Genomic DNA, 55,157 nt, shown 5'->3' on the forward strand with positions numbered 1-55,157 from the left:
CCTTGCAGACGGGCGCCCATGCGGTTGAAGTCGCGGGCCAGCACGCCCAGTTCGTCGCCACGGCGGGCGAGGCGGGCGAGGCTGTCCTGTTGATAACTGGTCTGGCCGAGGTCATGTACGGCGCGGCGCAGGCGGTTCAGCGGGCGGGTGATGGACAGCGTCAGCAGCAGGCTGAACACGGTCAGTACCACCAGCGCGATACCCAGGGCGCTCAGCGGCCACAGCAGGCTGCTGCGGTGCCAGGCCTGCAGCGTCGGATGGGGGATTCGGTAGATGAACAGGTAGGTCTGGTCAGTGCGGCTGCTGGTGTACTCCTGGCTCAGCTGACGCCAGGGGAAACGCGGCATGTTCTCGCGGTCGAAGTTGTTGTCGCGTGGACGCGGTGGGCGCGGCAGGTAGGTGCCGTTGACCAGGCGCTGGCCGGTTTCGTCGAGCACCTGCACCGATAGCTCGTACTGCTGTCGACGACTTTCCAGCAGCTGTTGTGCTGCATCCGGACCCTTGGTTTCGTAGAGCAGGGTCCATTGCTTGGCAATGTCGTGCAGCCCTGGATAACGGGCGATGACCCAGGTGTCCTGGTTCAGGGCGCGGCCCAGCAGGATCGACAGTCCGGCCACCAGCAACAGCGCGAGCCAGAAGGCGGCGAGGATCCGCCAGAAGAGTGAACGCATGGTCTTCCTGTTCAGCCGCATGGTCTATCCGTTGTCAGGCGCTCCACGGCAAGGCGCCGGGTAAGAACCCGGCGCCTGCACTGCCTGGAGCGATCAGTTGGTCTTGGCGCCGTCCTTCTGGGCCTTCCAGGTCTGGAACTCGGCCCATTCGGCCTTGCGTTGTTCACGCTGCTTCTTCAGCTCGTCGAACTTCTTCTGCTGCTCGGGAGTGAGGAGGCCGCGGACGCTGGCGTCGGTCTTGTCGTGGTTGGCCTTGAGCTCTTCCTGCATGGCCTTGCGGTCGGCCTCGGGCAGCTTGTTCCAGTATTTCTCGGTGATGGCGCGGCGATCTTTCATCGAGTCGCCCATCAGCTTGCCGATCTGCTGGCGCTGGTCCTGGGTCAGGTTCAGTTCGCGGAACGGGCCGCCGTGGTCGCCACGCTGGCCGTGCATGCCCGGGCCATGGTCTTTCATGAACGGGGCCGGCGGCGGAGCGTCGGTCGGCGCGGGAGTGGCCGCCAGCGCGACGGTCGGCAGGGCGGCGGCGATCAGCAGGGCGGTCAGGGTCTTGCGCATGGTGTTTCTCCTTTCAGGGGCCGGTCGTTACCGGATGAGCCCAGTCTAGGGTCGGCAAGGTCAAGGGCGGTCAGTCCCACGTAAAGCTTCGGTAAAGATTACGTGAAGCCCTGCTGGAATCTTTACGAAGCCCGGACCAGAGCGGTCCGGGCGTTCTTGATGGTGAAGGTTCAGGCGGCGTAGAAGTAGCCGCGCCCGCGCAGGGCGAGGATGCGCGGGCGGCCGTCGGGGTGGCTGCCGAGCTTCTTGCGCAGGTTGCTGACGTGCATGTCCAGGCTGCGGTCGTACAGGGTCAGCTTGCGGCCCAGCGCGAGCTGCGCCAGGGCCTGCTTGTCCAGCGGCTCGCCGGGTTGGCGCAGCAGGGCTTCGAGGATGCGGCTCTCGGAGAGGGTGAGGCTGATTTCTTCGGCGCCGATGGTGGCCACGCCGCGCGACAGGTTCAGCGCCAGGTCGCCCAGCTCCAGCTGCGCGGCGGGTTGCGCCGGGTGGCTGCGGCGCAGCACGGCGCGCAGGCGGGCGGTCAGCTCGCGGGGGTCGCAGGGCTTGGCCAGGTAGTCGTCGGCGCCCAGTTCCAGTCCGAGGATGCGGTCCAGCGGCTCGCCGCGGGCGGAGAGCATCAGCACCGGCAGGTCCGGGTGGTCGCTGCGTAGCGACTTGAGCAGTTCCAGGCCGCTGCCGTCGGGCAGCATGACGTCGAGCACGACCGCGTCTGGCGCGCGGCTGCCCAGCGCGGCGCGGGCCTGCGCACCATCGTGGGCGGCGCGGATGCTGAAGCCTTCCTGGGTCAGCCAGGTGGTCAGCAGTTCGCAGAGTTCGACGTCGTCGTCGATCAGCAGCAGTTCACTCATGAAGAGGCTTCTTTCAGTTGATCCATTCGCGGCGCGAACGGCGGCGACCACGGCTCAGCATACCCAGGACGAACGCCAGCAGGGCGGTACCGGCACCGGTCACGTACCAGGTCTGCTGCTCGCTGAGCAGGCGCGGCGGCTGGTTGGCCTGGGCCTCGCGCAGTTGCAGCTTCAAGCGCTGGTTTTCCTGGGTGAGGCGGGCGATGCGGGCTTCGTCCTGGCTGTTATCCGGGTTGGCCAGTTGGGCGGCCAGTTCGGCACGCTGCCGTTCGCTGTCGGCCAGGCGTTGCTCCAGTTCAGGATTGGCGGCCGGCGGTTGAGCTGATGCTTGGACAGCGCTTTGCGCCGGTTGCTCCGTGACGGGCTCTTCGGCGAGGGCGGGCAGCGACAGGGCGAGGCAGGCGAGCAGGGGCAAACGGCGCATCGGCACTCCTTGTTCGATGATGTGCCGCCGTCCATGGCCATCCCGGCGCTGTCCGGCTGCGATGCCCCGTGGCGCTCCGTGCCTCGGGGTGCAACGCTCGCGCGCTGTTAGGGCAGGACTTTCTTGAACGGCTTGACCACGACTTCGGCATAGACGCCGGCGGCGCGGTACGGGTCGGCGTCGGCCCAGGCTTGTGCGGCAGCCAGGGAGTCGAACTCAGCGACGATCAGGCTGCCGGTGAAGCCGGCGGCGCCCGGGTCGTTGCTGTCGATGGCCGGGTGCGGGCCGGCCAGTACCAGGCGGCCTTCTTCCTTCAGCTGCTCCAGGCGTGCGATGTGCGCGGGACGGGCGGCCAGGCGGCGTTCTTGGGAAGCGGTGATATCACGGGCAATGATCGCGTAGAGCATGTCAGTCCTTGGGTTTTTCGCCGGTAGGTTCATCGTGCATGTGGCGGGCCAGGAACACGCCCTGGCCGATCAGGAACAGCAGGGTCATGCCCAGGCTGCCAAATAATTTGAAGTCCACCCAGATGCTAGGGAAGGTGAAAGCGACGTACAGCTGGGCAAACCCGCAAATCAGGAAGAACACTACCCAGGCGATATTCAGCTTCGCCCAGAGGGAATCGGTCAGGTGCACCGCGTGGCCCATGATCCGCTGGATCAACGGGCGGTCACCGACGAAGTGGCTGCCGGCAAAGGCCAAGGCGAACAGCCAGTTCACCACCGGCGCCTTCCACTTGAGAATGGCGTCCTGGTGGAGGGCGAGAGTTAGGCCACCGAACACGAGGCAGGCGCCAAAGGTCAGCCATTGCGCCTTATCAAGCCTGCGTTGGATGACCAGCAGCGCGCCGTAGACCACGATTGAGGAGGCGATCAGCATGGCGGTTGCGGTGTAGATCGGCTCGAAGGTATGGCCAGCGAACTGCACCTCCGCCGGAGCCATCTTGTAGACGATGAAGAAGAGAATCAGGGGAATGAAATCGATGAATTGCTTCATTACGGCAGCCAGAGCCCAGTAGAGCCGGCATAATACCAACCTGCGGATGAACTGAAAGAGCCATCCGCCCAACGCTGCGTCAGATCATGGTTTCAATCCATTGCCGCGGGAGCGTTGGCACAGAAGCGTCTATACAGAAAGCTATCCCGACAGAAATCCATTCCGACACCAAGCCACCCCCTGTATTCCCTGGAAGCCCCATGCGAGTCGATCTGCACTGCCACAGCACCGCGTCCGACGGACAGCTCAGCCCGACGGCCCTGGTCGAGCGTGCCCATGGGCGCGGCGTGCGCGTGCTGGCGCTGACCGACCACGACACCCTTGACGGCCTGCCCGAGGCGCGTCGCGCCGCGCAGGCGCTGGGCATGGAGCTGGTAGACGGCGTCGAGGTGTCCTGCACCTGGGGCGGGGCGACCATTCATGTGCTGGGCTACGGTTTCGACGTGACGGCCGAGCCGCTGGTGAAGGCGCTGGACGACCTGCACCGTGCCCGCTGGACCCGCGCCGAGGAAATCGGCAGGCGCCTGGAGGCCAAGGGGATGCCCGGCGCCTTCGAGGGCGCGCGGGCGATCCAGGCCGAACTGGGCGACAGCGAGAACGCCCCGGCGCGCCCGCACTTCGCCGAGTTTCTTTTGCGCCAGGGCTACGTCAAGGACCGCGCCGAGGCCTTCCGCAAGTGGTTGGGCGCCGGCAAGCTGGGCGACGTCAAGCAGCACTGGCCGAGCCTCGCCGACGCCGTCGGCACGCTGCGCGCGGCGGGCGCCTGGATCAGCCTGGCGCATCCGTACCAGTACGACTTCACCCGCACCAAACGGCGCAAGCTGGTGGCCGACTTCATCGCCGCCGGCGGCCATGCGCTGGAGGTCTGCAACGGCCCGCAGCCGGCCGAGCAGGTCGGCGTGCTGAGCATCCTCGCCCGCGAATTCGGCCTGATGGTCACCGCCGGCAGCGACTTCCACGGCCCCAGCGACTGGTCGGAGCTGGGCCTTTACCGGAGCGTGCCGGAAGACCTGGCGCCGCTCTGGCCGCGCTTCGCCAGCGCCGAGAACGCCATCGGGATCAAGGAGACTCCATGAGCCAGTTCTTTCAGATCCACCCGGAAAATCCCCAGGCGCGCCTGATCAAGCAGGCCGTGGAGATCGTCCGCCAGGGTGGGGTGATCGTCTATCCCACCGACTCGTCCTACGCGCTGGGTTGCCGCATCGGCGAGAAGTCAGCCGTGGAGCGCATCCGCCACATCCGCCGGCTGGACGACAAGCACAATTTCACCCTGGTCTGCCGCGACCTATCCGAACTCGGCCTCTACGCCAAGGTCGACACCGGCCTGTTCCGTCTGCTCAAGGCGCACACACCCGGCCCCTATACCTTCATCCTCAACGCCACCCGTGAAGTGCCGCGCATGCTGCTGCACCCCAAGCGCCGCACCATCGGCCTGCGCGTGCCGGCCTGCCCGATCGCCCTGGCGCTGCTGGAGGAACTGGGTGAGCCGCTGATGAGCGTCAGCCTGATCCTGCCCGGCCAGAGCGAGCCGCTGAACGATCCGTACGAAATGCGCGATTCGCTGGAACACCTGGTCGACCTGATCATCGACGGCGGTTTTGGCGGCGGCGAGGCCTCCACCGTGATCGCCCTGACCGACGAAGACCCGGTGGTCGTGCGCGTCGGCTGCGGCGACCCGGAACCCTTCATGGTCAACGCCTGAACACGCCCGGAGTGCTGGCTATACTCCCTCGTCCCATCGCCGAACCCGCGAGGTTGACCGCTTGACCAGCGTCGAATCCCTGCGCCGTGTGCTGTCCGGCATGCGCCCCACCGGGCGCCTGCACCTGGGGCATTACCATGGCGTGCTGCAGAGCTGGGTGAAATTGCAGCACGAGTACGAATGCTACTTCTCCATCGTCGACTGGCACGCCCTGACCACCGAGTACGACGAGACCGCGAGCATTCGCCAGCACGTGCGCGACATGGCCATCGACTGGTTGGCGGTGGGTGTCAGTCCCAGCGCCGCGACGATGTTCATCCAGTCCCAGGTGCCCGAGCATGCCGAGCTGCACTTGTTGCTGTCGATGATCTGCCCGCTGTCCTGGCTGGAGCGCGTGCCGACGTACAAGGAGCTGCAGGAGAAGCTCAGCCACAAGGACCTCTCGACCTTCGGCTTCCTCGGTTACCCGCTGCTGCAGGCTGCTGACATCCTGATCTACCGTGCCGGCCTGGTGCCGGTGGGCTCGGATCAGTTCGCCCACGTCGAATTCACCCGCGAGATCGCCCGCCGCTTCAATCACCTGTACGGCGGCGAGGTGGACTTCGAGGACCGTGCCCAGACCGCCATCGCCCGCCTGGGCAAGAAGACCGGCAAGCTCTACAGCAGCCTGCGCCGCGCCTGGCAGGAGCAGGGCGACGCCGAGGCGCTGGAAACCGCACGTGCGCTGCTCATGGAGCAGCAGAGCCTGACCCTGGGCGACCGCGACCGACTGTTCGGCTACCTCGAAGGCAGCAGTCGGGTGCTGCTGCCCGAGCCGCAGACCCTCACCAGCCACGCGCCGAGGATGCCGGGGCTGGACGGGCAGAAGATGTCCAAGTCGCACCACAACACCATTGCCCTGCGCGACAGCCCCGCGGTAATCGAGGAGAAGATTGCGCGCATGCCCACTGACCCGGCGCGCGTGCACCGCCGCGATCCGGGCGATCCGGAGCGTTGCCCGGTGTGGCAGTGGCACCTGATCTACTCCGACGACGGCTGCCGCCAATGGGTGCAGGAAGGCTGCCGCAGCGCCGGGATCGGCTGCCTCGACTGCAAGCGACCGCTGATCGAATCGATCCTCCACGAACTGGTGCCGATCCAGGAGCGCGCGCTGGACTACGAGGACAACCCCGAGCTGGTGCGCAGCATCCTCGCCGAAGGCGCCGAACGAGCCCGCGAGGCCGCGCGGGAGACGCTGGTGGAGGTACGCCATGCCATGGGGCTTTCCTACCGTTGAGCGCTGAGTTTTGTAGGAGCGAGCTTGCTCGCGAACCCGGCTCCGCTGCCGGGGCCTGTTCGCGAGCAAGCTCGCTCCTACAGAAGAACCTTTCGTGCAGCGGGATGCGACCCCGTCCATCCCTTGCGCCAAAAGCCTCTCCCGCTGCCGGCAAAAGCAGGGATAATGCCGCCTTCGAACCCCAGCGCCTGACGAGTGGCCGATGAGTGACCTGACCGAGCCGGAAGCCCCCGCCGCCGCCCCTGAATACCAGGTGCCGGTACAGCTGGCGCTCGTCTACGGCGAGGCCCTGACGGAGATGCCGCAGGACCTGTACATCCCGCCGGACGCCCTGGAGGTCTTCCTCGAAGCCTTCGAAGGCCCGCTCGACCTGCTGCTCTACCTGATCCGCAAGCAGAACATCAACATCCTCGACATCCCCGTGGCGGAGATCACCCGCCAGTACATGGGCTATGTCGAGCTGATGAAGTCGGTGCGCCTGGAGCTGGCCGCCGAGTACCTGGTAATGGCTGCCATGCTCGCCGAGATCAAGTCGCGCATGCTGCTGCCTCGCTCGGCCGAGTCCGAGGAAGAAGAGGAAGACCCGCGTGCCGAGCTGATCCGTCGCCTGCAGGAGTACGAGCGTTTCAAGAAGGCTGCCGAAGACCTCGACGAATTGCCGCGCCTGGGCCGCGACTATGTAGTGCCCACCGTCGCTGCACCGGATGCGCGGGCACGCAGGCTGCTGCCGGAAGTGGACATGCAGGAGCTGATGCTGTGCATGGCCGAGGTGCTGCGCCGCGCCGACCTGTTCGAAAGCCATCAGGTCACCCGCGAGATGCTGTCCACCCGCGAGCGCATGACCGAGATTCTCGAACGTTTGAAGGGCGAGGGCTTCGTGCCTTTCATCACGCTGTTCCGCGTCGAGGAAGGCAAGCTGGGCGTGGTGGTGACCTTCATGGCGGTGCTGGAGCTGGTCAAGGAACAGCTGGTAGAGCTGGTGCAGAACGAAGCCTTTGCGCCCATCCACGTCCGCGCCCGCACGGAAGTGCAGGAAGGCGCCGCCCGTTTCGGGGAAACATCGGAAGACGTGCTGGAGGAGGGCGACGAAGATGTCTTCGAGCCGCGCGAGGAGCCGCCGGCCGAACTGACCTTCGAGGATGGGCACTTCGACGGCCCGGAGGGCGAGGCTGCCCTGGATGAACAACTCGACGGCGAGCCGGAAGACCAGCCACTCTGATCCGCCAGCGTTGCCCTGGCGCCTCGCTTTGAGTAGCTTTCCCGCCTGAACGGCCAATCCTTCCCCTTGACCCGAGCTTCCCGATGAATCTCTCCGACCCGCAAGAACTGGCGACCCTGCTCGAAGGCATCCTCCTGGCTGCCGGCAAGCCCATGTCGCTGGAGCGTCTCGGCGAGCTGTTCGAGGAGGCCGAGCGCCCTGAGCCGCAGCAGTTCCGCGATGCGCTGGCGGTGCTGAGCCTGTCCTGCTCCGGGCGTGCCTTCGAGCTGAAGGAAGTCGCCACCGGCTACCGCCTGCAGGTGCGCGAGAAGTTCGCCTCCTGGGTTGGCCGGCTCTGGGAAGAGCGCCCGCAACGCTATTCCCGTGCGCTGCTGGAGACCCTGGCGCTGATCGCCTACCGCCAACCCATCACCCGTGGCGAGATCGAGGAAATCCGCGGCGTTGCGGTGAACACCCAGATCGTCAAGACGCTGATGGAGCGCGAGTGGATCCGCATCGTCGGTTACCGTGAAGTCCCCGGCCGCCCCGCCATGCTCGCCACCACCCGCACCTTCCTCGACTACTTCAACCTCAAGAGCCTGGAAGACCTGCCGCCGCTGGCCGAGCTGAAACTGATGGAACCCGAGCCGCAGCCGATCCTCGAGGACATGGCACCGGTGGCCAGCCTGCCGAGCCCCGAGGAGTACGACGAGGATTACGTTCCGCCGTCCCTGCAGGCCCTGGCCGACCAGGCCGTGCGCGATGCCGGCGAGGAGCCGGAGCCCGCGCCGCCGGAGGAGCCGAAGGAGGAAACCAGTTTCCGCAGCCTGCTCGCCGAGCTGGACGAGATGGAGCAGGGCCTGAAGACCGATTTCGACGACCTGATCGACCGCCCGCCGAGCGACGACGAAGACACCGGGGTGGACGCCGATTTCAGCGGTGTTCATGCGCTGCCGGAGGTCGAGCCGCAGGGCGAAACCGAAGCACCTGCCCAGCCCGAAACGGAAACCGAGCCCGAAGCGGCCGCGACACCGCCGGCCCCGGCGCCGGTGGAGGACGAATGGGACGAAGAGCGCGCCCTGCGCGAAGCCATGCTCGAGGAAATGGAGTTCAATGCGCGCAATCGCGATCATTGAACCCAGGTTTTGGCGCATTTGACCGAGGCTTTCCAGCCGTTCGGTGATTGACTTCCGCCCTCGGCGCGACGACCTTATGTGCCGCGTTCGCAAGGCGCTGGCGGCAACACCCGGGGATGCCGCCCGATCAACCGCCCTGACGACGTCTCTCGACAACACTCCACAGTGGCCTGGCGCCTCGCGCAGGCTGCTGAGTACCCATATGAAAAGAACTCCAATCAGCCGTATCTGCTGGCTCGGCCTCCTGCTGGGCCTGAGCAGCGCTTCGCTTTCCGCCGCCCAGGCGCCTGCCGCCGCACCCGCCGTGCCGCTGGCCGGCCAGTCGAAGGAGGCCTTCCTCGACAGCCTGATGCAGCGCATGACGCTGGAAGAAAAGATCGGCCAGCTTCGCCTGGTCAGCGTCGGGCCGGACCATCCCAAGCCGGTACTGCTGAAGGAAATCGCCGAAGGCACCACCGGCGCGGTGTTCAATACCGTGGTTCGCCCGGGCATCCGCGACCTGCAGGACGCGGCCATGAAGAGCCGCCTGAAGATCCCGCTGTTCTTCGCCTATGACGTGGTCCACGGCCACCGCACCGTGTTCCCCATCGGCCTGGGCCTGGCGGCGAGCTGGGACCTGGCCGCCATCGAGCGCAGCGCCCGCGTCTCGGCCATCGAGGCCAGCGCCGACGGCCTCAACCTGACCTATTCGCCCACCGTCGACATCGCCCGCGATCCGCGCTGGGGCCGTGTCTCCGAAGGCTTCGGCGAAGACGCCTGGCTGACCAGCAAGGTCGCCGCCGCGGTGGTCAAGGGCTACCAGGGCAAGGGCCTGAACCAGCCGGAAACCATCATGGCCGGGGTCAAGCACTTCGCCCTGTACGGTGCTGGTGAAGGCGGCCGCGACTACAACACCGTGGACATGAGCCCGCAGCGCATGTTCCAGGACTACCTGCCGCCGTACCACGCGGCCATCGATGCCGGCGCCGGCGCGGTGATGGTCTCGCTGAACAGCATCAACGGTGTGCCGGCCACCGCCAACAAGTGGCTGCTGCAGGACCTGCTGCGCAAGCAGTGGGGCTACAAGGGCCTGACCCTGAGCGACCACGGCGCGGTGCTGGAGCTGATCAAGCACGGTGTGGCGGCCACCGAGCGCGACGCCACCCAGGCAGCGATCAACGCCGGCGTCGAAATGAACATGAACGACGACCTCTACGGCAAGCACATGCCCGAGCTGCTCAAGGCCGGGCTGATCAGCCAGGACGAGATCGACCGTGCCTGCCGCGACGTGCTCGCCGCCAAGTGGGACATGGGCCTGTTCCAGGACCCGTACCGCTACCTGCAGGGCAAGGACCCGGTGGACACCGACGCCGAGGAGCGCCTGCACCGCGCCGACGCCCGCGAGATCGCGCGCAAGGGCATGGTCCTGCTGAAGAACGAAGGCGGCGTGCTGCCGCTCAAGCGTGACGGCGTGATCGCCCTGATCGGCCCGCTGGCCGACAGCAAGCGTGACGTGATGGGCAGCTGGTCCGCCGCCGGCAAGGCCTTCCAGGCCGTGACCGTGCTCGAAGGCATGGGCGCCGCCACCCGTGGCCATGCCGCGCTGCTCTACGCCAAGGGCGCCAACGTCACCGACGACCCCGAGATCGTCAAATACCTCAACGAGTACAGCGAAGACGTGAAGGTCGACTCGCGCAGCCCGAAAGCCATGATCGACGAGGCCGTCGAGAAGGCGAAGCAGGCTGACGTGGTGGTGGCCGTGGTCGGCGAATCCCAGGGCATGGCCCACGAGGCGTCGAGCAAGACCAACCTGCATATCGCGCAGAGCCAGATCGAGCTGCTCAAGGCCCTCAAGGCCACCGGCAAGCCGCTGGTACTGGTGCTGATGAACGGCCGGCCGATGGACCTGCGCTGGGAAAGCGCCAACGCCGACGCCGTGCTGGAGACCTGGTTCAGCGGCACCGAGGGCGGCAACGCCATCGCCGACGTGCTGTTCGGCGACTACAACCCGTCGGGCAAGTTGACCATGACCTTCCCGCGCTCGGTGGGCCAGGTGCCGATCTACTACAACCACCTGAACACCGGCCGCCCGTTCGACCACGAGCACCCGAACAAGTACACCTCGCGCTACTTCGATTCGGAGAACGGCCCGCTGTACCCCTTCGGCTACGGCCTGAGCTACACCGACTTCAGCGTCTCGGACGTGAAGCTGTCGGGCAGCAAGCTGAAGAAGGGCGACCAACTGACTGCCAGTGTGACCGTGAAGAACACCGGCAAGGTCGCCGGCGAAACCACCGTGCAGCTCTACCTGCGCGACGTCGCCGCGTCCATCAGCCGTCCGGTCAAGGAACTCAAGGGCTTCAGCAAGATCCTGCTGCAGCCGGGCGAATCGAAGGTGGTGCAGTTCCCGATCCGCGAAGAAGACCTGCGCTTCTACGACAGCCAGCTGCGCTATGCCTCGGAGCCGGGCGAGTTCAAGGTCTACGTCGGCCTGGATTCGGACAACGTGAAGGAGCAGAGCTTCACGCTGCTCTAAACGCTACTCGCTGCTGTAATCGAAAACGCCACGGCTGGCCCAGCCGTGGCGTTTTACTGTCAGGCGGCTTTTACCGACCTGCGGGTGTGCAAGCCGATCAACCAGCGCATCGCGCCCTGAACCAGCAACGCCAGCAACGCCGCCTCGGCAAAGCTGGGCAGGCTGGCGTTGTCCGGCAGGCGCAATGCCAGCCACAGGCAGAAGGCTGCGAAGGCCGGGCGCCCGGTGACCATGCCGCGCAGCAGGGTGATGACAAAGCCCGCGCCGTGCAGGCGCTGCGACGACACGCAGAGCACGATGGAGAGCAGCGGGAACACCGCCAGTAGACCGCTCCAGCTTGGCCCGGCCCAGCCGGCGAGGGCGGTGACGGCTAATGTCAGCAGCGCACCGGCCAGCATGCGCAGGCTCAGTTCGAAGCGGCCCAGCGCAGCGACCGTGGCGGGAAGCTCAGCACGAGGCATGAACAGCTGACTGGTCAGTGCGCCCAGCGCCGCAGCCATCAGCGCCCAGAAGGGCAGGGCGGGCATCTGCGTCAGTCCCCAGGCGGCTATCAGCCAGGCGAGCATGGAACCGGTCAGTGCCAGAGGCCAACGATAGCGTCGGCACAACCAGGCATAGGCGAAGTTGAAGGCCTCCGAGGCGAAGATTGCCGCCAGCGCCAGCAACGCAGCCCGGGCGCCAAACTCGCGGCCGTGCTCCACGGTGATCAGGTAGAGGATGGGCCCGGCAATAGCCGGGAGGGCGGCCAGGCAGCCGGCGATGGTCGGCCCCCACCAGCGCCCGGCAAGGGACACCAATAGCAGGAACAGCGGAACCAGGGTGAGCTTGAGGGCGAGCATCAGCGAAGCCGGAAAGCGTGGAGGGCGGATTCTAGCAAGGCGCGCGCCCTTCGATTGCCCGCTTCGATAACCCGCGTCGATGGCGCCGATGGGAAAATCGAGTTGGACCTTGGCCGTTAGCGGGTGTCCATTGTGCAGGCCCACTGACGTTCACCCATCGAGGCGAGAGGAAGTCCGTGAAGAGTCCGTGCATCAAGGTCTGCGAGTTCGAACAGGGCATTTGCCTGGGTTGCGGTCGCAGTCGCGAGGAAATCAAGGCGTGGAAGCGCGTCGATCACCTCGGCCAGGAGGCGATCCTGGCCGAGGCGGACATGCGTCTGCTGGTGCTGGAGGCGCAGGGAAAAAGGCTTTATCGCTGATCGGCGTTCGGCGTGGCGGCTGTTCGCGAGCAAGCTCGCTCCTACGAAGAGCCAGCGCTCCGCCCCCTGTAGGAGCGAGCTTGCTCGCGAACCTCGCTTCACCCCCGCGCCGCAGCCATCGCCCGCGCCGCATCCAGCATGCGGTTGGAGAACCCCCACTCGTTGTCGTACCAGGCCATCACCTTCACCAGCCGGCCGTTCACCCGTGTGTGGCTGGCGTCGAAGATGGCGGAGCGCGGGTCGTGGTTGAAGTCCACCGACACCAGCGGCTGGCGGTTGAAACCGAGGATCGCCGAGGTCTCGCCGGCTCGCTCCATCAGTTCGTTGATCTCCTGCGCGCTGGTGTCGCGGGCGACCTGCAGCGTGAGGTCCACCAGTGACACGTTGATCACCGGCACCCGCACCGCCAGGCCGGTCAGCTTGCCCGCCAGTTCCGGCAATACCAGGCCCACCGCTTCGGCGGCGCCGGTCCGGGTCGGGATCATCGACTGGGTCGCCGAACGCGCGCGGTACGGGTCGCTGTGGTAGACGTCGGAGAGATTCTGGTCGTTGGTGTAGGCATGAATGGTGGTCATCAGTCCGTGCTCGATGCCCAGCTCGCGGTGCAGCACCTGGGCCACCGGCGCCAGGCAGTTGGTGGTGCAGGAGGCGTTGGAGACGACCTGATGTTCCGTGCGCAGGATGTTGTCGTTGACGCCGAACACCACCGTGGCGTCCACGCCTTGGCCGGGAGCGGAGATCAGCACCTGCCGCGCGCCGGCGGCCAGGTGCGCAGCGGCCTTGTCGCGAGAGGTGAACAGGCCGGTGCACTCCAGCACGATATCCACCCCCAGCGTCTTCCACGGCAGGTCGGCTGGATTGCGGATGGCCGTGACGGCGATGCGGTCGCCCTCTACCCTGAGGCTTTCGGCGTCATGCTCGACGTGGCCGGTGAACTGCCCGTGCACGCTGTCGTACTGGAACAGGTGGGCGTTGATCGCGGCGTCGCCGAGGTCATTGATCGCCACCACTTGCAGGTGCTGGCGGTAGGCGCCCGAGTAGAGCGCGCGGAGCACGTTTCGACCGATGCGGCCAAATCCGTTGATAGCCAGGCGTATAGTCATGAAGGTCGTCTCTTTTCTTTTGTTGTGGTAAAAACCATTAAATTTCCACGTCGTTGAAAAGTAAACGCCTTGGAATAAACAATTATGTTGTAAAAACAACAACCGATAGTCTGTAGGAGAATGCTGCCATGCACCCCCGTGTGCTTGAAGTCACCCAGCGCATCCAGGCCCGCAGCGCGTCCACGCGACAGCGCTACCTCGATCTGGTCAAGGCAGCCGCCACCAAGGGCCCGCACCGCGGCACGCTGCCCTGCGGCAACCTCGCCCACGGCGTCGCGGCCTGTGGTGATTCCGACAAACAGGCGCTGCGGCTGATGAACCAGGCCAACGTCGCCATCGTCTCCGCCTACAACGACATGCTCTCCGCGCACCAGCCGCTGGAGCGCTTCCCGGAGCTGATCAAGGACGCCCTGCGGCAGATCGGCTCGGTCGGCCAGTTCGCCGGCGGCGTGCCGGCCATGTGCGATGGCGTGACCCAGGGCGAGCCGGGCATGGAACTGTCCCTGGCCAGCCGCGACGTGATCGCCATGGGCACTGCCATCGCGCTGTCGCACAACATGTTCGATGCCGCCCTGTGCCTGGGCGTGTGCGACAAGATCGTCCCCGGCCTGCTGATCGGCTCGTTGCGCTTCGGTCACCTGCCGGTGGTGTTCGTGCCAGCCGGCCCCATGCCCACTGGCATCTCCAACAAGGAGAAGGCCGCGGTGCGCCAGCTGTTCGCCGAAGGCAAGGCCACCCGCGAGGAGCTGCTGGCCTCGGAAATGGCCTCCTACCACGCGCCGGGCACCTGCACCTTCTACGGCACCGCCAACACCAACCAGTTGCTGGTGGAAGTCATGGGCCTGCACCTGCCGGGCGCCTCCTTCGTCAACCCGAACACCCCGCTGCGTGACGAGCTGACCCGCGAAGCCGCCCGCCAGGCCGCGCGCCTGACCCCGGAGAACGGCCAGTTCGTGCCCATGGCGGAGATCGTCGACGAGAAGGCCATGGTCAACTCGGTCGTGGCGCTGCTGGCCACTGGCGGTTCGACCAACCACACCCTGCACCTGCTGGCCATCGCCCAGGCCGCCGGCATCCAGCTGACCTGGCAGGACATGGCCGACCTCTCCGAGATCGTGCCGACCCTGGCGCGCATCTATCCCAACGGCCAGGCCGACATCAACCACTTCCAGGCGGCGGGCGGCATGTCCTTCCTGATCCGTCAGCTGCTCGATGGCGGCCTGTTGCATGAAGACGTGCAGACCGTGATGGGCAAGGGGCTGCGCCGCTACCAGCAGGAGCCTTTCCTCGACGGCGGCAAGCTGGTCTGGCGCGAAGGCCCGGCGGCGAGCCTGGACGAGAACATCCTGCGCCCCATCGACAAGCCGTTCTCGCCCGAGGGCGGCCTGCGCCTGATGGAAGGCAACCTCGGTCGTGGCGTAATGAAGGTCTCCGCTGTCGCGCTGGAGCACCAGATCGTCGAAGCCCCGGTGCGCATCTTCCACGACCAGTCGAGCCTGGCCGCGGCCTTCAAGGCCGGCGAGCTGGAGCGTGACCTGGTGGCCGTGGTGCGCTTCCAGGGCCCGCGCGCCAATGGCATGCCGGAGCTGCACAAGCTCACGCCGTTCCTGGGCGTGCTGCAGGACCGCGGCTTCAAGGTGGCGCTGGTCACCGATGGGCGCATGTCCGGCGCTTCCGGCAAGGTGCCAGCGGCCATCCATGTCTCCCCGGAAGCCCTCAACGGCGGCCCGCTGGCCAAGCTGCGCGACGGCGACGTGGTGCGCGTCGACGGCACCACCGGAGAACTGCGCGTGCTGGTGGACGCGGCGGAATGGGAAGCCCGTCCGCTCGTGGAAACGCCGGTCATTGATAACCTCGGCATGGGTCGCGAGCTGTTCGCCTTCATGCGCAATGCCTTCAGCCCGGCGGAGCAGGGCGCCTGCAGCTTCACGGCCGAACTGAACGGTCCGAGCTGACCCGTCCAACGTCCTGTGTGACGGACTGCCTGTCCGTCGCACAGGACGTTTCCGCCGCTGTCCTATGCTGGCATGATCCCGCGCCGCACCTTTCACCCAACTTCCAGGCCCGAGCCCGCGATGAACTCCAATAACGCTCAGTCCTTTTCCAACGGTTTCGCCCTGGTCGGCGACATCGGTGGCACCAATGCCCGCTTCGCCTTGTGGCGCGGTGAAGTCCTCGAATCCATCCAGGTCCTGGCCTGCGCCGACTATCCGCGCCCGGAAGACGCCGTGCGCGACTATCTGCAGCGCGTGGGCCAACCGTTGTCGGCTGTCGAAAATGTCTGCCTGGCTTGCGCCGGCCCTGTCGGTGCGGGTGACTTCAAGTTCACCAACAACCACTGGGTGATCCGGCGCGAGTCATTTCGCGCCGAGCTGGGCCTGAGCCACCTGCTGCTGGTGAACGACTTCAGCACCATGGCCTGGGCGGCCTCGCGGCTGTCGGAAGAGCACCTGGTACAGGTGCGTCCCGGCAAGGCGCTGGAAGGCCGCGCCAAACTGATCATCGGCCCGGGCACCGGACTGGGCGTCGGCAGCCTGATGCCGTTGCCGAGTGGCGGCTGGGAAGTGCTGCCCTGCGAAGGCGGTCACGTCGACCTGCCGGTGACCTCCGAGCGCGACTTCGCCCTCTGGCAACTGCTGCGCGAGAAGTACGGCCACGTCTCGGCCGAACGCGTGCTCTCCGGCAGTGGCCTGGAAAACCTCTACCGCATGAGCTGCCAAATCGATGGTGTGGAGCCTGCATGCGCCACCGCCGCCGAGATCGGCGAGCGCGCCATGGCCGGCGATGCCTACGCCGACGCGGTGCTGGAGCACTTCTTCCTCTGGCTGGCACGGGTCGCCGGCAACGCCGTGCTGACGGTCGGCGGGCTGGGTGGCGTCTACATCACCGGCGGCATCGTCCCGCGCTTCCTCGAGCGCTTCCAGCGCAGTGGCTTCGCCGAGGCCTTCCGCAGCCGTGGCAAGACCAGCGGGCCCTACCTCGATCCGGTTCCGGTGTGGGTCATGACGGCGGACCATCCGGGCCTGTTCGGTGCCGGTGTTGCCCTGGAGCAGGCGCTGCGCAACGAAGGTTGATTCCACGCTCCATCCCTGAAGAACAACAAGAACGAAGGACGCCCGAAGTGAACCAGCCTGCCCGATCCATCCTGCTGGTGGACGACGACCAGGAAATCCGCGAGCTGCTGGAAACCTACCTCAGCCGCGCCGGTTTCCAGGTGCGCGCCGTCGCCAATGGCGCGGACTTCCGCCGTGCGCTGTGCGACGAGGAATCCGCCCTGGCGATCCTCGACGTGATGCTGCCCGACGAAGACGGTTTCAGCCTGTGCCGCTGGATCCGCTCGCACCAGCGCCACGCCTGCATGCCGGTGATCATGCTCACCGCCAGCTCCGACGAGGCCGACCGCGTGGTGGGCCTGGAGCTGGGTGCCGACGACTACCTCGGCAAGCCCTTCAGCCCCCGCGAGCTGCTGGCGCGGATCAAGGCGCTGCTGCGCCGCGCGCAGTTCACCCAGGTGCGCGGCGGCGAAGTCATCGCCTTCGACGACTGGCGACTGGATACCATCAGCCACCGGCTGTTCCACGAGGACGGCGAGGAGCACTTCCTCAGTGGTGCCGACTTCGCCCTGCTCAAGCTGTTCCTCGACAACCCCCGGCAGATACTCGACCGCGACACCATCGCCAGCGCCACCCGTGGTCGCGAGGTGATGCCGCTGGAGCGCATCGTCGACATGGCCGTGTCGCGCCTGCGCCAGCGCCTGCGTGACACTGGCAAGCCCGCTCGACTGATCCAGACCGTGCGCGGCAGTGGCTACCTGCTGGCCGCCCAGGTTCGCCCACACCTCGCCGGCCATGAGTGAACGCCGTCGCTGGGCCCTGGTGCCGCGCTCGCTGCTCGGTCGCATGCTGTTGCTCACCCTGCTGGCGGTGTTGATTGCCCAGGGTCTGTCGAGCCTGTTCTGGATTTCCCACCTGCGCACCAGCCAGCGCGACGGCCTGCTCACCAGCTCTCGTAGCCTGGCCTACTCCATGGCCGCCAGCGTCAGCTACTTCCGCTCTTTGCCCATCGGCTACCGTCCCTTGGTGCTCGACCAGTTGCGCAGCATGGGCGGCACGCGCTTCTTCGTCTCGCTCAACGAGCGCCCGCTGAACCTGCGCGCGTTGCCCGACACGACGAACAAACAGGCGGTGATCGACATCGTGCAGGACGTCCTGCACCAGAAGCTGGGCAAGGACGTCGAGCTGCAGGTGGAATTCGTCAGCCCCGATGACCTGCGGCTGTTCAACGGCGAGCTGAAGCTTGAGGAACTGCCGCGTTCCTGGGCGCACTATGCGCTGACCCTGGAGCCGGTGAACCCGCCGGTACTGGTCACGCAGATTCGTATCGGTGAAAGCGAGTGGCTGTACATCGCCAGCCTGATGCCGGCGCCGTACGTCACCCTGGAGCCGGAAGGCCTGCCGCCGCAGCAGGTGATTTCCATCGCTTTTACCAGCCTGCTGTTGCTGCTGTTCACCGGCCTGCTGGTGCACTGGCAGAGCCGCCCGCTCAAGCGCCTGGCCCGCGCGGCCCGTGACATCGCGGTCGGCAGCCCGGACCAACCGCTGGAGGAGAGCGGGGCGAGCGAGCTGGTGGAAGTTTCCCGAGCCTTCAATACCATGCGCGAGCGCATCGACCGTTATGTCAACGAGCGTGGCCAGTTGTTCAGCGGCATCTCCCACGACCTGCGTACACCCATCACCCGCCTGCGCCTGCGGGTCGAGCTGCTGGAGGATGAGCAGGCGCAGGAGAAATTCAGCCACGACCTCGACGAGCTGGAGCTGCTGGTGAAGGGCGCGCTGCAATGCGTGAAGGATACCGACATCCATGAGAACATCGAGCCGGTGGACCTCAACCAGTTGCTGCAATACGTCGCCGGCCCCTACATCGCCGATGGCCGCGTCGAGGTGCTTGGCGCCGCGCTGGAGGCCTATCCGGGCAAGCCGCTGGCGCTCAAGCGCTGCATCGGTAACCTGCTGGACAATGCGCTGAAGTACGGCGAGCGCGCGCAACTGAGCATCGAGGACGATGCCGATGCCGTGGTCCTGCACGTCGACGACCAGGGCCCCGGCGTGCCGGAACAGCGTCTGGAGAAAGTCTTCGAGCCGCGCTTCCGCCTCTCCGAGCGCGGCCAGGGGTACGGGCTTGGCCTGGGCATCGCGCGGAACATCGCGCACACGCACGGTGGCGAAGTCACCCTGCAGAACCGACGCGAGGGCGGGCTGCGGGTCACGTTGCGCTTGCCGCGCCTGGAGGTGGAGTAGGGCGCTCTGTTTCCGGCGGACACTTCGGAGTGCATGGATACCATTGCCCTCTCCCTAACCCTCTCCCTGAAGGGAGAGGGGACCGTTCGGAGCGGGCGCGGACAATGGGGTTCTCCCGAAGCAATTGCCTGTATGAGTGCAGCACCTACAGACCGCTCGGAAAGCTCCCTCTCCCTGAAGGAAGGGAGCTCTTCGGTATGATCCCGGACAATGGAGTTCGCCCGAAGCAATTGTATGTATGAGCGCAAACGCCCACAGCCTGTTCGGAAAGCTCCCTCTCCCTTCAGGGAGAGGGCTGGGGAGAGGGCGGTGGGTGGTGGCACTAGCCTCCAGCAGTACTCCCGCTGGAGCTCCGCCAATGTCATCCCACCTCACCCAATATTCAAAACAACTCCGCACAGACCAGACCGAAGCCGAACGCGCCCTCTGGCACCATATACGGGGCCACCGCTTCCTCGGCCTGAAATTCCGCAGGCAGAAAATCATCGGCCCCTACATCGTCGATTTCATTTGTCACGAACGCATGTTGATCATCGAACTGGATGGTGGGCAGCATCTGGATTCTTCCACCGACCGTGAGCGTGATGCTTGGCTCAAGAGCAGGGGTTTCACGGTGCTGCGTTTCTGGAATCATGATGTGCTGTTGAAGATGGATTCGGTGCTGGAGGCGATACGACTGATGCTCGAATCGGACTCCGTGCCCTCGCCCCAACCCTCTCCCTGAAGGGAGAGGGGGCCGCTCGGAGCGAGAGGCGAGGCCTCGGCGTCAGCCGGCTCCCCATAGATAGTTGGAAGCTGCGACGGCATCAGGCGAGCTGCATACCTGGCACGGCTGAGGACAGCTCCCTCTCCCTTCAGGGAGAGGGCGGGGGAGAGGGTGGTGGGGCGGAGTTCAGTACCCCAGGACACATTCGAAAACGCTCACCCAATACAGCGCTTCACAGCAAGCCCAAATGTCACCGAGCGGTGACAATCAAAGATCGCTTCGTTACCCGGAGACCGGAATGCCTTGGATAGACTCGGACCATCGCAAGCGCAGACTTGCCTCCAATAACAAGAACAAGGTGCTCCCCATGAATGCGATCCGTCGCCTGTCGGCCGCCATCTGTCTGTCCTCTTTCTGTCTCTCCCCCCTGCTGGCCCACGCCGGTGAAGTCGAAGTGCTGCACTGGTGGACGTCGCCCGGTGAAAAGCGCGCCGCCGAAACCCTGAAGAAACTCGTCGAAGCCAAGGGCCACACCTGGAAGGACTTCGCCGTTGCAGGCGGCGGTGGCGAGGCGGCCATGACCGTGCTGAAGACCCGCGCCGTGTCCGGTAATCCGCCGGCCGCCGCGCAGATCAAGGGGCCGGACATCCAGGAGTGGGGCGAGCTGGGCCTGCTCGCCGACCTCAACGACGTCGCTGCCGAGGGCAAGTGGGACCAACTGCTGCCGCCGCAGGTGGCGCAGATCATGAAGTACAAGGGCGACTATGTGGCCGTGCCGGTCAACGTGCACCGGGTCAACTGGCTGTACATCAACCCGGAAGTCTTCAAGAAGGCCGGCGCCACGCCGCCGACCACCCTGGATGAATTCTTCGCCGCCGCCGACAAGCTCAAGGCTGCCGGCTTCACGCCGCTGGCCCATGGCAGCCAGCCGTGGCAGGACGGCACCCTGTTCGAGAACCTGGTGCTCAGCAAGATGGGCCCTGAAGGCTACCGCAAGGCCTTCGTCGAGCTGGACAAGGAAACTCTCACCGGCGCGCCGATGGCCGATGTCTTCGCCGCGCTGAAGAAGCTGCACAGCTATGTCGACGCGGACGCTGCCGGTCGCGAGTGGAACGTCGCCACCGGCATGGTCATCAATGGCAAGGCCGGCATGCAGATCATGGGCGACTGGGCCAAGAGCGAGTTCACCGCTGCCGGCAAGGTGGCGGGCAAGGACTACCAGTGCCTGCCTTTCCCTGGCACGCAGAAGGCCTTCGACTACAACATCGACTCCCTGGTGATGTTCAAGCTGAGCAACGCGGAGAATCGCAAGGCACAGGAAGACCTGGCCCGCGCGGTACTCGACCCAGCCTTCCAGAAGGACTTCAGCCTGAACAAGGGTTCGATCCCGGTGCGACTGGACGTCGACATGACGCCCTTCGACAGCTGCGCCCAGCAGTCGATGAAGGACTTCAAGGCCGCCTCCGCCGACGGCAACCTGGTGCCGAGCATGGCCCACAGCATGGCTGCCTCCAGCTACGTGCAGGGCGCGATCTTCGACGTGGTCACCAACTTCTTCAACGACCCCGCCGCCGACCCGCAGAAGGCCGCGCAGCAACTGGGCGCCGCCATCCAGGCCGCCGCGCAGTAAGGCGCTCGCCGGCTCCGTGATGGAGCCGGCTTCCTGATTCCCCAGAACGATTCCGGGCCGCCACGGCAGCCCGGGCGGGCTCACTCATCCTCGAGAAAGCAGATGGCGACCCAATCTCCGACTTTTCCACCCGCCGCCAGTCCCCGCGCTTCGCTGCTCGATGGCCTGCAGGCCTGGCTGCCGAAGCTGGTGCTGGCCCCGAGCATGCTCGTGGTGCTGGTCTGCGTGTACGGCTACATCGGCTGGACGCTGCTGCTGTCCTTCACCAATTCGCGCTTCATGCCGGCCTACACCTGGGCCGGCCTGAGCCAGTACCTGCGCCTGTGGGACAACGACCGCTGGTGGGTGGCGAGCAAGAACCTCCTGCTGTTCGGCGGCCTGTTCATCGGCGTCTGCCTGGTGCTGGGCGTGTTCCTCGCGGTCCTGCTGGACCAGCGCATTCGTCGCGAAGGCTTCATCCGCACCGTGTACCTGTACCCCATGGCGTTGTCGATGATCGTCACCGGCACCGCCTGGAAGTGGCTGCTCAACCCCGGCCTGGGCCTGGACAAGCTGCTGCGTGACTGGGGCTGGACGGGCTTTCGCTTCGACTGGCTGGTGGACCCGGAGCGGGTCGTCTATTGCCTGGTGATCGCCGCCGTTTGGCAGGCCTCGGGTTTCGTCATGGCGTTGTTCCTCGCTGGCCTGCGCGGGGTCGACCCGGCCATCGTGCGTGCCGCCCAGGTCGACGGCGCGAGCCTGCCGACCATCTACCTGCGCATCGTCCTGCCGAGCCTGCGCCCGGTGTTCTTCAGCGCGCTGATGATCCTTGCGCACATTGCCATCAAGAGCTTCGACCTGGTGGCCGCGATGACCGCCGGCGGGCCCGGCTATTCCTCCGACCTGCCGGCGATGTTCATGTACGCCCACACCTTCACCCGCGGCCAGATGGGCCTGGGCGCGGCCAGCGCGATGCTGATGCTGGGCGCCGTGCTGGCCATCGTCGTGCCGTACCTGTACTCCGAACTGCGGGGCAAGCGCCATGACTGATGCGACCCTCAAACCCGCCTTCAGCTTCAGTCGCCTGGCGGTGTACGCGACCCTCTGGGGCGCCGTGGCGCTGTACGTGATCCCGCTGCTGGTGATGCTGCTGACCAGCTTCAAATCACCCGAGGACATCCGCAACAGCAACCTGCTGGCGCTGCCGGAGGTGTTCACTGCCATCGGCTGGGTGAAGGCCTGGGGCGCAGTGGGCGACTACTTCTGGAACTCGGTGAAGATCACCGTGCCGGGTGTACTGATCTCCACTTTCATTGGCGCCATGAACGGCTACGTGCTGTCGATGTGGCGCTTCCGCGGCTCGCAGCTGTTCTTCGGCGCGCTGCTGTTCGGCTGCTTCCTGCCGTTCCAGGTGATCCTCCTGCCGATGTCCTTCACCCTCGGCAAGCTGGGCCTGGCCAACACCACCACCGGCCTGGTGATGGTCCATTGCATCTATGGCCTGGCCTTCACCACGCTGTTCTTCCGCAACTACTTCGTGGCGATTCCCGATGCCCTGGTGAAGGCCGCGCGGCTGGACGGCGCCGGCTTCTTCACCATCTTCCTGCGCATCCTGATGCCCATGTCCACGCCCATCGTGATGGTCTGCCTGATCTGGCAGTTCACCCAGATCTGGAACGACTTCCTCTTCGGCGTGGTGTTCGCCAGCGGCGATGCCCAGCCGATCACCGTGGCGCTGAACAACCTGGTGAACATCAGCACCGGGGTGAAGGAATACAACGTCGACATGGCCGCCGCGATGATCGCTGCGCTGCCCACGCTGGTGGTCTATGTACTGGCCGGCAAGTACTTCGTGCGCGGGCTCACTGCCGGCGCCGTCAAAGGTTGAGGTAAGCACCGATGTCCACCCTTGAACTGCACAACCTGCACAAGTCCTACGGCGCCGGCCTGGCGGACACCCTGAAGTCGATCAACCTGTCGATCGATTCGGGTGAGTTCCTGATCCTGGTCGGCCCCTCCGGCTGCGGCAAATCCACCCTGATGAACTGCATCGCCGGGCTGGAGAACGTCACCGGCGGCGCGATCCTGGTGGATGGCCAGGACATCAGCGGCATGAGCCCGAAGGATCGCGACATCGCCATGGTGTTCCAGTCCTATGCGCTGTACCCGACCATGAGCGTGCGCGAGAACATCGCCTTCGGCCTGAAGATCCGCAAGCTGCCCAGGGCCGAGATCGACGCCGAAGTGGCGCGGGTCTCCAAGCTGCTGCAGATCGAGCACCTGCTCGAGCGCAAGCCTTCGCAGCTCTCCGGCGGCCAGCAGCAGCGCGTGGCCATGGGCCGGGCGCTGGCGCGGCGGCCGAAGATCTACCTGTTCGACGAACCGCTGTCGAACCTCGACGCCAAGCTGCGCGTGGAAATGCGCACCGAAATCAAGCTGATGCACCAGCGCCTGAAGACCACCACGGTGTACGTGACCCACGACCAGATCGAGGCCATGACCCTGGGTGACAAGGTGGCGGTGATGAAGGACGGCATCGTCCAGCAGTTCGGCACGCCGCAGCAGATCTACAACGACCCGGCGAACCTGTTCGTCGCCAGCTTCATCGGCTCGCCGCCGATGAATTTCATTCCGCTCAAGGTGCAGCAGCAGGGCGGCCGGCTGGTCGGTCTGCTGGACAGCGGCCAGGACCGTTGCGAACTGCCGCTGCAACTGGATGCCGGGCTGATCGAGGGCCGCGAGCTGATCCTCGGCGTGCGCCCGGAACAGGTGCAGTTGGCCATCGATGGCGCCAACGGCCCGAGCGACCTGCGCGCCGAAGTCGAGGTGGTCGAGCCTACCGGCCCGGACACCCTGGCCTTCGTCACGCTCAACGGTGCCAAGGTCTGCTGCCGCCTCGCCCCGGACCAGGCGCCGCAGCCGGGCTCTTCGCTGCAACTGCGTTTCGATCCTTCCCGCGCTTTGCTGTTCGACGCGCAAAGCGGCGAGCGCCTGCGTGCCGAGCCCCGCGGCGACGGTGCGAACAAGGTGACGCCGTTGGCCCGACAGAAGCACTCCTGATCTGCATGACCACTGCTTGAAATTCACTGCCTGAAACTACGCTTCAAACCAAGACAACGAGGACGCTGGAGATGCACAAGAACAACAAGAACCGGCCCGCCGCACGAACCCTGGGCTGCCTGCTTGCACTGGGTTGTGTGGGCAACGTCGCCCATGCCGCCGATGCCTTCTCATCCGAGTCCAAGTGGGGCCTGGGTGACTGGGGCGGCAAACGCACCGAACTGCTGGAGAAGGGCTACGACTTCAAGCTCGACTACGTCGGTGAGGTCGCCAGCAACCTGGGAGGCGGCTACGACCAGCACACCACCGCACGCTACTCCGACCAGTTCGCCCTCGGCACCCACCTGGACCTGCAGAAGATCCTCGGCTGGGACGCCACCGAGTTCCAGCTGACGGTGACCGAGCGCAGCGGTCGCAACCTCTCCAACGACCGCATCAGCGACCCGCGCGCCGGGCAGTTCAGCTCCGTGCAGGAAGTCTGGGGCCGTGGCCAGACCTGGCGCCTGACGCAGATGTGGATCAAGCAGCAGTACTTCGACGGCGCGCTGGACGTGAAGATCGGCCGCTTCGGCGAGGGCGAGGACTTCAACAGCTTCCCCTGCGACTTCCAGAACCTGGCCTTCTGCGGCTCGCAGGTGGGCAACTGGGTCGGCGGCATCTGGTACAACTGGCCGGTCAGCCAGTGGGCAGCGCGGGTGAAGTGGAACTTCAACGATGAGTGGTACGCGCAGGTCGGCGCCTACAACCAGAACCCGTCGAACCTGGAAACCGGCAACGGCTTCAAGCTCAACGGCAGCGGCACCAAGGGCACCATCCTGCCAGTGGAGCTGGTGTGGATGCCCAAGGTCGGCGCCCAGCAGCTGCCCGGCGAATACCGCCTGGGCTACTACTACAGTACCGCCGAGGCCGACGACGTGTACGACGACGTCAACGGCAATCCCCAGGCGCTCACCGGCGAGCCGGCCAAGACCCACAGCGGCAAGCACGGCTGGTGGGTGGTGGCACAGCAGCAGGTCACTGCGCACAACGGCGATGCTTCGCGCGGCCTGAGCCTGTTCGCCAACTTCACCGTGCACGACAAGGCCACCAACACCGTCGACAACTACCAGCAGCTCGGCGTCGTCTACAAAGGCCCGTTCGATGCGCGGCCCAAGGACGACATCGGCTTCGGCGTGGCGCGCATCCACGTCAACGACGATGTGCAGGACCGCCAGCGCCTGGTGAACCAGGTCAATGGCATCGACGACTACGACAACCCGCTGTACCAGCCCATCCAGGACACCGAGTACAACGCCGAGCTGTACTACGGCGTGCATGTGACCAATTGGCTCACCATGCGGCCGAACCTGCAGTACATCCGTCATCCGGGCGGCGTGGATGAGGTCAACAACGCCGTGGTGGCCGGGCTGAAGATCCAGTCCAGCTTCTGATTGCTCCCTGGTGCGAACCTGGCCCGTCCTTGCGACGGGCTTTTTTTGCGCGTTCCCCGGTGCTTGAACGGGGCGGCTTTTCGTAGGAGCGAGCTTGCTCGCGAATGACCTGGCACCGATGTTCGTGTGGTTCGCGAGCAAGCTCGCTCCTGCAGAAGCCAGAGGCGGGCGTACCCGGAGCGGGCGAGGAACCCTTTTTCATTGGCGCGGGCGCTGCGCGTGACTAGGCTTTGCGGTTAGAATCGCCGCCTTTTCTGTAAGATGTAGTGAAACTACAGAGATCTTCACGCCCCGGAATGTCCGGGCAGGGATTGGATCAGGACATTCGGACCATGCTCGAGCATCCGCTGCAGCGCTTTTTTCATTCCATGCGAGGCAAGCGCCCCTTCGACTGGGTGCGCTTCCAGCGTCGCGACCTGCTGCTCATCGACCACCCGCAATGCCAGGCGGTCTTCAGCCGCCAGGGCGCGCAGCTGCTGCACTTCCAGCCACGCGGCGCGCGCCCTCTGCTGTGGTGTTCCAGCCAGTGGCCGAGCCTGAGCACGGCGCCGATCCGTGGCGGCATCCCGGTCTGCTGGCCCTGGTTCGGCAGCCATCCCACCGAGGCCGACTGGCCCCAGCATGGCTGGGCGCGCCAGCGCGAATGGCGCATGCTCGATGCCTGGGCCGACGATCAGAAAGCGGTGGTCAGCTGGCAGCTGGATATCGAGGACTGGCATGTGCGCCTGGAAGCGCGCCTGGGTCAGGATCTGGATATCGAACTCTCCAGCTACCACGAGGATGATAGTGACTGCCTGTTCAGCTTCGCCCTGCAACCCTACTGGCGCGTGGGATCGCTGCGTCGTTCGGTGGTCCATGGCATGGAACTGGACGGCAAGGCCAGCGGCCTGCCCAATACCTGGGCGCCCCGTGGCGCGGTCAAGCAGGTGCTCTACAACACCGGTTCCCTGGTCCTGGAAGATGCCGGCTGGCAGCGCCGCCTGCGCATCGACAAGAACACCAGCGCCGGCAGCGTCATCTGGCACCCGGGCAGCCGCGCGGTCGAGCAGGTGGAGCCGGGTGAGGCGGAGCGCTTCCTGTGCATCGGCGCTGCCGGTTATCGCGCGGGTGGGCTGATCCTCGCCCAGGGCGAACGCATGCTGCTGAACCTGCGCGCCGGTCTGGTCTGACCGGCTGATTTCAACGGGTTGGCCAAGCTGTAGGAGCGAGCTTGCTCGCGAACCGCTTGGTGCTGTCGTGCCCCGGCGAGCTTGTTCGCGAGCAAGCTCGCTCCTACGAAAAGCAGGGAGGCGGACAGCCCCTCGGCGAGGCCATCCGCGATACGAGGGGTGAACCCTCAGGACGGTTGCTGCGGGGTACCCAGCAGCGACTTGCCGGTTTTCTTCTGCCGCTTGGCCATGCGCTTTTCATGCGCGGTTTTCAGCGGCTTCTTCTTCGCTTGTTTCTTCGCGTCGAGACCTTTCACGAGCCTGTCCTCCAGGGGACGCCCTCGGGCCGAGAGCTGACAGCTTCAGCATAGTCCCGTGGCAGGCGGCCGCTCAGCCGGCGGTCAGGCGTTCCAGTTCGCGCCGCACCATGTTGGCGTAGTGCGGCGGGCTCAGCCGGTAAAGCTCGCCGGCCACCCAGGGCAGCCAGCGGGCGCCGAGCGGGTCGCGTTCGGCCAGCAGGCGCCGGGCTTCGGCCTCGGCGCGCTGGGCGTTTTCCTGGTGGTAGTCGGCGCGGCTCATCGGTGGGGGATCAGGTCTTGGCGCAGCTCAGGGTCTGCGGGTCGATGGTGATGCTGGCCAGCGGCTTGGCGTCGCTGCCGGCGTACTCGTGGGTGACGCTCAGGTGGTGCTCGCGGAAGCGCTGCAGCAGGTCGGGCTGCTGGCAGGTGGTCTCCGAGAGCTGCTTCTTCAGGCCGTTCTCGAACTTGGCGCGGGCGCCCAGGTCCATGGCGTCCAGGCGCAGGTTGGAGATGGCGTAGCGGTAATACAGCATCTTCTTCGCTGGGTCGAGCTGCACGCTGTTAAGGGTGGTCACCTTGTCCACCTGGCGCGGCAGGTTGGACTTGGTCACCTGGTCGAAATAGTCCGCCGACTCCTTGAGGAATTTCGCTTCTTCAGGGGTGTCTTCGGCGTGGACGGCAAGGCTGGTGAGCAACAGGAAGGGCAGGGCGAGACGGGCAAACGGCATGGGAGATTCCTGTACGGCTGATGGGAGTGGAGCGAAGGTGCAGGCTCAACAGGTGCGACAGCCCGGGCATGGCCAGGTTCGCTGGAGTGTGCCGTGACGGCGCGCTCATGGACTGTGAGTGTAGAGCACCGCCAGCCGCTGGCCGCTCGCGGGGCGATTCTTTTGCGGGTAGGCTTGCCACCGGCCTTTCTCCCAGCGTTCCCCCCACCTTTTTCCGCAGGTCCGCAGCCCCGCCATGATCGAACTGACCCAACTCGACCTCCGCTCCGATCCTGCCGCGCAACGCGTGGTGAAGGACGAAACCGTCGCTGTCGAATTCGCCACTACGGCAGGCGAATTGATGAGCCTCGAAGGCCCGAACCGTTACGCCGTCGGCGATGCGATCATCAGCGGCGCGACGGGCGAGCGCTGGGTGGTTTCCCGCCAGCGTTTCGATCCGAAATACCGGCCCGCCGACACCGGGCTCGCCCATGGCGAGCCCGGCGCCTACCGCAATGTCCCCAGCCCGGTGCTCGCCCGGCGCATGGACGAACCCTTCACCCTGTTGCGCTCCGCCGGTGGCGACCGCCTCAGCGGTTCCGCGGGTGACTGGGTCATGCAATACGCTCCCGGCGACTATGGCGTGGTCAAGGCCGAGCGCTTCGCCAAGGTCTATCGCCTGGCCGACTGAAACCGTCCCCGCTCTGGCCTCCAGGCCCCGCCAGCGGCTATGGTCTGTACTGGTGGGCGCTCTGCGCCGCGCCTTTGTTGCAACTTTGCCGGCGTTGCGCGGGTCCACCCTGCAGCCGCCGGCAGGCGGGACGTTCATCGGGAGGACGGTGCGGGATGCGATTCATGGACATGCGCGGGCTCAGCCTGGGGCCCTGGAAACTGATCAGCCTGACGGTGAAGGAATTCCTCGACGACGAGATGCCTACTTACGCCGCCGCGCTGGCCTACCAGGGTTTGTTCTCGCTGTTTCCCTTCCTGCTGTTCCTCATCGCGCTGCTCGGCTTCCTGCACCTGCCGGAGTTCTTCGACTTCCTCCGTCAGCAAGCCGACTACGTGCTGCCGACCCAGGCGCTGGACCAGGTCAATCCGGTGATCGACCAATTGCAGCAGCGCCAGGGCGGCCTGCTGTCCATCGGTATCGTGATCGCCCTGTGGTCGTCCTCGGCGGCGGTGCGCTCATTGATGACAGCGCTCAATGCAGCGTATGACGTGCGCGAGGCGCGCCCGGCGTGGAAGCGCATTCCGCTGTCGCTGTTCTACACCTTCGGCCTGGTGGCCATGTTGATGCTGATTGCCGCGCTGATGATCCTCGGGCCGCAGGTGATGGGCTGGATTGCCGCGAAGGTGGGCCTGGAGGATTTCGTGGTGATTCTCTGGAGCATCCTGCGCTGGCCGCTGATCGTGCTGCTGATGATGATGGCGGTGGCGATCATCTATTACGTCACGCCCAACGTGCAGCAGAAATTCCGCTTCATCACTCCCGGCTCGGTACTCGCCGTGGTGCTGTGGATTTCCGCGTCGCTGGGGTTCGGCTACTACGTGAAGAACTTTGCTGACTACAACGCCATGTACGGCAGTGTCGGCGCGATCATCGTGCTGCTGTTGTACTTCTACATCTCGTCGGCGGTGCTGTTGCTGGGGGCGGAGCTCAACGCGGTGATCGAGCACCATCTGCCTCACGGCAAGGACGAGGGCCAGCGCACCTTCGCCCAGGCTGAACCGACGCCGGACGAGAGTTAGGGCTGCATTGGCCGGTCAGCGACGGCGGGCGGTTCGCTGAGCAGGGAATTGACCAGCGCGGCGGCCTTCTCGAAGGAGGGGTAGCCGCTCTTGGCGACGTCCAGGTTGGCGTAGTCCTCCAGGTACTGTTTCGCCTTCTGCGGATCGGCCTGGTCCACCAGGAAGGGCTCGGACCAGATCTTGTAGAGCAGCGCCACGGCGTAGGGCTGGCCGGCATCGGCGGCCTTCTCCAGTAGCGGCAGCACTTCGTCTACCTGCGGGCCTTCCTTGATCTTCAGCAGCGCCATGTAGAAGCTCGCTTCGCCGCGTACGTCCTTCTCCAGGGAACGGGCGAGCAGGGCCTCGGCCAGCTCGTAGTTGGCCAGGTCACCGCTGGCGATCAGCAGCTTCGCCTGCAGCATGTCGTTCTGGTAGAGCAGGCGCTCCTGGCGGCAGGCCTCGCCGCTCAGCGGTTCGTCGCAGGGATTGCTGGCGGAGGTGGAACAGCCGGCCAGCAGCAGCGGCAGGGCCAGGGCGGCCAGCCGGTAAGGTACGTGTTGCTTGCCCATGCAAGTCCCTCGGGGGCGAATGTCAGGGTTCGACCGGTCGGTGGGCGCGCCGGTTCTGCTCATTGGCGAAAAGCATAGCCGCTGCGCTACACAAGGGTCGCGCGAGGGCTCATAGAGCCTCGAAACCGGGCAGACGCGGCAGGCGCTCGATGAGGAAGTCGATCAGCGCGCGGGTCCGAGCCGGCAGAAAACGGCGCGAAGGATACAGCAGACTGGCCTCCTGGGTAGGCCCGTGCCAATCCGGGAGGAGACGTTGCAGGGTGCCGTCGGCCAGCAGGTCGGCCACCAGCCAGGCCGGCGTCAGGCCGAAGCCGGCGCCCAGGCAGTAGCTCTCGCGGATCGCCAGGGAGCTGTTCACCGTGTAGCGGCTGCGGGTGGCGAGGTTCAGCTCGCGCCCGTCGGCGTGGCTCAGCAGCAGCTTCTGCCCGGCGTCGAGCCAGGCGAAACGCAGATAGTCGCAGAGCGGCAGGTCGGCAGGGCTGCCCAGCGTCGCCTGGCGCGAAATCCACGTCGGTGACGCGACCAGATAACGTGGCGAGCGGGCCAGTGGGCGGGCAATCAGTTGGTCCGGCAATTCGCCGCCCAGGCGCAGGGCGAGGTCGATACCTTCCTCGGCGAGGTCGACGAAGCGGTCGTTGAGCAGCAACTCCACCTCGACGTCCGGGTGCCGTTGCATGAACTCCAGCAGCAGCGCATTCAGACGCAACACACCCAGGCTCACCGGTGCGCTGATACGCAGGCGGCCGCGCACCTGTTCGGTCTCGCCGCGGGCTTCGCTGACGCCCTCGGCATAGCTTTCCAGTGTCTGCCTGGCGTGCTCGTAGAAGCGTCGGCCCTGTTCGGTGGGCTGCACGCGAGTGGTGCTGCGAATCAGCAATTGCGCGCCGACCTGTCTCTCCAGTGCCGCCATGGTCTTGCTCACCGTTGGCTGGCTGCTGCCGGACTCGCGAGCCACGGCGGAAAGACTGCCCAGCTCCACGGCGCGGACGAAACTGTGCAACGCCTTGAGAATATCCATGTCCTATTCGTTTATCGAATGACGGGTCTGCAAATATGCCGTCTACCGCCGTGATTGGGAATGGCTGAGTCTGTGGCCATCCCATCGCCGATATCGAGGAACGCCATGAAAAGATTGCTGCTCTCCGCCCTGATCAGCCTGACCCTGCCGCTGGCGCAGGCCGAGGAAGGACACTGGCAGGCGACCTGGAGCGCCAGCCCGCAGCGCACCTGGGGCAGGGAAGTACCGTTGCCGCTGGGCGTGCCGCCGGTGATCGGCAACCACACGCTACGGCAGAGCGTGAAGGTCAGCCTGGGTGGCCAGCGCGTGCGCATCGCGCTGTCCAACGCCTATGGCAGTCAGCCGGTGGCTATCGGTGGTGTCGCCGTGGCACTCGCCGCGTCGGCCGGGCAGCTCGATGGGCCAAGCCGCCGCCTGAGCTTCGCTGGCCAGCCCACGGCGTATATCGCGCCGGGCGCCGAACTGCTCAGCGACCCGCTGGATCTTGCTGTCCCACCGCTGGGCGAACTGGCCGTGTCGATCTACCTGCCGCAGCCCACCGCCATCGAAAGCTTCCATTGGGACGGCAAGCAGCGCGTCTACGGCGGGCCGGGTGAGCAACTCGACGCTGCGCACCTGCCGGCGGACGGCAAGATGGAAGCGCGCCTGTTCCTCGCCGACGTGCTGGTGGAGAACGCCGAAGCACGCCCGGTGGTGGCGGTGCTCGGCGACTCGATCACCGACGGCCGCGGCGCCAGCCTGGACGGCAACCAGCGTTGGCCGGACGTGCTGGCGCAGCGGCTGGCGGCGCATGACGTGGGCGTGATCAATGCCGGCATCTCCGGCGCGCGCCTGCTCTCCGACGGCATGGGGCAGAGCGCCCTAGTGCGTTTCCAGCGCGATGTACTGGGCAAGCCGGGCGTGAAGGCGGCCATCGTTCTACTGGGTATCAACGACATTTCCTGGCCTGGCAGCACCTTCGCGCCGAACAACCCGCTGGTGCAGTACGAGGACCTGGTCGCCGGCTACCGCCAGCTGATCGCCCAGGCCCACGTGCGCGGCGTGCGCCTCATGGGTGCGACCATCCTGCCGTTCGAACGTGCGCTCAGCGGGTCGCCCATCGAGAACTACCACGCGGCCAACAAGGAAGCGTTGCGCCAACGGCTGAACCAGTGGATTCGCGAGAGCGGCGAGTTCGATGCCGTGGTGGACCTGGATGCGCGACTGCGCGATCCCAGCCACCCGCTGCGCCTGCTGCCGGCCTACGACAGCGGCGACCACCTGCACCCCAGCGATGCGGGGAACCGGGCGATGGCGGAGAGCGTGGATATCGAGCCATTGCTGTAGGAGCGAGCTTGCTCGCGAACCGCTTCAGGCCGTGCCCGCCGGCGAGCTGTGTTCGCGAGCAAGCTCGCTCCTACGGAAAGCAGCTCGGATAACCTCAACTGCCGAACGCAGGTCCGATGCTGTCGTCGTCCATGCCGCGCTCCAGCTTGATCTTCAGCGCGAGATCGGTGCGCGAGTCGGCGAACTTCAGCGCATCGCTCACCCTCACCCGGCCTTCCTCCAGGAGTTTATAGAGGCTCTGGTCGAAGCTCTGCATGCCGCTTTCCAGCGCGCGTTCCACCGCGCCCTTGAGCTCGGGCAGCTCGTCACGCTGGATGATGCCGCGGATGTGCGGCGTGCCCAGCACCAGCTCCACCGCCACCGCACGGCGCTGGTGGGTGCCGGGAACCAGGCGCTGGCCGACCAGCGCGAGGATGTTCTGTGACAGGTCGGCCAGTACCTGCGGGCGCGCCTCGTCAGGGAAGAAACGGGTGACGCGCTCGATGGCGTGGCGGCAGCTGGTGCCGTGCAGGGTGGCGACGCACAGGTGGCCGGTCTCGGCATAGTGCAGCGCGTGCTGCATGGTGGCAGCGTCGCGGATCTCGCCGAGCATGATCACGTCCGGCGCTTCGCGCAGGACGTTGCGCAGGGCGTCCTCGTAGCTGTGGGTATCCAGGCCGACCTCGCGCTGGTCGATGATCGATTTCTTGTGCGTGTGGAGGAACTCGATGGGGTCCTCGATGCAGACGATGTGCCCGGAGCGGTGGCGATTGCGGAAGTCCAGCATGCTCGCCAGGGTGGTGGATTTGCCTGCGCCGGCCGCGCCGATCACCAGGATCAGCCCGCGGTCCTGCATGGCCAGCTTGTCGAGGATCGACGGCAGGCCGAGGGAGGTGACGTCGGGGATCACCTGCTTGATCAGGCGTACCACCATGGCCACTTCGCCACGCTGGAAGTAGATGTTCGCGCGGAAGCGCCCGACGTCCGGCACGCTCAGCGCCAGGTTCATTTCCAGATCGCGCTCGAAGTCCTGCGCCTGGGTCGGCGACATCAGTTGCCAGGCCAGGGTCTTCACTTCACCGTTCTGCAGCACGCGATCGTCTGCCGGCTGGCTGTGGCCTTCGGCTTTCAGGTGCGGCGGTGCGCCGACGCTGAAGAACATGTCCGAGCCGCCGCGCTCGGGTAGCAGGCGCAGGTACTGGATGACGTCGGGGAGGGGAGAGTTGCTCATGGGATCGTCCTTGGATGGCGAGAGTGCGCATCTGCATTGAGCCTAGCCGCAATGCCGGACGGGAGCCTAGGGGAGGCTGCGGCACGCCGTGTTGACGTGCCGCAGGGAAGCACCTCAGGTCGACAACTGGTTGGCGAACTGGCCCACGGCGTTGACCACGCGCTGGGCGCTGTCCTGGATCTCGATGATCACCGTACCAGCCTGCCCGGACAGCTCCAGGCCCAGCTCGGCCTGCTGCTTGCCGCGGTCGATCATGGCCACGGCCTGGCCGGCCAGGTGCTGGTTCTGTTCCACCACGCGAGTGATTTCCTCGGTGGCGGCGCTGGTACGCGAGGCGAGTTGGCGCACCTCGTCGGCGACCACAGCAAAGCCGCGTCCCTGGTCGCCCGCGCGGGCGGCTTCGATGGCGGCGTTGAGCGCCAGCAGGTTGGTCTGGTCGGCGATGCTGCGGATGCTCTGCACCAGCGCGCCGATGGCCTGGGACTGGCGGTCCAGGGCCTCGATGCCCTGGGCGGCCTCCTGCATGCGGTCGGCCAGTTCACGCATCACCTCGACCGTCTGCTGCACCACGGCGGCGCCCTTGGTGGCGCTGTCGTCGGTGGTCTGCGAGGTATCGAAGGCGATGGTCGCGGCCTGGGCGACGGCGTTCTCGCGGTGCACCTGCTCGGTGATCACGGTGGCGAACTTCACCACTTTGTAGAGGCGGTCGTGGGCGTCGATGATCGGGTTGTAGGAGGCCTCCAGCCAGACTTCATGGCCACGGCTGTCGATGCGCTTGAAGCGACCGGTGACGAACTCGCCGCGGCGCAGCTTGGCCCAGAAGGCTTCGTACTGCGACGAGTTGTACTCGCTGGGCTCGCAAAACATCCGGTGATGCTTGCCCTGGATCTGCGACAGGCCATAGCCCATGGCGTTGAGGAAGCGGTCGTTGGCGGCGAGCACTTCGCCCTGCAGGTTGAATTCGATCACTGCGGTGGAGCGTTGCAGCGCCTCGATCAGGTTCTCGTGCTCGCGGGAGTTCTCGATGGTGCGGGTCAGGTCGCTGGCGTAGATCGAGAAACGCTGGATCGCACCAGTGCCGTCGTGCACCGGCTGCAGGATCGAGCGCAGCCAGGCCTCTTCGCCGTCACCACGAAGCAGTCGGATCACCCCGGCCAGGTGTTCGCCGCGCTCAATGGCGTGCTTTACCTTCAGATGGAAGTCCAGCCCGCGGACATGGTCGGGAATCAGGTCCAGCAGCGGACGGCCCTTGAGCTGTTCGCCGCGGTGGAGCATTTCCTTCTCGAAGTTGCTGTTCACCGACTCGATGCGGCCCCGGGGGTCGAGGAACAGCACGAGCATTTCCTCGTCGAGGCTGGCGCGGATCTCTTCGACGGAGGCGAGTTCTTCACGCAGGGCGGCCAGTTCCTGCTTCAGACGCGAGTTGAACATTCGTGGGCTTTCTCTAGTGGTGAGGCACGAAGGCTATTGCCGATTCGTTTCACCCATTGCATCGGCCGAACCAGCCGCGACTTTAGCCCCGGATGAGTCGGCGTAGCCCGCATGGTACAAGGCCTGGCGCCAGTTTTCAGGCGGAACTGGTCAGTTCCTGACTGCTGGCGATGGCGGCGCGCAGCTGATCGGTGTCCAGCGGCTTGTGCAACAGCTGGCTGCCGCTGGCGGCTGCCTCGCGCAGGCGCTCGGGGGAGGTGTCCCCGGTGATGATCAGCGCGGGCACCTTGCGCGAGAGATAGCTGCGGATACGCCGGACGGCGTCTGCGCCGGTCTGGCCCTCACCCAGGCGGTAGTCGCTGAGGATCAGGTCGACGGGGGCGCGGCCGCAGCGGCTGGCTTCGATATGGCGCTGGCAGGCGAGGAGGGCGCTGGTGCCGGGGTATACGCGATGACCCCAGACCTCGAGCAGCTTGCACAGCCCCTGCAGCACGTCGAACTCATCCTCCACCACCATGATGCCCAGCTCGGGGCCGCGACAGGTTTCGGCCAGCGGCATCGAGGGGGCCTGCAGCGGAGCCTCGGTCAGCGGTACGCGCAGGCTGAAACAGGTTCCCCGGCCGGGTTGCGAGGTCAGCGCCAGGGGATGGCCGAGCAGGCGTGCGGTGTGGCGCACGATGGCCAGGCCCAGGCCGAGCCCCTGCTTGCGGTCGCGTTCGGCGTTATGCAGCTGGACGAACTCGTCGAAGATCACTTCCTGCTGACTGGAATGGATGCCGATGCCGGTGTCGAACACCTGGATTTCCAGTTCCGCGCCACGTCGCCGACACCCCAGCAGTACGCCTCCGTCCTGGGTATAGCGGAAGGCATTGCTCAGCAGGTTGTCGAGTACGCGCTTGAGCAGCAGCGGGTCGCTGTCCACCCACTGCCGGCTGTCCTGCACGCGCCAGCGCAGTTCGCGTTCGCGGGCGGTGCCGGCGAACTCCTCCTGCAGGTCGGCGAACAGCTTGCGCAGCGAGATCGGCTCGCGCGCCACAGGCACTACGCCGGCGTCCAGACGCGAGATGTCCAGCAGGCCGTTGAGCAGGTCGCCCAGGTTGCCGAGCATGGCGCGCAGGCGCGTGGCGATATCGCGTGCCTGGCGAGAGTCCACCGGACCGCGCTCGGCGAGGGCGGAGAGCGCGCCAACGAATAGCCCGAGGGCATGAATGGGCTGGCGCAGGTCGTGGCTGGCGGCGGCAAGGAAGCGGGATTTTGCCTGGTCGGCAGAGCGCGCCCGATCGCGCTGTTCGCGCAGGCTCTGCACCAGCTCGGAGTTCTCCTGGCGCAGGCGGATGGTCTCGCACAGGCTGTGGTAGGTTACCCGGCTGTAGTAGAGGTTGACCCCGGCGAGGCAGACGATGAAGAAGCTGTAGGTGGTGTGCTGCTCGTCGGCGACGCTCAGGCACAGCACCAGCAGGGGCAGCAGCATGGCCGTGAGTGAGCCGATGTAGGCCGGGGGATAGGCCGACAGGGACGGCACCGCACCGCACACCAGGCCCGTGAGCACGATGCAGGTGAAGGCGAACAGCTGCGGGTCGCCATGGGCGAACCCGGCCCAGCCCAGCCAGCCCCATAGCAGGCTGCTGGACCAGGACAGCAGCGTGTTGCCCCACAGCCAGTTTTTACCCAGCGTGTGCGCAGGGGCTTGCCGGAAGTACGCGCGTGCCAGGACAATCCGGCCCAGTGTGAGCGCGTAGAGCGCAGCCAACCAGCAGACCATCGCCGTCGGCGACAGGGCGTTGCGGAAGATGTACAGCACCGGCAGGGGAATCACCAGGTTGGCGAAGAGCACAGCGTACGATTGGCGGAACAAGAGATCGACCAGATCGCGCTGCTGCAGGTTGTTGTGCATGTCCGGAATGCCTCAGGGAGACGAAAGATGGAAGGGAAGCACGAACTGCGGGTGCTCATCGCCGATGACCACGGCATAGTCAGGGATGGACTGCGTCTGTTGCTGTCGACCCTGGTTGGGGTCGAGGTGGTCGGTGAGGCCGCTGACGGCCAGCGTCTGCAGGCGCTGCTGGAAGAACAACGGGCGGATCTTCTCCTGCTTGACCTGAACATGCCTGGTCTCAACCGGCTGCAGTTCATCCATGAGCTGCGCCAGCGTCACCCGCGGCTGAGAATACTGGTGCTCACCGCGAACACTGAACTGGCCACCGTACGTTCGGTGCTCGATGCCGGGGTGCACGGCTACCTGAGCAAGGGCGAGGACACCGGCGAACTGCTCGAGGCGATTGCCGCCCTGCGCAGCGGTCAGCACTACCTGGCGCGCAGCCTGCGCTTCCAGCTGGAAAGGCCCTCCAGGCGCCCGCAGGGCGAGGCCGACCTGCTCTGTGCGGTTGAGCTCACCAAGCGCGAACGGCAGATCCTTTCCCTGGCCGCCCAGGGCCGCAGCTCGCGGGAAATCGCCGAGCACTTCAGCATCAGCCCGCTGACCGTGCGCAAGCACCGCGAGAACCTCATGCGCAAGCTCGACCTGCACAGCACCGCCGAACTCGCGGCCTATGCCGTCCGCCTGGGCGTTCCCAGTGCCTGAGTCGAACCTGTGGTCTGCCTGCGTGCGCATGCCGCGCGTCCTGTCGGTGAGTCGTTCCGATAGAGACTAGCGCTGCGCACTACCGGAAAAAATACGGCAACTGTCGTATGTGCCCGACCTGCTGCACTCCCTAACCTTCCCGACACGGACCAGATGTTGCCTCGATGCGCATCGGCCGATACCCGATCAAGGGAAGGATCACACCATGACACTGCCTGCCTATTGGGCCTCGTTCGCCGTGGCGACGCTGGCCTTCGCCTGCATGCCCGGCCCGGCCATCCTCTACATGACCTCGCAGACTCTCTCCCACGGCCGCCGCGCCGGCCTGCACGCCGCACTGGGCATCCACCTGGGTTGCTACGCACACATCCTCGCCGCCAGCGCCGGCCTCGCCGCGCTGCTGCACCACGCCCCCCATCTGTACCTCACGCTGAAGCTGGCCGGGGCCGCCTACCTGATCTGGCTCGGCGGCACGATGATCTTCGGCCGGCACCGCCTGGGTGCCAGTGGTGAGGAAGTGGGCGAAGCACGACCGAAGGTGCTGCGCGACAGCATCATAGTGGAGGTGCTCAACCCCAAGACGGCGCTGTTCTTCCTGACCTTCCTGCCGCAGTTCGTCGACCCGTCCGCAAGCCTGCCGGTGAGCCTGCAGTTCTTCATCCTCGGGATGATCGTCAACCTGGTGTTCTCCACCGCTGACGTGCTGGCCGTGCTGTTCGCTGCGCTACTGCTCGGGGCGTTGGGCAAGGGGCGGGGGCAACGCCTGATGCCGCGGGTATGCGGCTCGATCCTGGTGGGGCTTGGCGTGATGCTGGTGGCCCGGGGCGGGCCGGTGTAACGCGGGGAGGGAGGGGATGCGCCGCCCCCCAAAATGGGCGCGGCGCGGGCGAAGCGGATCAGTCCTCGCGGCTGGTCACTTCCACCAGGTGGTAGCCGAACTGGGTCTTCACCGGACCCTGGACGACGTTCAGCGGGGCACTGAACACGACCTGGTCGAACTCGCGGACCATCTGGCCCGGGCGGAAGGTGCCCAGGTCGCCGCCGCTGCGGCCGGACGGGCAGGTGGAGTTGTCGCGTGCCACCTGGGCGAAGTCGGCGCCGCCTTCGATGGACGCTTTGAGTTCATTGCACTTGGCTTCGCTGGAAACCAGGATGTGACGGGCGGATGCACGGGCCATGGGATAACTCCTGAACAGGCAGTAGGAAAGGGCGAAGCCTAGCCGATTCCAGGCCTGAACCCAATGCCAGGCGCTGGGTGGCTTGCCCGACTTTGTAGGATGGCGTGGAGTGCAGCGATACCCATCGATTTCCGTGGAGGGATTGCTGATGGGTATCGCAAGCTCCACCCATCCTACGTTCTGCGATACGACCGGCATCTACGCTGCGAAACGTCACGCAGGACGAATGACGCACCGGGATGGGGGCGATCAGGCCTTGGTGCCGAACACTTCGCTCAGGTGCTGCTGGTAGCGCTGCACATCACCCTCGATGTTCGGGCGCTTCATCACGTCCACGCAGAGGAAGGTCGGCAACGGGCTCATGCCCAGGAACTGGTTGGCCTTGTGGAAGGGGAAGTACACCGCGTCCACGCCCTTGCCCTCGAAGAAATCGGTCGGGTCGTCGAAGGCCTGCTGCGGGGCGTTCCAGGTGGCCGAGATCATGTACTGCTTGCCATGCAGCAGGCCGCCGCTGCCGTACTTCTGCGAGGCGTCGGAGCGGGTGCGGCCGTCGTTGGCGTAGAGGCTGCCGTGGCCGGCGGTGAACACCTCGTCGAGGTACTGCTTGACGGTCCAGGGCGCGCCCATCCACCAGCCGGGCATCTGGTAGACGATGACATCGGCCCAGAGCATTTTCTGCACTTCTTCCTGGATGTCGTAGCCGCCGTCGATGAAGGTCTCCTTCACGTCGAAACCGGCGTGGTCCAGGTGCGCGATGGCAGCTTCATGCAGGGTGGCGTTGTAGCGGCCGTCGGAGTGGGCGAACTGTTTGCCGCCATTGATCAGCAGGATCTTTTTCATGGGGTGGGCTCCCGAAATCTGAAGGGTGAGAAAATCGATGGACGCAGAATATCGGGCGACCAGGGATGGAAAAACCCGCTTCCGGACAAATGATCCGTGCGTGAGAATCAAAAATGGAGAAGATTGATTTGCGTCAGGATAAGGCAATCTTTCCTTAACGCAGGACCACCACCGATGTACGCCTTCATCCTTCAGGCCCACACCCTTCCGGAAAAATCCCAGGCCTTCGAGGACCTGTTCCGTACCTACCTGACGCCCAGTCGTGCCGAGGATGGCTGCATCCAGTACCACATGCTGCGCGACGTGAACGACCCGACGCTGTTCACCTTCTTCGAGGTCTGGCAGAGCCGCGAGCACCTGGCCATTCACACCGCGCTGCCGCACATGCGCGAGTTCCACGAGCGGCGCATGGAGTACCTGCGCCGCGATTTCGCCATCCAGGAAGTCGAGGTGATGGAGCCGCGTTGACCGGCGTTCAGGCCACCACCTTGTTGCGCCCGGCTTCCTTGGCCTTGTAGAGGTTGGCATCGGCCGCGGCGATCAGTGCCTCGACGCTGTCCGCCTCGGTGTCCGAGGTGCTGGCCACGCCAACGCTGATGGTCACGATGCCGCGTGTGCTCTTCTCGTGGGGGAGTGCGGTTTCCTCCACAGAACGGCGGATGGATTCGGCCACCCGAGCGGCGGCAGCGGTGTCGCAGCCGGGCAGGATCGCCACGAATTCCTCGCCGCCGTAGCGTGCGGCGCCGTCGTCCTCGCGTTGGCAGCCCTGGCCGACCAGGTGCGCCACGTTGATCAGCGCCAGGTCGCCACGCGGATGGCCGTAGTGGTCGTTGTAGGCCTTGAACTGGTCGATATCCATCATCAGCACTGCCAGGGGTCCATCACCGCCGCGGCGGCGCTGCCACTCGCCCTTGGCCTTTTCGTCGAACCAGCGACGGTTGTGCAGACCGGTCAACGGGTCGGTGCCGGCTTCGGTACGCAGGCGATTCTCCTGGGCGTCGCGGCGGCGCAGGTGCCGGGTCAGGCGATAGGCGAAGAACAACGTTGCAGCGTTGATTGCCAGCAACAGGCCGCTGGTGACCCAGGTCCGCGCGGTCCAGGTCTGGAAGATCACCTCGCGGCACAACTCTACCGAGACCACCGCCGGGTAGTCGCCGATGCGTCGGTAGCCGCGCCAGTAAGCATCCGAGGTGGTGCCCTGCTGGCGGAAGTAGTCGTTGTGGCCGCTGGCGATGAACTCGCGGAAGGTGTCGATCTCTTCCTCGCTGGCGCGCGGCAGCTCCGGCGGCCATTGGGCGAGCACGGTGCCATCGAGCAAGCGGATGGAGACCACCCCGTGCTTGCCCAGGTCCAGCCCGCGCACGAACGACTCCAGGTGCTGCAGTTCCTTGATTGCGGCGACCACGCCGACGAACTGGCCGTCCTTGTTCGTCACCGCGCGGCTGAGTGCGGTGCTGGTCGAAGAGCCGGGATAGGACGGCATGAAGGGATGGCTGAGGAACAGGCGGCCGGGATTGTCGCGGGCGATCTTGAAATAGTCGCGCATGGACAGGTCCTGGCTGGACTCGCCGGCGTGGTTCAGGTCGGCCAGCAATTGGCCTTGGGCGTCGGTCACCACCAGGGTGCCCGCGTGCATCGAGCCGGCGGCGTGGCCTTCGACGAGCTCCTGCAGAACCTGTTGCGAGAGGTCCGGCGTCGCCGGGCCGGTGATGACATTGGAGAGTGTCAGCAGAGTCTGGGCGTGCACGTCGAGGTCACGGTGGAACTCGCGCTCCACCAGCAGCAGGGTGTTCTTGCCGCTGGCGTGGGCATAGGCCAGCGCATCCTGCTTCATCTGCAGCATGTGCCAGCCGGCCAGCAGCGAGGCAAGCACCGCCAGCAGGAAGGTAAAGCAGAACACGCGAATCGGTTTGAGCACTGCGCACCTCCCGCTGTGGCTCGGACTTTGTTCAGGTTCCTGAATTGTCCGATATGTCGGGTGGCATACAACGGTAGTTGGCAGGGCCCTTGCCTTATGTCAGGTGGCTGGGAAATTCTCCGAGGCGTGCCGCCGACAACCTTTACCGCAGGTTTCAGCAGAGCGCCCCAGCGAGGGAACCCATTCACGCCGGCCGCAGCCAAACGCCAAGAAATCCCGCATCATTGAGCCCTTTTCGACCATCGGAGCCGTCCATGCCCAGCCAGTCGTTCCTTCCGCGTAGCCTGCTGTTGTCGCTCGGCCTGCTGGCCGCTGCCTCTGCCAGCGCGGCCGACCAGGACCAACTGCTCGAAGCCATCAACGCCTACCGGGGCGATGTGCAGTCCTGCGGCGGCCAGGCTTCGCAGGTGCTGCCGCCGTTGTCACCGGACTCGCGCCTGGCCCTGCCGGCTTCTGCGGGAGAGTGGAAGGCTGCGCTGAGTCAGGCTGGCTACCCGATGAGCAGCGTGCGCATGCTCAGCCTGACCGGCCCGCGCGATGTCACGGCCGCCATGAAGGCGCTGCAGGAAAGCTTCTGCCAGGTGCTGCTGGACCCGCAGTTCGTCGATGTCGGCATCGTTCGTGAAGGCGATGACTGGCGCGTGCTGCTCGGTCGCCCTCTGCTGCAAGGCAAGCTGGGCACCTGGGAAGCCGAAGGCCAGCAAGTGCTGCAGGCGATCAACGCCGCGCGTGGAAAGGGTCGCCAGTGCGGCGGGCAGGCCTTCGGCCCGGCTGGCGCGTTGAGCTGGAACGCGACCCTGGGCGGCACCGCCGAGGCGCACAGCCGTGACATGGCCAATAACAACTACTTCGACCACAAGGGCCGTGACGGCAGTACCCCGGGTGACCGCGCGGAGTTGAACGGCTATGCCGGCCAGCGCATCGGCGAGAACATCGCTGCCGGACAGGGCAACGCGCAGAAGGTGGTGGACAGCTGGCTGGCCAGCCCTGGTCATTGCGCCAACCTGATGAACCCGCAGTACAGCGAACTGGGCGCGGCCTACGCAGCGGACCCGAAGAGCGACGCGGGCATCTACTGGACGGCGATGTTCGGCTCGCCCTGAGTCGTCATCGACCGCCGCTGACAGCGCCCGGCACGCCGGCCTGGCGCTTCAGCTTCGCTGCGAGAATGGCCGATTCGACCGCCGCCAGGGTGCCCGAGGCGGCCGGCCGCTCGAAGACACGACTTTCGGCGAGGGTGGAGACGCGCTCGCCGCTGTCCAGCGTGAACTCCACGAACGCCAGGTGCTCCGACCAGCTGCGGTAGCGCCGCACCATGAACAGGCTGTGGCGGCTGCGCACCGAGCTGATTTTCTCCAGCGCGATCTGCCGGTGGCTGTCCTGGCCGCAGAGCACCAACTCGCCCTTCTCGATGAAAGCCGGTTCGGCGCGCGCGACTCGCAGCCATTCCACGGCAAAGCGTACATCGAGCATCAGCAGGAACAGGGGCAGGAGCGAGAGCGGAGGGACGACACCGCCGAACATCTTGATCAGCGTGAAGGCCGTCATCGCCAGCAGGATCAGCAGGGTGGCGGCGCGGTAGAAGAGGACGTTGTCGAACTCGGTTTGCGGCAAGAACCGGACTTCCATGTACCTGTTTCCTCGGCAACTGCGAAACGTTTTCCAGCCAGACGTTTTAGCAGACTGGGGCACGCTTGCCACGCGAGGTCGGTCACGGCACGGGCGACGCGGCAAAAGAAAAACCGGCGCCTGGGCGCCGGTTTTCAGGTGTCGCTGCGGGAGCCGGAGTCAGTTCCCGGCTGAACCGGCCACTCAGTGCGGCTGGTTCAGGGTCAGGCGCATATGGCGGTTCACATCCTTGTACAGCAGGTAGCGGAAGCGACCGGGGCCACCGGAATAGCAGGCCTGCGGGCAGAAGGCGCGCAGCCACATGAAATCGCCGGCTTCCACCTCGACCCAGTCCTGGTTCAGGCGGTACACCGCCTTGCCTTCCAGCACGTACAGGCCGTGCTCCATCACATGGGTCTCGGCGAACGGAATCACGCCGCCCGGCTCGAAGTTCACGATGTTCACGTGCATGTCATGGCGCATGTCGGCCATGTCGACGAAGCGGGTGGTGCTCCAGCGGCCTTCGGTGTCCGGCATCACGCGCGGCTCGATGTCCTGCTCGTTGGTGACGAAGGCTTCGGGCAGCGGTACGCCGTCGACTTTCTGGTAGTGCTTGCGGATCCAGTGGAAGCGGGTGTGCTGGCCGCTGGTGTTGCGCACCTTGTAGTCGGCGCCCGGCGGAATGAACGCGTAGCCGCCCGGCTTCATGGTGTGCACTTCGCCCTGCAGGGTGAGGCTCAGCTCGCCCTCGACGATGAACAGCACCGCCTCGGCGTTGACGTCCTGCTCGGGCTTGTCGCTGCCGCCCTGGGGCGCCAGTTCGACGATGTACTGCGAGAAGGTCTCGGCGAAGCCCGACAGCGGGCGGGCGATGACCCACATGCGCATGTTGTCCCAGAAGGGCAGGTGGCTGGTGACGATGTCACGCATCACGCCCTTGGGGATCACGGCATAGGCTTCGGTGAACATGGCGCGGTCGGTGAGCAGCTCGGTCTGTGCCGGGTGCCCGCCGTGCGGCGCGTAATAAGTGGATTTGGCCATGGGGTAATTCCTCATTGTTGTCTTGCTGCCCGGCGCGTAAGGCGCCGTGGTGAGCAATGCGTGCAGAGCGGCGCGCTTGTCGGTGCGCTGGCCGTCGCTGGAAACCACGATATCCAGCGGCGTGTTCATGCACAAATTAAATGTTGGAATCCACTGTATTCGATTTGCAAATGCGTGTCAGCCCTTCGTATCCTGCGCCAGGACCCGTGACAGTACGCGCGCCAGCTCCTTCACCATCGGGTCGACCGCCGGGCGGTGCAGCATGGCCACCTCGAAGACGTCCACCGAGGGTAGCCCGATATTCTTCGGTAGCACGGCGTGTTCCGCCGTCACCGCGCGCTGTGGCAGCAGACCGATGCCCATGCCGTCGGCGATGGCCGACTGGATGCCGGAGAGGCTCGAACTGGTGAAGCTGATATGCCAGCGCCGGCCGATGGACTCCAGCGCCGCGATCATCTCGTCGCGATACACTCCGCGCGGCGGAAAGGTGACGATGGGCAGCGGGTCCAGCTCGATGCAGGCGTTCTTTGCGCTATCCACCCAGCGCGTCTTTTCCGGCCAGCAGGCCACCGCTTCGCGGGCGTTCTGCCGCTGCTTGAGCAGCACCAGGTCCAGTTCACCGCGGTCGTAGCTGGCGGACAGGTCACGGCTCAGCCCGCTGGTGACCTCCAGCTTCACCTGTGGGTAACGGCGGTTGAACGCGGCCAGTTGCTCGGTGGTGCGCCCGGTGGCGAAGTCGTCCGGTACGCCGATGCGCACCGTCAGCGCCACGGTGGCGCCGGATAGCGCCTCGACCATTTCGTCATTCAGCGCCAGCAACCGCCGCGCATAGCCCAGCAGCGTATCGCCGGCATCGGTGGGCAGTACATCGCGATTACCGCGCTCGAGCAGGCGATGTCCGGCCATCTCCTCCAGCCGGCGGATCTTCTGGCTGACGGTGGACTGGGTCGAATGCAGGCGCGCGGCGGCCGTGGTGAAGCTGCCGCAATCGGCCACCGTGACGATGGCGCGCAGCAGGTCGAGGTCGAAGAGGCGGGTATTGGGTTTTTCACTGTCGCTCATGGCGGTATCGGAAATCTGAATGCGATACCGCTTTCTAGCAGCTCAGCCCGAGCCCCGGCAAATCACCCGGCGGTGTCGACGCTCAGAAGTCGACGGTCTTCGCCCAGGGATCGCCGACGCTGCTACCGCGCCGGTCGCCCTTGCGGCGGTCGTCTTCGAAGCGGATGGATTGACGTCGGTCGGCGCTGCAACGGCGCTCGGTGTGGCGGGTATCGATCTGGAACTTGGCCTTTGTCCTGGCCGGCGTCACCGCATCGGGCGTGGCGGCGGACTCCATGGGAACCAGGCTGAGTTCATCGATGGTCAGGTCATCGAAGTTGAAATCGCTGAGGTCGAAATCGTCGTCGAGATTCATCGCGCGTCGCTCCACTGCAATACCCTCAGTGGTGAGCCTAGAGGGATAGTGGCGTTGCGCCTTCGCAACCGACGAACTGCACGCCGGACGTTTCCTTCGGCGCGATCTAGACTCCAGAAGCTGACCATATCCGGGGGACCACACGGAGAGCGTCATCATGAAGCGTCTACCGATATTTCTGCCGGTGCTGGCTGCGATTGCCACGTTGTCCGGTTGCATGAGCAATGAAGAGTTCCTTGCCTCCAACCAGCAGGCCGCGATCAAGGCTACCGAGTCGCGGGCGAAGTTCGAGATGAACTGCGGGGCGGTGACCAGTAGCGTGCTGTCGAGCAAGGTCACCAGCGTGCGCCGCGCCATGGAGCGCACGGAGTACACCATCGGCGTGCGTGGCTGTAACAAGCAGGTGACCTACATCACCTACTGCCTGAATCCGGAAACCTGCAACGCCATCGCCGATACGGCGCGGATGGGGGCGCCATAAGCCTCGCCGGGGTGGGGAGTTCGTGGTCCATCCTGGGTTTCTCCCTTGCGCGACTAATGCATTTGCGAATCTCCATACGGCGGCCTTATTGGTTTCCCGACAATTTCCGCAGGAAGGGGCGGGGATCCATAGGCATCTGGCAGCCATGGTTTGCTGAGGCATCCAGCCAGGCTACTAGTCGCTTTGCTGTTTCGGCGTCTTCGGGTTGCTGGGCGATACCGAGGATGTACTCGGCCTCGGCTCTGAATTGCGCCTGAGATAGCGCAACGATCTCGGTAGCGCCTGCCCCGAAGCACTGGCTTGCGTCTTGCGGAAAGGGGTAATAAGCCTGCGCTGGATCGCTTCGGGCGAGAGATGATGACAGTGCCCGCAACGCCGCCTGATGTTCGGGACTGGCATCGTCAAACCGAAGATAGGAGCGGTCGCATTTTCTGAAATTCATGACCGCGGCAGCCACAAAACCTTTCTCTGCCCAGGACTCCAGCCGCGAGCACGCCTGGCTGCGTTTCTCGGTATCACTGCCTGGCATATTCAGAATGAGCTGCGCTTGGTAGAACGCGGCGGCCGGGTGCCCGAGTTCGGTAGCTTTCTGCAGTTCGGCGTTGGCGCTGTCTATCGCCACCTCCAGCTTTCCCGCAGAGAAACCTTTGCTATCGGCGAGCATCTGCCGGGCTTGTTCCAGGCTTGAACGGGCCTGCTCATAGTGCTGCTCTGCAGCAGGAGAAGGACTACTGGCGAACACAGGGGAACAGTGGAATGCCAGGCCGAAGATGAAAGAAGAGACGTTCAGGGTACGCATGCTGTCCTTGTCATGGGCGGAGTTTTCTGGCGCTAGCTTGCCAGCTCTCGCCTCAATCCAGCCAGCTGTGCCAGGCCAGTCGGATTGCGCCGTCCTGCAGGGGCAGCAGCGTCAGGTTCGGCGCCTGGCGCAAGTCGGTGACCAGTTGGCTCCACGCGGCGGAATCATCGCTGGGCTCGCGGCGCAGGGTGATGCCCAGGCTCTTGAGCGTGGTCGGGTCAGCCAGCAGGGCGTTCACGCGGGCGGACAGTTGGTCGTAGGTTGCAGCATGCATGGGAGGCCTCCGGAGTTCGGTCGCGGGCTGGATGGAAAATACTGTATGTAAATACAGTGTTTCTTGTAAAGACCTGTGTGACCATCGGTAGGTGGGTTTCTATAGGACCTGAAATTGGGAGGCTCTGGGACGGGGCTCTGAATGGTGGCGGTGCTCGCCTGGGAGCTCGGCCCTTGTGAGCCGCGGATCTGAGGGATGGTCTGCTGTAATCGTTCTGAAAATGGAACGCTAGAAGTGAATTTTGCCGTCTGGTGGAGCAAGGGTGTCGAATTTAATCTCTCTTCCCATGCAGTGACGCACTGCAGACGAGTCCAAAACCTTCCGGCCCAGCCGGCCCCCACTGAAAGCAAATCGAGGATTTCACCATGACCCACGCCACCTACAACCGCCTGGACAAAGACAACGCCGCCGTCCTGCTGGTCGACCACCAGGCCGGTCTGCTCTCGCTGGTCCGCGACATCGATCCGGACAAGTTCAAGAACAACGTGCTGGCGCTGGGTGACCTGGCCAAATTCTTCAACCTGCCGACCATCCTCACCACCAGCTTCGAAACCGGCCCCAACGGCCCGCTGGTACCCGAGCTGAAGGCCCAGTTCCCGGACGCCCCATACATCGCCCGCCCCGGCCAGATCAACGCCTGGGACAACGAAGACTTCGTCAAGGCGGTGAAGGCCACCGGCAAGAAGCAACTGATCATCGCCGGCGTGGTGACCGAGGTCTGCGTGGCATTCCCGGCGCTGTCGGCCCTGGCCGAAGGCTTCGATGTGTTCGTGGTGGCGGATGCTTCCGGCACCTTCAACGAGATGACCCGTGATGCGGCTTGGCGTCGGATGGAAGCGGCCGGTGCGCAGCTGATGACCTGGTTCGGCGTGGCCTGTGAGCTGCACCGCGACTGGCGCAACGATATCGAAGGCTTGGCGGCGCTGTGCTCCAACCACATTCCGGATTACCGGAATCTGATGACCAGCTACAACGCGCTGACTGCTGGCAAGTAATTCTTGCGGCACAACGAAAAGCGGAGCTTCGCATGGGGTTCCGCTTTTTCTTTTGTAGGAGCGAGCTTGCTCGCGAACCTGCTGCGGCACGGTCCCTTGTCGTGGGAGCGGACTCCGTCCGCGATGTGCCTCCCTCGCGCCTTGGTTTCCCGCGTCGCGCCGGCGTGCGCGCTGACTTCTTGTTTCGCCCCCTCGGGCGACCTCCTTTGGCAAACGACGGATGGCCGCCCCACCCAAAGTGGGCAAAGGTCTTGCCCCAATCATCCGGTTTTTCGCTTGAGGCGAAAAATACCCTCGTGGAATTGAAGTTTCAGGGGCACGAACTAGGCGTCCCCCCACGAAGGGCCATCCCTGGCCCATCGCGGCTCTCGCGGCATCCCTGCCGCTCAACCCTTGAAACTCCAATTCAACGAGGCCTCCTGAACGGGGCGTTCCGGAGCGCACGGGCGTTTCTCTGGAAGACTTTCAGAGCCAGAGCCAGAGCCAGAGCTGTGGAGTCGCGTTCTTCGCAGCATTGGATTTCATCTGCGCCCAGAGTTGCCATCCACACCGCAATCACGTCGGAGCACGAACGTAGGATGGCGTGGAGCGCAGCGATACCCATCAATGCACATATGTACCCACAGCATGGGCATCGCAATCTCGCGAAGCGCCGCCCGATCAGCCATTGCCGGACGCCGGCAGAGTGCGGTTCGCGAGCAAGCTCGCTCCTACAATCGAGGCCCCGCCCAGCGACGGAGCGAGCAGAGCGATGGGTATCGCTGCGCTCCACGCCATCCTACTCACCACCCTCCAGCCGACCACATAACTCCGGCCAAACCCGATACGGCACCCACACCACCCCTTGCCACTTCAACACCGACAACGACTCCGTCGGCCCGCGCAGCATCTCCCGCCTTGGCTCTCCACGATCGTTGCGATGCTGATCGCGCAACGTCGGAATCACCTGCTGCGACAACCACTGCCGCACGCTGCGATTCTCCGGATGGAAGAAGTGAATCAACGCCGCATACACCGCCGACTCGCTGATCAGCAGCTCATCGACGTAATCGCCGCTGCCATCGCGCACCCAGGCGCGGCGGAACTGATCGTCGTCCAGGTTGCGCTCCACGCGCTCGGCCAGATGGGGCGAGCCGATCAGCCGGCCCAGGTCATGGGCGCAGAACCAGCACTGGTTCTCCAGCAGCACGGCGCGCAGCAGGCGCTTGTGGCGGATGAATTCGGTGGGGATCAGGACCTCTTCAGACATGGCGCACCTCCGGGAAGGAGGGCGAAGCGGGCGGGTACAGCGAAGCGCCTTCAGGGCGAAGGCAAAGAGGGACGGGCATATCCATTTCCTCAATGGGTACACCGCTGCTTTCGGGAGCAGTATTGCCGCTACGTGAAGCGTTTCTTAGGCGCTGGCCGCAACGCTATTGGCAGTATGGAGCCCGGTCAATCGTAGGGCGCATAACTGCGAAGCAGTTATCCGCCGATTTTCCCACCGCCGTGCCAAAGCTTGAGACATACGGCGAGTTACCAACCTGCATCCGGCGGATAACGCTTCGCGTTATTCGCCCTACCAGAGCACGGGCTCCGGTGCTCACCGCCGCTCCGCCGCTCGCACATCCAACGACAAATCGCCCGCCCAATCGTCGGCGTAGATGCCTTCCGCCACTGCCCGGTGGAAGGTGGAGTACGGCCAGTCTTTCACAGCCCTCACCCAACCGTGTTTCACCGGATTGATGTGGATGTAGTCGAAGTGCCGCTGGTAGTCCGTTTCATCACGGATCAGATGTTCCCAGTAGCGCGGTTGCCAAATACCGCGTTGTCCACGCATCTGTTGCTCGATGCTCCGTGACTCTCCGTGCGGAATACGTCGAGCGAAGCCGGATTTGATGACTTTCCAGCGCGTGGCGAAATCAGCGTCACCCAGTGGTAGCGTCCACAGACAATGCATGTGTTCGGGCAGCACAACCCAGGCGTCGATTTGGAAAGGGTGGTTGCGTTTGGTTTGGGCGATGACTCGGCGCAGCAATTTGATTTCGCGGACCAATAGATCGGAGCGGCGGTTGCGTAGTGTGACGGTGAAGAAGTAGGTGCCGCCTCGTACCCAGGTGCGTCGATAGTTCGGCATAGACCTCTCCGGGCTCGGTTGGAGTTTGGAGGGTACCTTGGGGAATCGGCGGATAGCGCGGGGCGTTATTCGCCCTACGCAAACTTCAGCTGCGGCGTAGGCGTTTCAGAGCAGATGGATGTCTGGCCTACATGCTGGCCTAAAACAAAAAGCCCCGCACAAGGCGGGGCTTTTCGTCTTTCTAATCACTGCCCCAAAATTCCATTTCGGTCTACAGCGTTTCTAATGGTCTTGACTTGCGGTGGTGCTACTACTTCCGTCAGTCCCAGCTCAGCGCGCCGCCGGTCTGGTACTCGATTACGCGGGTCTCGAAGAAGTTCTTTTCCTTCTTGAGGTCCATGATTTCGCTCATCCACGGGAACGGGTTGCTGGTGCCCGGGTATTCCTCTTTGAGGCCGATCTGGGTCAGGCGGCGGTTGGCGATGAACTTCAGGTAGTCCTCCATCATCGCCGCATTCATGCCCAGTACGCCGCGCGGCATGGTGTCGCGTGCGTATTCGATCTCCAGCTGGGTGCCCTGGAGGATCATCTGGGTGGCCTCGTCCTTCATCTGGGCATCCCACAGGTGCGGGTTCTCGATCTTGATCTGGTTGATCACGTCGATGCCGAAGTTCAGGTGCATGGATTCGTCGCGCAGGATGTACTGGAACTGCTCGGCGGTGCCGGTCATCTTGTTGCGGCGGCCCATGGAGAGGATCTGGGTGAAGCCGCAGTAGAAGAAGATGCCTTCCAGGACGCAGTAGTAGGCGATCAGATTGCGCAGGAACTGGCGGTCGGTTTCCGGGGTGCCGGTTTCGAACTTCGGATCGGAGATCGAGCGGGTGTACTTCAGGCCCCAGGAGGCTTTCTTCGCGACCGAAGGAATCTCGTGGTACATGTTGAAGATTTCGCCTTCATCCATGCCCAGCGACTCGATGCAGTACTGGTAGGCGTGGGTGTGGATCGCTTCCTCGAAGGCCTGGCGCAGGATGTACTGGCGGCACTCGGGGTTGGTGATCAGGCGGTACACGGCCAGCACCAGGTTGTTGGCCACCAGGGAGTCGGCGGTGGAGAAGAAGCCGAGGTTGCGCATGACGATGCGGCGCTCGTCTTCGCTGAGGCCGTCCTTGCTCTTCCACAGGGCAATGTCGGCGTTCATGTTCACTTCCTGGGGCATCCAGTGGTTGGCGCAACCATCCAGATACTTCTGCCAGGCCCAGTCGTACTTGAAGGGTACGAGCTGGTTGAGGTCGGCGCGGGCGTTGATCATCTGCTTGTCGCCGACTTGAACGCGGGCGGCGGAGCCTTCGAGATCGTCCAGGCCTTCCTGGATGTCCAGGGCGTCGAGGGCCTGCTTGGCGCGGGCGACGGCGTCGGAGTCGTCGGCGGATACGGCGCGTGCTTCTTCGACGGAGCCTGCGGCGTCGGCGTCGAGTTTGTCAGCGTTCTGCGCAGCGGCCTGGGCGACGGCCGGGGCGGCCTTGGCTTCGGTGGCGTCTTCTTTGTCGAATTCGTCCCAGCTCAGCATGGGCTTCCTCTCCTGGTTCTGTGGGCTGCTCTGTGGCGGCCTGATGTCTGATGGCGTGGTGTGCACGCTAAGAGCTTGTGCGTCTTCCGTTCACGACGGAGGAGGCTGTTGTTCTGCGAGGGTGGGGGCCTTGAAGAGTCCCTCTCCCTAGCCCTCTCCCTGAAGGGAGAGGGGACAGTCCGTGCGGTCTGCCGTAGCGGAGCAAGCGCCGCCCTTGGGCGGCGCCTACACCCTTACTGGCAAGCTTCGCAGTCGGGGTTGTCGATGCTGCAGGCTTGCGGAACCGGAGCCGGTTGCGGCTCAGCGGCTGCGGCTTGCAGGCCATCGTTGCCCCCGGCGGACACGGCGTTGAGCTTGCCGGTGTTGATGGTGGACTTCTCGGTGCTGGTGGCGGCCAGGGCACGGAGGTAGTAGGTGGTCTTCAGGCCACGGAACCACGCCATGCGGTAGGTCACGTCCAGTTTCTTGCCCGAGGCGCCGGCGATGTAGAGGTTCAGGGACTGGGCCTGATCGATCCACTTCTGACGGCGGCTGGCGGCGTCGACGATCCACTTGGTCTCGACTTCGAAGGCGGTGGCGTACAGGTCTTTCAGGTCTTGCGGGATGCGCTCGATCTGCTGCACGGAGCCGTCGTAGTACTTCAGGTCGTTGACCATGACCGGGTCCCACAGGCCGCGCGCTTTCAGGTCGCGAACCAGGTAGGGGTTGATCACGGTGAACTCGCCGGAGAGGTTCGATTTCACGTACAGGTTCTGGTAGGTCGGCTCGATGGACTGCGATACGCCGGTGATGTTGGCGATGGTCGCGGTCGGCGCGATGGCCATGATGTTCGAGTTACGAATGCCTTTCTGTACGCGGGCACGGACCGGAGCCCAGTCGAGGGATTCGGTGAGGTCGACGTCGATGTACTTCTGGCCACGGGCTTCGATGAGGATCTGCTGCGAGTCCAGCGGCAGGATGCCCTTGGACCACAGGGAGCCGTCGAAGGTCTCGTAGGAGCCACGCTCGTCGGCCAGGTCACAGGAAGCCTGGATGGCGAAGTAGCTCACCGCTTCCATGGACTTGTCGGCGAACTCGATGGCCGCGTCGGAACCGTAGGCGATGTGCTGCAGGTACAGCGCGTCCTGGAAGCCCATGATGCCCAGGCCGACCGGACGGTGCTTGAGGTTCGAGTTGCGAGCCTGCGGGACCGAGTAGTAGTTGATGTCGATGACGTTATCGAGCATGCGAACGGCGGTCTTCACGGTCTTCTCGAGCTTGGCGGTGTCCAGCTTGCCGTCGACGATGTGGTTGACCAGGTTGATCGAGCCCAGGTTGCAGACCGCGATCTCGTCCTTGTTGGTGTTCAGGGTGATCTCGGTGCACAGGTTCGAGCTGTGCACCACGCCCACGTGCTGCTGCGGGCTGCGCAGGTTGCACGGGTCCTTGAAGGTCAGCCACGGGTGGCCGGTCTCGAAGAGCATGGAGAGCATCTTGCGCCACAGGTCTTTGGCCTGGACGACCTTGAACACCTTGATCTTGTTGTACTCGGTCAGGGCTTCGTAATACTCGTAGCGCTCTTCGAAGGCCTTGCCGGTCAGATCGTGCAGGTCAGGCACTTCGGACGGGGAGAACAAGGTCCACTTGCCGTCGTCGAAGACGCGCTTCATGAACAGGTCCGGAATCCAGTTCGCGGTGTTCATGTCGTGGGTGCGGCGACGGTCGTCACCGGTGTTCTTGCGCAGCTCGAGGAATTCCTCGATGTCCAGGTGCCAGGTTTCCAGGTAGGCGCAGACGGCGCCCTTGCGCTTGCCACCCTGGTTCACGGCCACGGCGGTGTCGTTCACTACTTTCAGGAACGGAACCACGCCCTGGGACTTGCCGTTGGTGCCCTTGATGTAGGAGCCCAGCGCGCGCACCGGGGTCCAGTCGTTGCCCAGGCCACCGGCGAATTTCGACAGCATGGCGTTGTCGTGGATCGCGTTGTAGATGCCCGACAGGTCGTCCGGCACGGTGGTCAGGTAGCAGGACGACAGCTGCGGACGCAGGGTGCCGGCGTTGAACAGGGTCGGGGTCGACGACATGTAGTCGAACGAGGAGAGCAGGTTGTAGAACTCGATGGCGCGAGCTTCACGGTCCTTCTCTTCGATGGCCAGGCCCATGGCCACGCGCATGAAGAAGACCTGCGGCAGTTCGAAACGGATGCCGTCCTTGTGGATGAAGTAGCGGTCGTACAGGGTCTGCAGGCCGAGGTAGGTGAACTGCTGGTCGCGCTCGTGGTTGATCGCGGCGCCCAGCTTGGCCAGGTCGTAGCCTTTGAGCTTGCTGTCGATCAGCTCGAACTCGGAGCCTTTCTCGACGTAGGCGGCCAGGGCCTTGGCGTACAGGTCGGCCATCTCGTGGTGAGTGGCGCTGTCGGCCACGCCCAGGAAGCCCAGCGCTTCGGCGCGCAGGGTGTCCATCAGCAGGCGGGCGGTGACGTAGGAGTAGTTCGGCTCGCGCTCGACCAGGGTACGGGCGGTCATCACCAGGGCGGTGTTGACGTCCTTCTCGGCGACGCCGTCGTACAGGTTCTTCAGGGTCTCGCGTTCGATCAGCGCGCCATCGACTTCGGCCAGGCCTTCGCAGGCTTCGCGGATGATGGTCTGCAGGCGGCCCATGTCCAGCGGCTGGGTGCTGCCGTCGGCCTTGGTGATGCGGATGCTCGGGTGCGGCTGGGCGATGTCGCTGGCCACGCCGGCGGTCTTGCGCTCGTTGGCGCGGGCTTCGCGGTAGATCACGTAGTCGCGGGCGACTTTCTGCTCGCCGGCGCGCATCAGGGACAGTTCGACCTGGTCCTGGATCTCTTCGATGTGGATGGTGCCACCGGAGGGCATGCGGCGCTTGAAGGTCGCGGTGACCTGTTCGGTCAGGCGGCGCACGGTCTCATGGATGCGCGACGAGGCGGCGGCGGTGCCGCCTTCCACGGCGAGGAACGCCTTGGTGATGGCTACGGTGATCTTGTCATCGGTGTAGGGAACTACGGTGCCGTTGCGCTTGATCACGCGCAGCTGGCCGGGCGCAGTGGCGGCCAGATCCTGGGCGGATTCGGCGGCTTGCGGCGCGTTGGCCTGCGGGTTCTCGCGAGTGGTGTCGATTTGCATGGGGTGGTTTTCTCCACGTTCTCGTAATGGGGTTGTTGCCGACGCCAGGGGCGCCGCTCTCGAAGACAAGGGGCAAAAGCAAAGAGCGCAAATAAAGAGCAAAAAGAGCAGTCGCCC

Annotated in this window: 55 protein-coding genes and 2 pseudogenes (1 of these 57 cut by a window edge); 27 read left to right on the forward strand and 30 right to left on the reverse strand. The window is 65.1% G+C overall.

Features of this window, described 5'->3' with window-relative positions; all coding sequences use genetic code 11:
• From ACKI1H_RS13930 to ACKI1H_RS13955, 6 genes are all read right to left on the reverse strand, one after another.
• Positions 1-671 carry the 5' portion of a sensor histidine kinase gene (locus tag ACKI1H_RS13930; protein WP_138522489.1) on the reverse strand. The gene continues 667 nt to the left of window position 1, outside the view, so only the first 671 of its 1,338 coding nucleotides appear in the window; its start codon is at positions 669-671; the stop codon falls past the left edge of the window.
• A 93-nt stretch (positions 672-764) separates the two neighbouring features.
• Positions 765-1,226: a Spy/CpxP family protein refolding chaperone gene (locus ACKI1H_RS13935; RefSeq protein ID WP_138522487.1), complete on the reverse strand. Its 462-nt coding sequence runs from the start codon at positions 1,224-1,226 to the stop codon at positions 765-767.
• Positions 1,227-1,396: 170 nt separating this feature from the next.
• On the reverse strand, positions 1,397-2,074 hold the full coding sequence (locus ACKI1H_RS13940) for a response regulator transcription factor (protein WP_045210141.1): 678 nt from the start codon (positions 2,072-2,074) through the stop codon (positions 1,397-1,399).
• A gap of 13 nt (positions 2,075-2,087) precedes the next feature.
• A complete protein-coding gene (locus ACKI1H_RS13945) occupies positions 2,088-2,498 on the reverse strand; it encodes a translation initiation factor 2 (IF-2, GTPase) (RefSeq protein WP_440468637.1) in 411 nt (136 codons plus the stop codon).
• A 107-nt stretch (positions 2,499-2,605) separates the two neighbouring features.
• Complete coding sequence (locus tag ACKI1H_RS13950) at positions 2,606-2,905, reverse strand: YciI family protein (RefSeq protein WP_037011035.1); 300 nt, start codon at positions 2,903-2,905, stop codon at positions 2,606-2,608.
• 1 nt (position 2,906) lies between these two features.
• Positions 2,907-3,494 carry a septation protein A gene (locus ACKI1H_RS13955; RefSeq protein WP_138522481.1) on the reverse strand — a complete coding sequence of 196 codons (588 nt, stop codon included), beginning with the start codon at positions 3,492-3,494 and terminating at the stop codon, positions 2,907-2,909.
• 200 nt (positions 3,495-3,694) lie between these two features.
• Here ACKI1H_RS13955 and ACKI1H_RS13960 point away from each other — a divergent pair, with 200 nt between their 5' ends.
• The 6 genes and pseudogenes from ACKI1H_RS13960 to bglX all read left to right on the forward strand — a co-directional run bounded on the left by ACKI1H_RS13960 (position 3,695) and on the right by bglX (position 11,321).
• Positions 3,695-4,570, forward strand: coding sequence for a PHP domain-containing protein (locus ACKI1H_RS13960; RefSeq protein ID WP_138212803.1), 876 nt, complete (start codon positions 3,695-3,697; stop codon positions 4,568-4,570).
• Positions 4,567-5,196 carry an L-threonylcarbamoyladenylate synthase gene (locus ACKI1H_RS13965; RefSeq protein ID WP_138522477.1) on the forward strand — a complete coding sequence of 210 codons (630 nt, stop codon included), beginning with the start codon at positions 4,567-4,569 and terminating at the stop codon, positions 5,194-5,196. The genes ACKI1H_RS13960 and ACKI1H_RS13965 overlap by 4 nt, the downstream gene beginning before the upstream one ends.
• A 61-nt stretch (positions 5,197-5,257) precedes the next feature.
• On the forward strand, positions 5,258-6,472 hold the full coding sequence (locus ACKI1H_RS13970; RefSeq protein WP_138522475.1) for a tryptophan--tRNA ligase: 1,215 nt from the start codon (positions 5,258-5,260) through the stop codon (positions 6,470-6,472).
• Positions 6,473-6,803: 331 nt separating this feature from the next.
• Positions 6,804-7,562, forward strand: a pseudogene (locus ACKI1H_RS13975) (segregation and condensation protein A); the annotation flags it as partial.
• A 212-nt stretch (positions 7,563-7,774) separates the two neighbouring features.
• The gene (scpB, locus tag ACKI1H_RS13980; protein WP_440468638.1) at positions 7,775-8,806 is read left to right on the forward strand and encodes an SMC-Scp complex subunit ScpB; all 1,032 of its coding nucleotides are present in this window, start codon (positions 7,775-7,777) and stop codon (positions 8,804-8,806) included.
• Positions 8,807-9,023: 217 nt separating this feature from the next.
• Positions 9,024-11,321 (forward strand): beta-glucosidase BglX, encoded by a 2,298-nt coding sequence (gene bglX, locus ACKI1H_RS13985; protein ID WP_440468863.1) that lies wholly within the window; start codon positions 9,024-9,026, stop codon positions 11,319-11,321.
• 59 nt (positions 11,322-11,380) lie between these two features.
• Here bglX and ACKI1H_RS13990 read toward each other — a convergent pair whose 3' ends face one another.
• On the reverse strand, positions 11,381-12,160 hold the full coding sequence (locus ACKI1H_RS13990) for a hypothetical protein (protein ID WP_440468639.1): 780 nt from the start codon (positions 12,158-12,160) through the stop codon (positions 11,381-11,383).
• A gap of 176 nt (positions 12,161-12,336) precedes the next feature.
• On the opposite strand from ACKI1H_RS13990, the gene ACKI1H_RS13995 reads away from it, so the two are divergent.
• Positions 12,337-12,519, forward strand: a complete 183-nt coding sequence (locus ACKI1H_RS13995; RefSeq protein ID WP_138522465.1) for a DUF1289 domain-containing protein — start codon at positions 12,337-12,339, stop codon at positions 12,517-12,519.
• Positions 12,520-12,617: 98 nt separating this feature from the next.
• On the opposite strand, the gene gap is transcribed toward ACKI1H_RS13995, so the two are convergent.
• Entirely contained in the window at positions 12,618-13,622 is a 1,005-nt protein-coding gene (gap, locus tag ACKI1H_RS14000) for a type I glyceraldehyde-3-phosphate dehydrogenase (RefSeq protein WP_440468640.1), read from the reverse strand.
• Between the two features lie 128 nt (positions 13,623-13,750).
• Here gap and edd point away from each other — a divergent pair, with 128 nt between their 5' ends.
• The 11 genes from edd (at position 13,751) to ACKI1H_RS14055 (ending at position 26,893) form a co-directional block, all read left to right on the forward strand.
• Positions 13,751-15,577, forward strand: a complete 1,827-nt coding sequence (edd, locus tag ACKI1H_RS14005; protein ID WP_440468641.1) for a phosphogluconate dehydratase — start codon at positions 13,751-13,753, stop codon at positions 15,575-15,577.
• Between the two features lie 120 nt (positions 15,578-15,697).
• On the forward strand, positions 15,698-16,696 hold the full coding sequence (locus ACKI1H_RS14010) for a glucokinase (protein WP_440468642.1): 999 nt from the start codon (positions 15,698-15,700) through the stop codon (positions 16,694-16,696).
• A gap of 47 nt (positions 16,697-16,743) precedes the next feature.
• The gene (locus ACKI1H_RS14015) at positions 16,744-17,478 is read left to right on the forward strand and encodes a response regulator (protein WP_138522457.1); all 735 of its coding nucleotides are present in this window, start codon (positions 16,744-16,746) and stop codon (positions 17,476-17,478) included.
• A 19-nt stretch (positions 17,479-17,497) separates the two neighbouring features.
• Positions 17,498-18,919 carry an ATP-binding protein gene (locus ACKI1H_RS14020; protein WP_138522756.1) on the forward strand — a complete coding sequence of 474 codons (1,422 nt, stop codon included), beginning with the start codon at positions 17,498-17,500 and terminating at the stop codon, positions 18,917-18,919.
• Between the two features lie 358 nt (positions 18,920-19,277).
• Positions 19,278-19,643, forward strand: a complete 366-nt coding sequence (locus ACKI1H_RS14025; protein ID WP_138522455.1) for an endonuclease domain-containing protein — start codon at positions 19,278-19,280, stop codon at positions 19,641-19,643.
• Positions 19,644-19,992: 349 nt separating this feature from the next.
• Positions 19,993-21,255 carry an ABC transporter substrate-binding protein gene (locus ACKI1H_RS14030; RefSeq protein ID WP_440468643.1) on the forward strand — a complete coding sequence of 421 codons (1,263 nt, stop codon included), beginning with the start codon at positions 19,993-19,995 and terminating at the stop codon, positions 21,253-21,255.
• Between the two features lie 102 nt (positions 21,256-21,357).
• Entirely contained in the window at positions 21,358-22,284 is a 927-nt protein-coding gene (locus tag ACKI1H_RS14035; RefSeq protein WP_138522451.1) for a carbohydrate ABC transporter permease, read from the forward strand.
• Positions 22,277-23,122: a carbohydrate ABC transporter permease gene (locus tag ACKI1H_RS14040; RefSeq protein ID WP_440468644.1), complete on the forward strand. Its 846-nt coding sequence runs from the start codon at positions 22,277-22,279 to the stop codon at positions 23,120-23,122. Before ACKI1H_RS14035 ends, ACKI1H_RS14040 begins: the two co-directional genes overlap by 8 nt.
• A gap of 11 nt (positions 23,123-23,133) precedes the next feature.
• Complete coding sequence (locus ACKI1H_RS14045) at positions 23,134-24,294, forward strand: ABC transporter ATP-binding protein (protein WP_440468645.1); 1,161 nt, start codon at positions 23,134-23,136, stop codon at positions 24,292-24,294.
• 71 nt (positions 24,295-24,365) lie between these two features.
• On the forward strand, positions 24,366-25,724 hold the full coding sequence (locus ACKI1H_RS14050) for a carbohydrate porin (protein ID WP_440468646.1): 1,359 nt from the start codon (positions 24,366-24,368) through the stop codon (positions 25,722-25,724).
• Between the two features lie 332 nt (positions 25,725-26,056).
• Positions 26,057-26,893, forward strand: a complete 837-nt coding sequence (locus tag ACKI1H_RS14055) for a D-hexose-6-phosphate mutarotase (protein ID WP_017516670.1) — start codon at positions 26,057-26,059, stop codon at positions 26,891-26,893.
• A 167-nt stretch (positions 26,894-27,060) separates the two neighbouring features.
• Here the strand turns inward: ACKI1H_RS14055 and ACKI1H_RS14060 are convergent, their stop codons facing one another.
• The 3 genes from ACKI1H_RS14060 to ACKI1H_RS14070 all read right to left on the reverse strand — a co-directional run bounded on the left by ACKI1H_RS14060 (position 27,061) and on the right by ACKI1H_RS14070 (position 27,899).
• Positions 27,061-27,189, reverse strand: a complete 129-nt coding sequence (locus ACKI1H_RS14060; RefSeq protein WP_017516671.1) for a hypothetical protein — start codon at positions 27,187-27,189, stop codon at positions 27,061-27,063.
• Between the two features lie 73 nt (positions 27,190-27,262).
• Complete coding sequence (locus tag ACKI1H_RS14065) at positions 27,263-27,451, reverse strand: hypothetical protein (protein ID WP_138522443.1); 189 nt, start codon at positions 27,449-27,451, stop codon at positions 27,263-27,265.
• A 10-nt stretch (positions 27,452-27,461) separates the two neighbouring features.
• The gene (locus ACKI1H_RS14070; protein WP_138212820.1) at positions 27,462-27,899 is read right to left on the reverse strand and encodes a hypothetical protein; all 438 of its coding nucleotides are present in this window, start codon (positions 27,897-27,899) and stop codon (positions 27,462-27,464) included.
• Between the two features lie 235 nt (positions 27,900-28,134).
• On the opposite strand from ACKI1H_RS14070, the gene ACKI1H_RS14075 reads away from it, so the two are divergent.
• Together ACKI1H_RS14075 and ACKI1H_RS14080 are read left to right on the forward strand one after the other, a co-directional pair.
• The gene (locus ACKI1H_RS14075) at positions 28,135-28,569 is read left to right on the forward strand and encodes a PGDYG domain-containing protein (RefSeq protein WP_440468647.1); all 435 of its coding nucleotides are present in this window, start codon (positions 28,135-28,137) and stop codon (positions 28,567-28,569) included.
• A gap of 155 nt (positions 28,570-28,724) precedes the next feature.
• Positions 28,725-29,630 carry a YihY/virulence factor BrkB family protein gene (locus tag ACKI1H_RS14080; RefSeq protein WP_138522439.1) on the forward strand — a complete coding sequence of 302 codons (906 nt, stop codon included), beginning with the start codon at positions 28,725-28,727 and terminating at the stop codon, positions 29,628-29,630.
• Here ACKI1H_RS14080 and ACKI1H_RS14085 read toward each other — a convergent pair.
• Together ACKI1H_RS14085 and ACKI1H_RS14090 are read right to left on the reverse strand one after the other, a co-directional pair.
• A complete protein-coding gene (locus ACKI1H_RS14085) occupies positions 29,627-30,178 on the reverse strand; it encodes a hypothetical protein (RefSeq protein WP_440468648.1) in 552 nt (183 codons plus the stop codon). The two genes, ACKI1H_RS14080 and ACKI1H_RS14085, sit on opposite strands and share 4 nt — an antisense overlap.
• A 109-nt stretch (positions 30,179-30,287) precedes the next feature.
• Positions 30,288-31,196 (reverse strand): LysR substrate-binding domain-containing protein, encoded by a 909-nt coding sequence (locus ACKI1H_RS14090; protein WP_440468649.1) that lies wholly within the window; start codon positions 31,194-31,196, stop codon positions 30,288-30,290.
• A 105-nt stretch (positions 31,197-31,301) separates the two neighbouring features.
• Here ACKI1H_RS14090 and ACKI1H_RS14095 point away from each other — a divergent pair, with 105 nt between their 5' ends.
• Positions 31,302-32,522 (forward strand): SGNH/GDSL hydrolase family protein, encoded by a 1,221-nt coding sequence (locus ACKI1H_RS14095; protein ID WP_440468650.1) that lies wholly within the window; start codon positions 31,302-31,304, stop codon positions 32,520-32,522.
• A gap of 94 nt (positions 32,523-32,616) precedes the next feature.
• On the opposite strand, the gene ACKI1H_RS14100 is transcribed toward ACKI1H_RS14095, so the two are convergent.
• From ACKI1H_RS14100 to ACKI1H_RS14115, 4 genes and pseudogenes are all read right to left on the reverse strand, one after another.
• Positions 32,617-33,732 (reverse strand): PilT/PilU family type 4a pilus ATPase, encoded by a 1,116-nt coding sequence (locus ACKI1H_RS14100; RefSeq protein WP_440468651.1) that lies wholly within the window; start codon positions 33,730-33,732, stop codon positions 32,617-32,619.
• Positions 33,733-33,846: 114 nt separating this feature from the next.
• A complete protein-coding gene (locus ACKI1H_RS14105; RefSeq protein WP_371318968.1) occupies positions 33,847-34,407 on the reverse strand; it encodes a methyl-accepting chemotaxis protein in 561 nt (186 codons plus the stop codon).
• Positions 34,387-35,163: pseudogene (locus tag ACKI1H_RS14110) on the reverse strand (PAS domain-containing protein); the annotation flags it as partial. The gene ACKI1H_RS14105 and the pseudogene ACKI1H_RS14110, both read right to left, overlap by 21 nt.
• Positions 35,164-35,299: 136 nt before the next feature.
• Positions 35,300-37,057 (reverse strand): ATP-binding response regulator, encoded by a 1,758-nt coding sequence (locus ACKI1H_RS14115; protein WP_440468652.1) that lies wholly within the window; start codon positions 37,055-37,057, stop codon positions 35,300-35,302.
• Positions 37,058-37,084: 27 nt separating this feature from the next.
• Between ACKI1H_RS14115 and ACKI1H_RS14120 the strand changes: the two genes are divergently transcribed.
• Both ACKI1H_RS14120 and ACKI1H_RS14125 read left to right on the forward strand, forming a co-directional pair.
• Positions 37,085-37,744 (forward strand): response regulator, encoded by a 660-nt coding sequence (locus ACKI1H_RS14120; protein ID WP_138522425.1) that lies wholly within the window; start codon positions 37,085-37,087, stop codon positions 37,742-37,744.
• Positions 37,745-37,949: 205 nt separating this feature from the next.
• Positions 37,950-38,582: a LysE family translocator gene (locus ACKI1H_RS14125; RefSeq protein WP_440468653.1), complete on the forward strand. Its 633-nt coding sequence runs from the start codon at positions 37,950-37,952 to the stop codon at positions 38,580-38,582.
• Between the two features lie 58 nt (positions 38,583-38,640).
• Here ACKI1H_RS14125 and ACKI1H_RS14130 read toward each other — a convergent pair whose 3' ends face one another.
• Together ACKI1H_RS14130 and ACKI1H_RS14135 are read right to left on the reverse strand one after the other, a co-directional pair.
• A complete protein-coding gene (locus ACKI1H_RS14130) occupies positions 38,641-38,922 on the reverse strand; it encodes a peptidylprolyl isomerase (protein ID WP_138522421.1) in 282 nt (93 codons plus the stop codon).
• A 249-nt stretch (positions 38,923-39,171) separates the two neighbouring features.
• Positions 39,172-39,762, reverse strand: a complete 591-nt coding sequence (locus ACKI1H_RS14135) for an NAD(P)H-dependent oxidoreductase (RefSeq protein ID WP_138522419.1) — start codon at positions 39,760-39,762, stop codon at positions 39,172-39,174.
• 174 nt (positions 39,763-39,936) lie between these two features.
• On the opposite strand from ACKI1H_RS14135, the gene ACKI1H_RS14140 reads away from it, so the two are divergent.
• Positions 39,937-40,230 carry a putative quinol monooxygenase gene (locus ACKI1H_RS14140; protein WP_138522418.1) on the forward strand — a complete coding sequence of 98 codons (294 nt, stop codon included), beginning with the start codon at positions 39,937-39,939 and terminating at the stop codon, positions 40,228-40,230.
• Between the two features lie 7 nt (positions 40,231-40,237).
• Here ACKI1H_RS14140 and ACKI1H_RS14145 read toward each other — a convergent pair whose 3' ends face one another.
• Entirely contained in the window at positions 40,238-41,680 is a 1,443-nt protein-coding gene (locus ACKI1H_RS14145; RefSeq protein ID WP_138522416.1) for a sensor domain-containing diguanylate cyclase, read from the reverse strand.
• 254 nt (positions 41,681-41,934) lie between these two features.
• Here ACKI1H_RS14145 and ACKI1H_RS14150 point away from each other — a divergent pair, with 254 nt between their 5' ends.
• Positions 41,935-42,783, forward strand: coding sequence for a CAP domain-containing protein (locus ACKI1H_RS14150; RefSeq protein WP_440468654.1), 849 nt, complete (start codon positions 41,935-41,937; stop codon positions 42,781-42,783).
• 4 nt (positions 42,784-42,787) lie between these two features.
• Here the strand turns inward: ACKI1H_RS14150 and ACKI1H_RS14155 are convergent, their stop codons facing one another.
• The 4 genes from ACKI1H_RS14155 to ACKI1H_RS14170 all read right to left on the reverse strand — a co-directional run bounded on the left by ACKI1H_RS14155 (position 42,788) and on the right by ACKI1H_RS14170 (position 45,746).
• The gene (locus ACKI1H_RS14155; protein ID WP_440468655.1) at positions 42,788-43,309 is read right to left on the reverse strand and encodes a hypothetical protein; all 522 of its coding nucleotides are present in this window, start codon (positions 43,307-43,309) and stop codon (positions 42,788-42,790) included.
• Positions 43,310-43,492: 183 nt separating this feature from the next.
• Positions 43,493-44,329 carry a bifunctional allantoicase/(S)-ureidoglycine aminohydrolase gene (locus ACKI1H_RS14160; RefSeq protein WP_138522754.1) on the reverse strand — a complete coding sequence of 279 codons (837 nt, stop codon included), beginning with the start codon at positions 44,327-44,329 and terminating at the stop codon, positions 43,493-43,495.
• A gap of 177 nt (positions 44,330-44,506) precedes the next feature.
• Positions 44,507-45,391, reverse strand: a complete 885-nt coding sequence (locus ACKI1H_RS14165) for a LysR family transcriptional regulator (RefSeq protein ID WP_138522410.1) — start codon at positions 45,389-45,391, stop codon at positions 44,507-44,509.
• 82 nt (positions 45,392-45,473) lie between these two features.
• On the reverse strand, positions 45,474-45,746 hold the full coding sequence (locus ACKI1H_RS14170; protein WP_440468656.1) for a hypothetical protein: 273 nt from the start codon (positions 45,744-45,746) through the stop codon (positions 45,474-45,476).
• A gap of 157 nt (positions 45,747-45,903) precedes the next feature.
• On the opposite strand from ACKI1H_RS14170, the gene ACKI1H_RS14175 reads away from it, so the two are divergent.
• Positions 45,904-46,227 (forward strand): hypothetical protein, encoded by a 324-nt coding sequence (locus tag ACKI1H_RS14175; protein ID WP_440468657.1) that lies wholly within the window; start codon positions 45,904-45,906, stop codon positions 46,225-46,227.
• Between the two features lie 85 nt (positions 46,228-46,312).
• Here the strand turns inward: ACKI1H_RS14175 and ACKI1H_RS14180 are convergent, their stop codons facing one another.
• Together ACKI1H_RS14180 and ACKI1H_RS14185 are read right to left on the reverse strand one after the other, a co-directional pair.
• On the reverse strand, positions 46,313-47,026 hold the full coding sequence (locus tag ACKI1H_RS14180) for a hypothetical protein (RefSeq protein ID WP_440468658.1): 714 nt from the start codon (positions 47,024-47,026) through the stop codon (positions 46,313-46,315).
• Between the two features lie 52 nt (positions 47,027-47,078).
• A complete protein-coding gene (locus tag ACKI1H_RS14185) occupies positions 47,079-47,300 on the reverse strand; it encodes a DUF1654 domain-containing protein (RefSeq protein WP_138522402.1) in 222 nt (73 codons plus the stop codon).
• Positions 47,301-47,665: 365 nt separating this feature from the next.
• Here ACKI1H_RS14185 and ycaC point away from each other — a divergent pair, with 365 nt between their 5' ends.
• The gene (ycaC, locus tag ACKI1H_RS14190) at positions 47,666-48,295 is read left to right on the forward strand and encodes an isochorismate family cysteine hydrolase YcaC (RefSeq protein WP_440468659.1); all 630 of its coding nucleotides are present in this window, start codon (positions 47,666-47,668) and stop codon (positions 48,293-48,295) included.
• A 778-nt stretch (positions 48,296-49,073) separates the two neighbouring features.
• On the opposite strand, the gene ACKI1H_RS14195 is transcribed toward ycaC, so the two are convergent.
• From ACKI1H_RS14195 to ACKI1H_RS14210, 4 genes are all read right to left on the reverse strand, one after another.
• A complete protein-coding gene (locus ACKI1H_RS14195; protein ID WP_440468660.1) occupies positions 49,074-49,544 on the reverse strand; it encodes a BRO-N domain-containing protein in 471 nt (156 codons plus the stop codon).
• A 333-nt stretch (positions 49,545-49,877) separates the two neighbouring features.
• On the reverse strand, positions 49,878-50,411 hold the full coding sequence (locus ACKI1H_RS14200) for an REP-associated tyrosine transposase (RefSeq protein WP_138526092.1): 534 nt from the start codon (positions 50,409-50,411) through the stop codon (positions 49,878-49,880).
• Between the two features lie 259 nt (positions 50,412-50,670).
• Positions 50,671-51,918 carry a ribonucleotide-diphosphate reductase subunit beta gene (locus ACKI1H_RS14205; protein ID WP_081518061.1) on the reverse strand — a complete coding sequence of 416 codons (1,248 nt, stop codon included), beginning with the start codon at positions 51,916-51,918 and terminating at the stop codon, positions 50,671-50,673.
• Between the two features lie 233 nt (positions 51,919-52,151).
• A complete protein-coding gene (locus tag ACKI1H_RS14210; RefSeq protein WP_138526091.1) occupies positions 52,152-55,040 on the reverse strand; it encodes a ribonucleoside-diphosphate reductase subunit alpha in 2,889 nt (962 codons plus the stop codon).
• Between the last annotated feature and the right edge of the window lie 117 nt (positions 55,041-55,157).

Source organism: Pseudomonas sp. YH-1 (genome assembly GCF_051990045.1).
GTDB lineage: Bacteria > Pseudomonadota > Gammaproteobacteria > Pseudomonadales > Pseudomonadaceae > Pseudomonas > Pseudomonas nicosulfuronedens.

Coding starts and splice junctions, on each gene's coding strand:
- ACKI1H_RS14100 (WP_440468651.1), bottom strand. CDS start 33,732: ATGAGCAACTCTCCCCTCCCCGACGTCATCCAGTACCTGCGCCTGCTA.
- ACKI1H_RS13965 (WP_138522477.1), top strand. CDS start 4,567: ATGAGCCAGTTCTTTCAGATCCACCCGGAAAATCCCCAGGCGCGCCTG.
- ACKI1H_RS14195 (WP_440468660.1), bottom strand. CDS start 49,544: ATGTCTGAAGAGGTCCTGATCCCCACCGAATTCATCCGCCACAAGCGC.
- ACKI1H_RS14045 (WP_440468645.1), top strand. CDS start 23,134: ATGTCCACCCTTGAACTGCACAACCTGCACAAGTCCTACGGCGCCGGC.
- ACKI1H_RS14210 (WP_138526091.1), bottom strand. CDS start 55,040: ATGCAAATCGACACCACTCGCGAGAACCCGCAGGCCAACGCGCCGCAA.
- ACKI1H_RS14050 (WP_440468646.1), top strand. CDS start 24,366: ATGCACAAGAACAACAAGAACCGGCCCGCCGCACGAACCCTGGGCTGC.
- ACKI1H_RS14065 (WP_138522443.1), bottom strand. CDS start 27,451: ATGAGCCGCGCCGACTACCACCAGGAAAACGCCCAGCGCGCCGAGGCC.
- ACKI1H_RS14140 (WP_138522418.1), top strand. CDS start 39,937: ATGTACGCCTTCATCCTTCAGGCCCACACCCTTCCGGAAAAATCCCAG.
- ACKI1H_RS14095 (WP_440468650.1), top strand. CDS start 31,302: ATGAAAAGATTGCTGCTCTCCGCCCTGATCAGCCTGACCCTGCCGCTG.
- ACKI1H_RS14090 (WP_440468649.1), bottom strand. CDS start 31,196: ATGGATATTCTCAAGGCGTTGCACAGTTTCGTCCGCGCCGTGGAGCTG.
- ACKI1H_RS14085 (WP_440468648.1), bottom strand. CDS start 30,178: ATGGGCAAGCAACACGTACCTTACCGGCTGGCCGCCCTGGCCCTGCCG.
- ACKI1H_RS14165 (WP_138522410.1), bottom strand. CDS start 45,391: ATGAGCGACAGTGAAAAACCCAATACCCGCCTCTTCGACCTCGACCTG.
- ACKI1H_RS13935 (WP_138522487.1), bottom strand. CDS start 1,226: ATGCGCAAGACCCTGACCGCCCTGCTGATCGCCGCCGCCCTGCCGACC.
- ACKI1H_RS14075 (WP_440468647.1), top strand. CDS start 28,135: ATGATCGAACTGACCCAACTCGACCTCCGCTCCGATCCTGCCGCGCAA.
- ycaC (WP_440468659.1), top strand. CDS start 47,666: ATGACCCACGCCACCTACAACCGCCTGGACAAAGACAACGCCGCCGTC.
- gap (WP_440468640.1), bottom strand. CDS start 13,622: ATGACTATACGCCTGGCTATCAACGGATTTGGCCGCATCGGTCGAAAC.
- ACKI1H_RS13990 (WP_440468639.1), bottom strand. CDS start 12,160: ATGCTCGCCCTCAAGCTCACCCTGGTTCCGCTGTTCCTGCTATTGGTG.
- ACKI1H_RS14185 (WP_138522402.1), bottom strand. CDS start 47,300: ATGCATGCTGCAACCTACGACCAACTGTCCGCCCGCGTGAACGCCCTG.
- ACKI1H_RS14055 (WP_017516670.1), top strand. CDS start 26,057: ATGCTCGAGCATCCGCTGCAGCGCTTTTTTCATTCCATGCGAGGCAAG.
- ACKI1H_RS14200 (WP_138526092.1), bottom strand. CDS start 50,411: ATGCCGAACTATCGACGCACCTGGGTACGAGGCGGCACCTACTTCTTC.
- ACKI1H_RS14135 (WP_138522419.1), bottom strand. CDS start 39,762: ATGAAAAAGATCCTGCTGATCAATGGCGGCAAACAGTTCGCCCACTCC.
- ACKI1H_RS13945 (WP_440468637.1), bottom strand. CDS start 2,498: ATGCGCCGTTTGCCCCTGCTCGCCTGCCTCGCCCTGTCGCTGCCCGCC.
- ACKI1H_RS14070 (WP_138212820.1), bottom strand. CDS start 27,899: ATGCCGTTTGCCCGTCTCGCCCTGCCCTTCCTGTTGCTCACCAGCCTT.
- ACKI1H_RS14205 (WP_081518061.1), bottom strand. CDS start 51,918: ATGCTGAGCTGGGACGAATTCGACAAAGAAGACGCCACCGAAGCCAAG.
- ACKI1H_RS14040 (WP_440468644.1), top strand. CDS start 22,277: ATGACTGATGCGACCCTCAAACCCGCCTTCAGCTTCAGTCGCCTGGCG.
- ACKI1H_RS14175 (WP_440468657.1), top strand. CDS start 45,904: ATGAAGCGTCTACCGATATTTCTGCCGGTGCTGGCTGCGATTGCCACG.
- ACKI1H_RS14010 (WP_440468642.1), top strand. CDS start 15,698: ATGAACTCCAATAACGCTCAGTCCTTTTCCAACGGTTTCGCCCTGGTC.
- ACKI1H_RS14025 (WP_138522455.1), top strand. CDS start 19,278: ATGTCATCCCACCTCACCCAATATTCAAAACAACTCCGCACAGACCAG.
- ACKI1H_RS14130 (WP_138522421.1), bottom strand. CDS start 38,922: ATGGCCCGTGCATCCGCCCGTCACATCCTGGTTTCCAGCGAAGCCAAG.
- ACKI1H_RS14035 (WP_138522451.1), top strand. CDS start 21,358: ATGGCGACCCAATCTCCGACTTTTCCACCCGCCGCCAGTCCCCGCGCT.
- ACKI1H_RS13950 (WP_037011035.1), bottom strand. CDS start 2,905: ATGCTCTACGCGATCATTGCCCGTGATATCACCGCTTCCCAAGAACGC.
- ACKI1H_RS14160 (WP_138522754.1), bottom strand. CDS start 44,329: ATGGCCAAATCCACTTATTACGCGCCGCACGGCGGGCACCCGGCACAG.
- scpB (WP_440468638.1), top strand. CDS start 7,775: ATGAATCTCTCCGACCCGCAAGAACTGGCGACCCTGCTCGAAGGCATC.
- ACKI1H_RS14120 (WP_138522425.1), top strand. CDS start 37,085: ATGGAAGGGAAGCACGAACTGCGGGTGCTCATCGCCGATGACCACGGC.
- ACKI1H_RS13960 (WP_138212803.1), top strand. CDS start 3,695: ATGCGAGTCGATCTGCACTGCCACAGCACCGCGTCCGACGGACAGCTC.
- ACKI1H_RS14030 (WP_440468643.1), top strand. CDS start 19,993: ATGAATGCGATCCGTCGCCTGTCGGCCGCCATCTGTCTGTCCTCTTTC.
- ACKI1H_RS14150 (WP_440468654.1), top strand. CDS start 41,935: ATGCCCAGCCAGTCGTTCCTTCCGCGTAGCCTGCTGTTGTCGCTCGGC.
- ACKI1H_RS14115 (WP_440468652.1), bottom strand. CDS start 37,057: ATGCACAACAACCTGCAGCAGCGCGATCTGGTCGATCTCTTGTTCCGC.
- edd (WP_440468641.1), top strand. CDS start 13,751: ATGCACCCCCGTGTGCTTGAAGTCACCCAGCGCATCCAGGCCCGCAGC.
- ACKI1H_RS14125 (WP_440468653.1), top strand. CDS start 37,950: ATGACACTGCCTGCCTATTGGGCCTCGTTCGCCGTGGCGACGCTGGCC.
- ACKI1H_RS14080 (WP_138522439.1), top strand. CDS start 28,725: ATGCGATTCATGGACATGCGCGGGCTCAGCCTGGGGCCCTGGAAACTG.
- ACKI1H_RS14170 (WP_440468656.1), bottom strand. CDS start 45,746: ATGAATCTCGACGACGATTTCGACCTCAGCGATTTCAACTTCGATGAC.
- ACKI1H_RS14155 (WP_440468655.1), bottom strand. CDS start 43,309: ATGGAAGTCCGGTTCTTGCCGCAAACCGAGTTCGACAACGTCCTCTTC.
- ACKI1H_RS14180 (WP_440468658.1), bottom strand. CDS start 47,026: ATGCGTACCCTGAACGTCTCTTCTTTCATCTTCGGCCTGGCATTCCAC.
- ACKI1H_RS13955 (WP_138522481.1), bottom strand. CDS start 3,494: ATGAAGCAATTCATCGATTTCATTCCCCTGATTCTCTTCTTCATCGTC.
- ACKI1H_RS13940 (WP_045210141.1), bottom strand. CDS start 2,074: ATGAGTGAACTGCTGCTGATCGACGACGACGTCGAACTCTGCGAACTG.